This window comes from Sphingobium fuliginis (genome assembly GCF_004152845.1).
GTDB lineage: Bacteria > Pseudomonadota > Alphaproteobacteria > Sphingomonadales > Sphingomonadaceae > Sphingobium > Sphingobium fuliginis.
Map to the genome: position 1 here is coordinate 57,672 of NZ_SEON01000003.1, position 54,592 is coordinate 112,263.

The following is a 54,592-nucleotide window of genomic DNA, read 5'->3' on the forward strand; positions in this document are numbered from 1 at the left end:
CGCGATCGCGCTTGGCCATCCGCTGGGCGGATCGGGCGCCAAGCTGATGGCGACGCTGGTCAGCGCTCTCCACGACCGGCGCGCCCGCTATGGGCTGCAAACCATGTGCGAAGCAGGCGGCATGGCCAATGTGACCATAGTGGAAAGGCTCTGACGAGACGGAACGACGGAGTGCGGGCGCCCTCCCGCACCCAAAATGCTGAACCGCGAGAGAAAGGCCCCGCATGGCGATAATCGCCAATGCGGTGAACCGAGGCTGTGCGTCGAAACGCTCCGGGAACCAGACGCACGGTTAAGCCGTTCATCTTCCAGAAAGAAATGGAGAGGGCAGATGGACGACGCTCTGAAGCCTGATGCCATGTTCGGCATTTTGTTCGGCCTGTTGGTTTCAATCGAAATATGGTGCTTCGCCGCGCTCGTGATCAAGGCGGTCGAGTGAGGCCGGATTGAAGCGGCGATCCCCACTAAGGTGGTGGTGAGCCCTGCTGGATTCGAACCAGCGACCTACTGATTAAAAGTTAGCTGGTCAGGTCTAGGACTTCTGCGGGGTTCGCGCAACCTGTATGGCGTAAAGCCGCGAATGCTTATCCCTCCGTTTCCTTGATGTTCTCTCTCGTTCCCGCTAATGTGCTTACTGAGAGAAGGGCTAGTAAGCACATGGCGACAGGCACGATCAACAAGGCCACTGTGGATGCCACGCATCCCGGCGCAACCGACAAGATGCTATGGGACGACAAGATCAAGGGCTACGGGCTGAAGGTCACGCCAGCCGGTGCCAAGATTTACCTGTTCCAGTATCGGATCGGGGGCAGGGGGGCGAAGACGCGCCGCTACACCATCGGTAAGCACGGCGCGCTCACCCCGGAAAAAGCGCGGCGAGAGGCCGACAGGCTCCATATCCTGATCCGGCAGGGAATCGATCCGCAGGCGGAGAAGCAGGACCGCCAGCGCAAGGCCGTCGATCTCGCCTTCTCCGATTATGCCGACAGGTTTGTTGAGGAGTGCTTGAAGGTCCGCTGGAAGCGGTCCCACAAAGACGGCGAGAGCCTGCTGCGCCTTTATGCAAAGCCGGTCCTCGGGTCAAAGCCGCTGCCGGACATCACCCGCGCCGATATTCGCGCAGTCCTTGCGCCTGCCCGAAGGAAGCTGGCGACGTGCCGCAACCTGTTCGCCGTTCTGCGGCGCCTTTTCCGCTGGGCGGTCAGCGAAGGCGATCTTCATTCATCTCCGCTCGATGGGGTTGAGGCTCCAGCCCTTCCGCAAAAGCGCGACCGCTTTCTGTCGGATGACGAATTGCGGCTTGTCTGGCTTGGGACCGAGAAGATGGAATTTCCCTTCGCTTCTTTGTTCCGGTTGCTGATAATTACCGGGCAACGGGTCGAAGAGGTCGCCGGGCTGGAATGGTCGGAACTGGATCGATCGGCGGCTATGTGGTCGCTGCCCGCCGAACGGGCCAAAAATGGCGAGGCGTCACAGGTGCCTTTGTCCGACCTCGCAATGGTAGAACTGGATTCGCTGTCGAAAGGCAAGAAGGGCAAGTGGCCACGGTCAGGGCTGGTTTTCACCACCACCGGGGAAACTCCTGTCAGCGGGTTCTCTCGCGCCAAGAGGCGCGTGGATAGGGAAGCCGGGGCGCTAGGCGCGAAGGAAGAGGAGCCTATCAAGATCGCGCCATGGCGGCTTCATGATCTGCGCCGGACATTGGCGACAGGGATGCAGCGGCTTGGGGTCCGGTTCGAAGTGACCGAAGCAATCCTGAACCATGTCAGCGGCGCGAAGTCCGGCGTTGCCGGCGTGTACCAGCGTCATGATTGGGGTCCGGAAAAGCGATCCGCGCTCGATGCGTGGGCGGCGCATATTGCCAAGCTCCTGACCCCCACTGATAAGACCAATGTTGTTCCGCTCGCGGCTGCGCGGGCGTGACAGATGGCGCGGCTAGGTTTGGCCGCCGAAAAGCTGGCTCCGCACCAGCCTGCCGCGCCGTCAACGCCAATGCGGATCGCCAGCGGAGGCGAGATGAATAAGTGGAAGAACTATCGGCTGCATCATCAGGTGCCGCCCGGCTACAAATCGATACCAGAGGTGTTTGAAATTCTGGGTCGCGTCATCTTTGATGCGGATCGATGGGGAGGGCATTGGGAGCAATGGACCAGCACTGAAGCTGCGGGCATTGCATCCCTATCGCCAGCGGAGGCTGGACGGCACAATGATGTGCTCTACTGGATGCACCGGCTCGCGGCTGCGGGCATTCTCCGGTTTTATATGCAAGACCCTAATGGCGAGCCGCGACCGGTTAAAAGAGAAAGGTGGAACTGCCCTGCCGATGTGGCGCGGGACCGGATTTATGCATGTGCTATGAACTCCATGGGCGGATACTTGATGCAGCGGCCGACGAGTCCGAAAGACCTGGCGGTCTATAATCAACGCTTTGATATTCCGATCTTCGTTGAAGATGAGAGCCTTATGCATGCTGCGCAAGGCATCCGAATTGAACCCCATCGGGAGGGTAGGTCGCAGGATAGTGACGTGACGCTGCACGTGGCCGACAGCTTTATGGACCGCCTCAAAAGGCAAATATCTGTGACCGTGGAAAACGCCGATGGGTCATTGACGTCACTTAAGTCGGATCGTTCCGGTGGGGCAGGCCGTCCCTCATCCATGCACATCGTTCTGGCGCTCTTCGCGAACCGCTGCGCGTCAGGCGAAGTGGATTTATCTAGCGTCAAAGCTGAGGCTTCGGCCCTGCATCAACTCTTCAAGGGCGACCCAAGCAATGCCGGACTTCGGGCGCCGGGAGTGGGAACGATAGAGAACAATATTCGAGAAGGTTATCGCCACCACAAAGAAGGCGTTGTGTCCACGGAATAGCCACGAAAATCACCATGAAATGAAATGGCGACGGCAATTTCATGCCGTCTATTTCGTGGGTTAGCTGTCCCTGAATGTCCCTCCATTCCCCTCGCATTCCCGCGAGGGCTGGAGGTTAAAATGCAGAGCCAGAATAAACTTCTCACGGAATCTGATCTCGCGGACCGCTGGGGCATTGCTCGAAAAACTCTCGCCAATCAGCGTTGTCGCGGTGATGGCCCGCCGTTCATCAAGCTAGGCCGTCTGGTGCGCTATGACCCTGCCCAGGCCGATGCGTGGGCCGCTAAGCGCCAGTACAATTCGACCAGCGAGGTTGCCGCCTGAATGCCGCTCGTTACGGCACGGTGCGCCGATAGCACCCCAAAACGAAAGGGCCGCCCCGGCAAGAACGGCCCCCTCAAAAACACTCTCAACAGCACAGACAAGGATAAGGGTTCAGACTGGCGGGCGCAACTGCTGATGCAGCGCCACCACGTTTTGCCCAGCGTTGGCGACCTGATCCTGTCCCTCCATTTCGGGGAGGGACGTCATGCCTAATCCCCAAATGGTCACGCCCGAAGCGGCGGAAATGCTGTCGATCATGCTGCATGAGATTGTCCTTCCGGATGGTTGGGATGTGTCGGGCTTCTGGCTCGAATCCGCCCAGCAACTCGCGCAGTTTCTTGCCGACCATCGCGGCAAGATTGGCCTTGAGGATGCTGCCATGCTGGCCGGGATCGGCGGCATGCTCGTCGTCATGGCAAAGCGCGAGCGGGAAGCATCTGCCGCCGCTGGCGCATTCCTTCGCGGTGAAGGAGGCGCTGGCAATGCCTGACCATATCGTCATCAGCAAGGCCGCGATCGGTGGCCGCTTCATCGTCAGCTTTGAGCCGCGCTCGGTCTCATGGCCCAGCCTTGAATTTCGCCAGCACGACGAAGCTAAGCGCTGCGCCGATGCCCGGCACGCTGCCCATGGCTGGCCCATCATCGACCAGACAGCGGAAGGGGGCGAGGCATGATGGCCCCCTTCATCGACCATAGCGCCGCGGCCCTGGCGCTTCTCAACCGTGGCGAGCGCCTGACGCGGAAGGCTGGTTCCTTCCTCGGTCAACTCGCCGTCGATCCCACGCCCATGACCCCGGCGCAGGCTGAATGGCTTGCCAAGCTGCTCGACCGGGCCGGGCTTCCTCCTGTCGAGGGAGATGAAAATGTCTGATCTTTTCGACCGTGAATTCCATGCGAGCCGTGCAGGCGGCTATTCCTCTCCCGGCCATGTCTATCCGAACAATGCTGGCTTCAAGGGAACGGCGGAAACAGGCCGGGAAGCCGCCGAAGCGATCAATGGGAGGCTGGGCGGCCTTCAGCGTCGAGTGTTCGATGCGGTGAAGGGCCGTGGCACTAATGGGCTGACCCCGGAAGAGGCGGCGGATTTGCTTGCCGAAAGTCGCGTGTCCGTCCAGCCTCGCTTTTCGGAACTGAAGGCCAAGGGCCTGATTGCAGATAGCGGCAAGCGCCGGATGAATCCCTCCAGCCGCAAGAGGGCGGTGGTCTGGGTGATCCGGGAACTGGCTCCGAAGATGGAGGCGGACCATGGGTGATGTCGTCGCCTTCGTCCGTCCCGATGCAGCGCAAGAGCCTGCGGCGGGCGGAACCATTCATATCTGGATGGGGGACCCCCAGCATTTCGAGATCGGGCACGAAAGCCGCTCCGGGAATAGCTGGGGATTTTTCTCAACCTTCAACAGCGCGGAGGCGGCCATAGGTGCCGCCCACCGGCTGAACCGCGAGGAATTGGACGGGAAAGCAGAGGTTTATATCCCTGATGCTATCCTGGCCCATATGGCGGGAGGCGTCGGGCGATGAGGGAATTTTCCTACTCGGCTACTCCTGCCTATCGTGCGGGGCCGATGAAACAACAAACGGTCGTGGCTGGTCACTATTCCAGATATGGCGCCAAGTGGGGACGCGCCGAACTGCCCCCGATAGACTTCGATCGGCTGCGCGGGGCCAATCCCTTGGCGGCCGTGGCCGGGGCAGCGGTTAAACTGGTGCGGGCGGGCAATCTGCTGAAAGGCGCGTGCCCGTTTCATGAGGACAATTCGCCCTCGTTCACGGTCTATCCGGACCAGCGGTATCACTGCTTCGGCTGCGGCGCGCATGGCGATGTGGTGGATTTTGTCATGGCCCTGCATCGTGTCGGCTATGGCGAAGCGCTTTCCCTGCTCGATGGCGGTCAGCTTCCGAAAGTCCCGGTTCGCGAGCCTTCGGGCGATGATCGCGAGAGGCAGCAGCGGATAGACGAGGCGGCCGCGATCTGGGCCAATTCCGGTCCTCTGTCGGGCACCCCTGCGGAGACCTATCTGCGCCGCCGTGCCATCACCATTCCGCTGCCCGACTGCCTCCGCTTTGCGCGGCTCCGGTTCAGGAATGCATGTCGCCCCTGCCTCGTGGCGCTGGTGCAGTCGCCTAACGGCGATCCTCAGGCCGTTCATCGTATCTTTCTCACCGAATCCGGGGGGAAGGCTGATCTGCCAGGCGGGAAGGTAAAATTCAGTCTGGGCGTGCTGGCCGGGGGCGCGATCCGCCTTAGCCCTGTCGCTCCGGAGATGGGGCTGTGCGCGAGCGTGGAGGATGGCTTGAGCCTGATCGAACTGACCGCGCTTCCTGTCTGGGCGGTGACGGGCGATCCATCCATGGACAAGCTGTTCTTGCCCGATGCGGTGCGTTCAGTCGTGATCGGGCACGATGCCGACCAATCCGGCCGGGACGCTGCCGAGAGGACGGCGCAGCGCCATCTGGCTCGCGGACTGCGCGTCCGGACTCTGGCGCCGCTCGACGGCTTCAAGGATTTTAACGCGGAACTGATGGAGGCGCGAAAATGAGCGCATCTCCTGCGGCGCGGCTCGATCGCGCAAACGAAGTCAGCCTGTCCCCGGCTCCTGTCGCTGAACTGCTGCCGCTTGCAGACCTGAACATCTGGGCGGTGACGCAGGCCACGCCAAAGCCGTTCATCATGCCGGGTTTCATCCCTTCTGGAGAATTGACCCTCCTGACCGGCGCGGGCGGCGCGAACAAATCCACCTTCGGCCACCAGCTTGCCACATGCTGCGCTGCTGGCGTTCCTATGCTGGGCCGGGAGGTTCAGCAATGCAGCGCGCTCTATATCACATGCGAAGATGATGAGGGGCGGCTCCATTGGGTGCAGGAGGGCATTTGCAGGGCGCTGGGGCTGCATCTGTCCGACCTGACGGGGAAACTGCACCTGTCGAGCCTCCGGGGCCGCCTAGGCAATGTTCTGGGCGCATTTGATGACCGGGGCGTCCTTCATCCGCTGGATACCTTCCTGTCGCTGAAAGCTACCCTGATGAAGACGGGGGCGCGGTTGCTGGTTCTCGACAATGCTGCCCACCTTTTCGGCGGGAACGAGAATGACCGACAACAGGTGACGCAGTTCGTCAATCTGCTCTATTCGCTGTGCCTTGATCTGGGCGTCACGGTCATCCTTGTAGCGCACAGCAACAAGGCTGGGGACAGTTATTCCGGCTCCACGGCGTGGCTGAACGCGGTTCGCTCGCAAATCTTCATTGGCAGGTCGGAAGACAGCCACGATCCCGACGAGCGCGTGGCCACGCTCGGCAAGGCGAACTATGCGCGCCAGGGCGAGGAATTGCGGTTCCGCTGGCACGACTTCGCGCTGATCCGCGACGACGATCTGCCCGAAGACAAGCGCGCTGATCTCGCGTCCGCTGCGCAGGCGGCAGAGGAGAATGACCGCTTCATGAAGTGCCTTGAGAAATGCACGACGGATCGCCGCAATGTGTCCCACGTCAACGGCTCGAACTATGCGCCGTCCATTTTCGCGAAGATGATCGAAGGGCGCGGGCTGGGTCTTAAGGCGTTCGAAAGGGCGCTGGAACGGCTGCTGCATCTGGGCACGATCAAGCTCGATCAGCAGCTTTGGCAGGACGATCATCGCAAGTGGAAGAGGGGTATCGCGGCTGCGGCAACCCCTGCGGCGACCCCCCGCGCAACCCCCTGCGGCGACCTGCGGCAACCCCCCTCGCAAGTCATTGAAAATACTGCGGCGACCTACTGCGGCATCCCCCCCCCTATATATAATATATCGGGCGCGGCCTCTGAGGCCGCCGCGCCCACCGACATGAAGGAGGAATCGAGCATCCGGACAGTCGATTTTTCGAGTTGGGAAAGGCGGGGAGATTGATCCATGGGCAGGACGTTTGCCGCGCTGGCGCATATCGAAACCGATCTGCGGGAATGGGCGGAACGCATGCGCGTGGCGGAGGAGGACGCGGCGAGGCTCCCGGACGATGAAAGGCGCAAGCTGTTCCGGGAACATCGCGAGCGGCAACAGGCCGCGGCGGATGCGGGGCGCTATTATCGGGAGGGGCGTCCATCCTATCTCATCGGCCTGACTTGTGGCGCTCGGACGCGATCAGGAAAGCCCTGCGGCATGACGGCGCTGCATGCGAACGGGCGGTGCATCTGGCATGGCGGCATGTCCACCGGACCCCGCACCCCGGAAGGCCGCGCAAGGGCGCTCGAAAACCTCAAGCTGGGGCGTCTAAAGCGCGGGAAGTCATAGGGCGAATAAAGTAGGAATTTTTAGAGTCCATACGGGGGCCAATTTCCGGACGCCGAAAAGGAATTTCCGGACACCATAAAAGGCGGATCGGCGGGCGCTGATTTTGCGACACCATGGCGCAAATTCCTGCCGGTGATCCAACTCCCACCATTGGTGGTAAAGCCCGTCCCACGATGCGACAGGCTTTCCGTATGGCCTTTTACTGCGGTAGCGTCACCGCGCTCTGCATGATGCTGGTGGCGGCGCTGAACATGGCGTCGACGGCGACGACGCCAAGGATGCCCAGCGTAAGGGCGAAGATGATAAGGCTGTACCGCATGGGGCGATTATCCTGTCGGCGTGACCTGAGCGGAAATTGACAATTCGAATCAGTGAGTTCGGATTGAATCGCTCAGTCGATGAACGGGAAACGCCCCGATCCTTTCGAACCGGGGCATTGGGTGGCGACTAAAGGGCGTCTTCCAATTCGCGCCCGTCATGTTCGCAGCCGCCCGGATCGCTTATGGGGCATCCGGGCCCATTGGCCTTGTGGCGGACCCAATCGTCTTCCATTCCTTCCTGCTCAAGATCGGGATCGCCATCCATTTCGTCCATGCGATCGATCATCCGTTGAACCAGCCGCCCGAGCTCTGGACGGGATAGGCTCGGAATGACCGTCAGCAGGGCCGCCAGCGTCGGGACGGGTTGGACGGCGCGCCGATCACGGCGGCGGCGCCATGTGCGATTCCGGCGCGGCTGGTAGGGTCTGGCGCGTGGTGCTTTGCTCGCCATGGTCAGCCCTCCCTTTCCATGAAGGCCCGGATGCGGGCGACCGTGCGGGAGGATGGATCGCGGCCCCTGCGAAGATCGCTCACCAATCGCCTGTCACCTACAGCACCCTTGCCGAATGCCGTCGCTGACATGCCGGTGCGCTTCAAGACTCGCTCAATCTCCATCAGGATCGGGGGCGCATAATTGGATGACTCACGAACAGGCCGCGCCGCGGGAAGGCGACTTTTGGGAACCGTCACGCGGCGCGGTGTGGGTCCATCGGTTTGCTGAACCTCGGACTGAGGGGTTGCGACGGTTGCCAGCGTGGGCACGGACGAAATTCGTTCGCGCTTCTCCTGCAATCGGCTGTTGATCCATTCAATATCGGGATCGGGTTGGATGGCTGGCCGTGCATGCGCCAGGGCGGAATAGTTCTGCCGGTAGATCAGCATGGCGCACCTCCAGTAGCCTTCGCGATAGCGGCGCGAGCATTCTCCATGGCCTCGCGTTGGCACTTCGCGCCGTGATCGGTGCGAGGCTGGCACATGGCGAGCGCTTCCTGCGCGTCCTTGAGTGCCTTCAGCAGTTCGGGAGCGGCGTCGCTCAGGCGCGCTTCGTTGGAGGAGGCCGCAGCCCCCTGATTGTTGTTCGCGATGTGCATGGCTCAAGCCCCCTTTGGCATGAGGCGGAGGATGTCCTCCCGGATTGCGTCTGCGATGTCGTCGCACCAAAGGGCGATCTCGTCATCAGCGAACGTCTCATCCAGCTTCCAGCGCAGCGCTGCCAGATCGGGCGCTGGCATCCGCAACAGTTCGACGCGAGCGTCGTATTCCGCATCCGCATATGCTTCGGCCTGATCGGTGATGGCGCCAAAGTTATGCGCGCTGCGCCACGCCAAGCAGCGCTCCCGCATCGGCCCCTCGCCTGACAAAGCAAAGCTTCCAAACTCTGCTTTCATGGCCTCATAGAGGGGAAAAACATGGGAGCGGTCATATTCCGCCCCCGCTATCTTCGCGGCGGTGAATTGCTGCATCACGGCATCCCATGTGCCCCGGTTAGCAGTCGGAATGCAGACCAGCCCGGTAGCGGCGCTGGCGGCAACAGGTGTCGCAATTATGGACGGTGCGATAATCAGAGCGCGCATGACTTCGCGCCGCGAAGTTGATACTTCGTGCATAGCTTCAATCCCTCTTCGTCAGGGGTTGGGGTCAGGCCGGGGCGGTTGTTGGTAGCTTCCGTCTCGGCTGCTTCGTTACGTAACGAGGTTAACGCAGGCGGTCAAGAGTTGTTACGTAACGAATTGTGTGTTAGCGCCTCTCCGTTACGTGACGGAGGTTTTATGGTTCTGAGCAATGCCGAGCGCCAAGCGGCTTATCGCAAACGGCTGAAAGAGGCCGCATCCAGCACATATGAATTTGAGCTAATGCAAAAGCAGATCGAACAGCTTACCAAGGCGGTAAACGAGGTCCGCGCCCATGTGGGACTGAGCGAAATTCAGCTGCCCAAGTCAGCTTACAAACCAAAGGCTGGCGTGTAGTTGGAAAGCGCGTTGCTCTCACGGGTAGCTTTTTGAGTATCCGAACACCAGATATTGACGAACAAGAGTCAAAGCCGCAGGTGCATTCGCACTGTCCATCGGAGTTTCGGATTGTGAATGAGAGAGCCAGCGATCCCCAGTACACTGCTCCTCCGATAATCGAAGCGGTCATCGAATTTCGGTTCGCAAACGGATTGCCCGATGCTGATCTTTCGAAGATCGGAAAGCGCCTGAAACGATCCTACGCCAATCAATTGGACGGCCAGAATGTGGAGTTTCAGTTCAACATTGAAGCCCAGCACGCGGATTTTTCAACTAAGCCAACCATCCGGCTATCGTCCGAAGATCAAGCAGACATAGCTGTTATTCAACAGCAAACGCTTACCTGGTCTCGCCTGGCTCCTTACCTTGGATGGGATAGTTTTATTGAGCGAGTTCGATCCGATGCTGAAGAGGTGCACAAGATCGTTGGGCCGTTTAGGTTAGATCGGATTGGTGTCCGTTATATAAACCGCATCGATGTTCCGTTGAACAAAGATGGCGGCGCTCCCTACGGAGAGTATTTGGCAATTAACATCGATATTCCCGAAAGCATCCAATCTGTCAAAAATTATGCTTGGCGATTTGAGTATCAGGTACCTGACAGTGATCTTCTTGCAATCTTACAGTCCGCTATTGTTTCTCCTGAGGTTCCGAACACGGGGGCATTTATCTTGGATGTTGACGTTGTCGCATCCCAAAACATTCCCTTGCGCATTGATGAGATTTTCATCAAATTAGAGGAAATGAGACGCGCGAAGAACAGATTTTTTGAGATGTCCATTCGCGATGAAGCTCGAAGGATGTTCGACAAGTGAATATGGAACAAAGCTTGTTCAGCGACTTTCGGCAGCGAGAAGTTCTGGTTTCCTCTTCCAGTATGGCGCAATCGGGCCTGACGCTTGACAACATTTTGTCTGGCCATCGAGGAACGCTTAAAACGGCAGCGACTCATGCCCAGAACAAGGAGTTATCGCTGGAGGCCCGCGTTTTTGAGGCGCTGGCGGCAGCCAAGATATGGACGTCGCGAGTGGCGATGCATCTGAATGACGATGCGCGCCGCCGCTATTTCAAGCAACTGGATCGGCTCCACGACACTGACGAGTGGGCCGGTGAAGAATTTCCTGTGGCCCTGGATTCCTACAAGGGCTTTATCCGGTTCATGCTTCTGACGAAAAGCGATTCGAAGCCGGGACTAGCTCTTTCTGCCAAAGGCAACCTTGTAGCTGTTTGGCAGAGCGGGGAGGATCGGCTGACGATTGAGTTTCATCCGGAGGGCAGCGCCGATTGGCTTGTTAGCCGAAAGTTGGAGGGCTTGTGGGAGCGAGCTGCCGGAAATTCGACCATTGCTCGTATTCCCGAGGTTATAGCTCCATACAATCCGAAGGTATGGCTTGAGCAAAAACTATAGTCCGGATGCCGTTTCAGATGATGACCATCTGATGCGGCTGGCCCCCTATTCCAAACAGCTCCGCGATGCCGAGACCAACGAATTTCTCGGTATTCTTGATATCGCGTTCCAAATCCGACCCGAAGACAAGGGCGGTCTATCGTGCACTTGGGTCGAGCACTACGGTGAAAAATCTCATGCGACATTATCCGTCGCTGCTCGCGCCTATCGAGATTCCCTCCCATCCAAGAAGATTGGTAATACTGCGTATTTCGCTATGGGGACTGCTGGGCAGGTTCGGTCCAAATCTGCGGAGTATGGGAAACAGATTCGGATAGTCCATGCGCCAGACGGCCCCAACACCGGACACGTAGAACTGCACCAGTTCAGCGATGAGGATCGACGCCTGCTCGACGCACTGGCGAGAGAGGTTTTTACTGAACACATCGCCGTCACAGAACTGGATATGCGGCCCTGAGGATTATTGCCCTTATAAGGACTTCAACGGCAATCCCTCACCCGGTAGCTGATCGTTGCCCCGGCGTTCAACATAAACCGCGAAGCAAGTAGCAAGAAAGCGATCAGCGCGATTCCCGGGCGGCGTCACTGGCGCGAGTCTAGCCCTAAGATCAATCGGAGTGCCCGCGAAACGTTCTTATTGGTGATTAGCCAAGGGAAGACGGCCACCGCTGCCACGCCTGCGATATTGGCGGTCGAGGCTAGATAAGCAGCATCGAACAGGGCCGCCGCGCCCGTCATCGGTATAGCGGCGACAAGGAAAGCAGCGCCGCCCAGCGCCACCAGCAGTGCGAGGGAAGCAATGCCTGCCTTCCACCTTTCAACCGCCTCTGCAACCTTTCCCGCATTCGCCTCGATGCCGCCTGAAAATTTGCCCATGGTTCATTCCTCCCGGCCGAATTTCCCATGACTGCCGCAAGCTGACAAGCCCGGCAGCGGCGCTGTCCCGATCTGGCGCATGGGCGACATTTGGGCCTGCATGGCTACCGCCACGACTCGGCAGAAACCCCGATTTTCTTTGCTCCTGTATAACATGAGTGGTATTATAATACCCGTAAAGGAGCATGCTCTATGCGGGATCAGGTCCACACATCGCTTACCGCCTTCCGGATCAATCCGGCCTTGCTTGCCGCCGCCTCTGCAAAGGCGAAGCGGCAGGGGGTCAGCCTGTCCGAACTGCTGCGCCATGCTGTGCGCAAGGAAGTGAGGGACGCGGCATGATGGAACACTTCGAAGCCAATGCCGCCCTGGGCATGGAGGCGGTCCAACTGACGGCGGCGGCGGCGCGTGGAGACATCGATGCGCAGCGGAAACTTCGCGATTATGCGCTGGAAAGCATGGCCGAGAAGGTGGCGGCAAATGCCTTAGCCTATGCGCATGGTCATGCCGTGGAGGCGATGATCTGGGCGCGTCTTGCCGCTAGCCATGGAGAGGAAGAGGACGCGATCCAGCTAACCGCCGCGCTGGCCTATCTGTCCGAATTTTGGGGGATGGACGGCGAAGGACAGGAATATGGCAATTTCCTGCTGGGGGAGGTCGTCACAATTCTGGACGGCCTAGCGTCTCGCGGCAATGAAGATGCTGCGATCAGCCTCAATGCAGTTTCCGAGATGCTGAACCCTCGCATTTCCAACATGGCGAAGAAGATCAAGGAGACTGTTGATGCTGGGTTCTAACGGCATTCCCATGGGCATTTTTGGCGCGCCGCAGATGAGGCAGCGTGTCAGTGGGGGTTATGGGATCGGCGCAGAGGAGCCGGGGCCGAAGGTTCCTTATGGCCTGCTCGCCAATCCCGCTTACTGGACTCCCGGAATCGGTGACGGCCAGCCCGGCGCAATGTCCGCCCCTTCGCCTGCTGATGGTCAGCGGGGGCCTGTATCGCTGATGCCGCTCGACATGCCGCTGCAAAAGCCCGTCCTTCCAGAAAACCGACCGAGACCGGAATTTGTGCCCATGACGCCGCTGCCTGGCGTTAAGCCCAAGCAGCCTGCTTTCTTTGGCGAGGGTGGTACGGGCCGGAATATCATTGGCGCAATCGCTGATGCGATGCTCCAGATGAACGGAGCGCGCCCGATCTTCGCCCCAGCCATGGAGCGGAAGCAACAGATGGCCTATCAGCAGAGGCAGCAGCAGGCGGAATGGAACCGGCAGGACGCGCAGCGGCAGCAGGATCACCAGTGGGCGGTTGAGGACAGGGACTGGAAGGCGAAGCAGCCTCGCTATTTCGCATCGGGCCGGGATCAGGTGGAATATGATCCTGCCACCGATGTTGCGAGGGTCATCTATGACGGCCCTGCCGACTTTGAGGAATATGCCGCCACGCTGGGACTCGAACCGGGAACCGACGAATACAACGAGGCTGTGCAGGATTATCAATTGCGGGGTAATGGCCCGACCGCTCTTGCCGGTCGTAGGGAAATGGAAAATCTCCGCCAGGGCAACCGCGTCTCCATGGAGGGGATCAGGCAGACCAACCGCGCCGCGCTGCGGGGCATGCCGACCTATTCCAATCTCCATCCTCGGCCCGCTGGCGGTTCGGGTGGAGGGAACCGTGGTGGGCCGCCGCGTTCGACCGGGCAAGTCTATGCGCCGATCTTCGCGAAGGTGGCGCGTGGTGAACCCCTGACAGCGGGCGAGCAGCAAATTTTCAACCTCTATGGCCGTGGCGGTCGTGGAACTGGCGGCAAGTCCGCAGGATCCTCGTCCGGTGGCGGCAATCCTGTTGCGACCGACGCCAAGGGCAATAAGGTCCAGTGGGACGGCAAAGCGTGGAGGCCGGTAGGCTGATGGCTGGCGCACCTCCGCCGCCTCCCGGCTTCCGGATCATCGACCAGCCAGAACCGGCTGCGCCCAGCTTTGGCGCTGGTGTGCCCCCTCCGCCTCCGGGGTTCAATCTGGTGCCCACAGGCGAAGCCCATGACGGCGACACGTTCCGGCTCAACAGTGGGCAGAATGGCCGGCTGTTCGGCGCGGATGCTTTTGAGCTGGATCAGCAGGGCATGCAGGGCGGACAGCTTGTCCCGCTCGGCCAGCAGTCCCGCGCTGCGCTGATCCCCTATCTTCGCCCTGATGCGACCGTGACGCCGACAGGCTCCAGCACCTATGGGCGCCCGGTGGTTTCGCTGTCTGCTGGTGGCGCTGATGCTGGGCGGGGATTGCTGGATCAAGGCTTGGCGCTCGCTACGCCGCAATATTTGAAGGGCAGTCCGCTCCTTACGGACTACATGGAGGCCGAGCGTGGCGCACGCCTCAACCATCGCGGGGCCTTCGCTGGCCAGTTTCAGAATCCCGCCGATTATCGGAAGGGGAAACCTGATCCTTGGGCGCAGCCGGAATGGCAGGACGCGCCGACGCCCGGAAGCCGCGCCGTGTTCTTCGATGATCCCACGCCCTTTCAAGGCCTGCGCCCGGAGATCGCGGAGGGCTATCAGAAGATTTGGACGGACCCCAAATCCACGCCTGATGATCTGCTTGCCTATGCCAAGGCGAACGGCTTCATCATCGACCCTGAGACGACGCGCAAATCCTATGCGGAGCGTGCGAAGCGCGGCGCCGATCCGACCATCCGCTATGCAGCGGAGCCTCCCCGCCTGCTGACCAATCAGGGCGATGGCGCGATAGGTGCTGGTGTCCGTGGCCTGTCGGACCCCATCAACATGCTTGATGAGATGGGCGGCGTAGTGGACTCGCTCGGCCTGACGCCGGGGCGCGAAAATGTCTGGGACAGCGATCGACGCTTCGCGGATATCCTGCACAACAACATTGACCAGAACCGCAGCATCCTTGCCTATGACGACGCGAACCATCCCTATGCGCGCTTCGGCGGCCAACTTGCGAGCGGCCTTGTGCTGCCGGGTGCATCGGTGGAAGGCGTCGGCCTTGCTGCTGCCCGGCAAGCTCTGAGGGCGGGCGGATCGCGGTTCGCGGCGAAGGAAGCTGCACAGGCGGCGGCTCGTTTGAGGCTGGCGCAGGCTGGGGCTATCGAAGGTGGATTCGCTGGGTTCGGCTCCGGCGAGGGCGGCGTGATCGACCGTCTGCCATCTGCTGGCGTCGGCGCTCTGACAGGTGGCGCCCTTGGCTATGGGACAGGGGCGCTTGCGCAAGAGGTTGGCCCTGTCGCGCAGCGCGTCATTGCCCAGCTTCGGGGACAGAGCGCGGCGGATGCAGCAGCAAGCCAGCGGCCTCGCATCAACGTGCCGGAGATGCCTCCGCTGTCGGCCCAACCGACAGTGGCGGGCATGACGGCGGAGGGTGTTCCGCCCATGCCTTCTATCACCTCGCCGCGCCTTGTCGACCGCATCGACGTGAACGCAGGGCCGCGTCCATTGCTTGATCCCGCAACCGAGATGCAGCGCCGCGCTATGGCGGAGCGGGTGAACCCTGCTGACCTTCTGCCGCTGCCCTCCAATGTCGTTGCCAGCCAGGAAGAGGCCGCATCGATCGGTGCCGGGCTATATCCCACCATCAAGGCGCCTAATGAAGCATCGGCGCTGGAAAGCCGCATGTTGCCGCGTGGCGACGATCCGGGGCGGATGTTGCCGAAGCGCGGCCCTGCCGATCTTGTCACCTTCCTGCGCAGCCAAGGCGGCGTGATCGATCAGGGCGGCGAACTGCGGGCCTTGGGGATCACGGACAACGCCGGGCGCGATCTGGACTTTTCACGCGGGGAACAGCGCTTCGGCAGGCTGGTGGACAATGAGAACGGCATGCCGCTCGATCAGGCGGCGGACCTTGCATGGCGTTCGGGCTATTTCCCCGACCATGCGGAGCGCCCAACCATCGGGGAATTTCTCGATGCGGTCGACAACACGAACCGGGGCGTCAATCGGTCTTTCCGTCCTGATGATCTGGCGGAGGTCGACGCCTTCAACGCTGCCCGCGATCAGCGGTTTGCGGTCGAACGGGCGAGGGATCGGGGGACGCCCCTTGCGGAGGATCGCGGCCAGCCCGTCAGCATGGACGATCTGGAGGCGAACCAGCCGCCGCTGTCGGCCTATGAGGAATGGGGCGATCAGGCTCCGGACTTCGCGGGCAACATCCGCCTGTCGAAGCTGGACAGCCCACAATCCATCCAGCGGGCGTTGAGCCAGGTCGATCGCATGACGGGTGGATTCGACGCCGCCCGCCGCGGTCGCATCACTCAGGCTGAGACGCAGAGCCTTGCCGATGAATTGGGCATGACGCCCGACCAGTTGCTATCGCGGCGCAAGGGGCAGGCATTCAACGCGGAGGAGGCATTGGCCGCCCGTCAAATCCTCGCCAAGTCGGGCAACGAACTCGTGAACATGGCGCGGCGAATCCAGCGGATGGACGATCCCGGCGAAGAGGCGCTATCTGCCTTCCGGCAAGCGCTGGTCCGTCACGTTGCCATTCAGGAGCAGATTGCCGGGGCGACGGCGGAAGCGGGTCGCACGCTCGCGCAGTTCCGCATGGTGGCCGATGGCCGCAACGTGCGCGGCAATGTCCTCAACGCCCTGTCGGAAGGTGGCGGGGGCAAGGATCGTCTAAAGGATGCCGCCGACCTGATCCTTGAAGGCGACAAGACCGATCCGGGTTCAGTGAACCGCGCCGCTCGCGATGCGCTCAAGCCGGGATGGGGCGACAAGTTCAAGGAACTGTGGATCAACTCGCTTCTGTCGGGGCCGCAAACGCATGTGGTCAATGCCGTGTCCAACACCATGACGGCGCTTGCGCAGATTCCGGAGCATGCCATTGCCGCGTCCTTCGGCGGCGTCCGCAATCTGGCGGCGCGGGGCAAGGTTGCTGACCGTGTGCTGTTCTCCGAATTGGGGGCGCGATCGGTCGGGCTGATCCAGGGCGTGAAGGATGGATTGCGACAGGCGGCGCGTACCCTGCGGACGGGCGAGGCGTCGGACTTCGCGGGGAAGGTCGATACCGTGCATCAGGACGCCATCAGCGGCGTGAAAGGCAAGATCATCCGCACGCCCACGCGGCTCCTGTCCTCGGCGGACGAGCTATATAAGGCGATGGCGCGGCGGATGGAATTGAACGGGCTTGCCGTCCGGAAGGCCGCGGCGGAAGGGTTGCGGGGTGACGCGGGCAAGCGCCGAGCTGCTGAACTGGTCGCGAATCCTACCGATGAAATGCTGGAGCAGGCATTCGATTATGGCCGCTATCTGACCTTCCAGCGCCCGCTGGGTAAGGTGGGCAGGGCCGCCACGATGTTGAGCAATTCCAGCCCGGTCATGAAGATGGTTCTGCCGTTCGTGCGGACGCCTACCAATCTCCTGAAATTCTCGCTGGAGCGCTCACCCGCTGCGCCGCTGCTGTCGGAATGGCGGCGCGACTTCCGCGCAGGCGGGGCGAAGCGCGATCTTGCTGTTGCCCGCGCCATGGTAGGATCGGGTGTCGGCGCGCTGGTGATGGAACTGGCTTCGCAGGGGCTTGTGACCGGCAACGGCCCAGCCGACGAAAAGGCCCGCGCCCTGATGCTTGCAGATGGCTGGCAACCCTACTCCATCAAGATCGGGGACGAATATCTGAGCTATCAGCGCCTCGATCCCTTCGCCTCCACCCTCGGCGTGGCGGCGGGAATGGTCGAGCTGCAGGATCACATGACCGAGAAGCAGCGCGAGGACGTGGCCCTGCTGGTGACGGCCTCTGTCATGCAGAATCTTTCCAGCAAGACTTGGCTTTCCGGGCTGGGCGATCTGGTGGACGCGGTGAACGATCCGGGCCGCTATGCCAATAGCTGGATGAAGCGCACGGCGGGTTCGCTGGCCGTGCCAGCCGGCGTCGCACAGTTGGCGCGGACGGCTGATCCGACGCTCCGGGAGGCGGACACGATCCTTGATGCTGTGCGCCGCCGCGTGCCTGGCATGTCGCAGTCCCTGCCGGTGCAGCGGGACGTGTGGGGCCGTCCTGTCACCAGCGAAGGCGGGGTTGGTCCTGATATCGTGTCGCCCGTCTGGCTTTCGACGCGCCAAGGCGATCCGGTCAACAATGCCCTGCTGAATGCCGATGTCACTGTGCCGTCCTTCGTCCGCAAGGACATGACGCCAGAAGAATATGGGCGGTTCCGGGAGATGGCTGGCGCGACCAGCTACAATGACATTGCCGGGCTGATCGGTTCGCCGGATTGGACGGCGATGCCGGGTGACGATCAGCAGGAGGCTGTGAACAAGATCGTCAAGGCGGCCCGGAAGCTGGCGAAGGAGAATATGGGCGTCGGTGCGGGATCTATTCCGCCACCCCCTCCGGGCTTCTCGATCCCTCCGCCGCCACCTGGATTCACGATCCAATGAGTCCAGTTCAATTGGACACCCAGAGGGCAAGGCAAATGACAGGATTTGAAAAGACAGGGCACTGGTCGGACTGCGCAGTAAATAGCGGACCCGCGCTGCCGATTGGGGAATGCGACTGCGGCGGGTTAGACCTGACAGCGTATCAGCGCTATGTTGCTGTCACCTCGCTTGTACCCGATCCTCGGAGCCTCGCTGTGTTCATCAAGAATGGCGTACTGCCAAGTCCGATCGAGGCGGAATAGCCGCCACGCGCTGGGATTGTTGCTGCGACTTCCTCCGCGAACTTGCCAAGCCCTCATGATCGGGTTGCCGTCTTCGCTTGTTCCAACGGTGTGAACCTCAACGACCCTTGTATACCCGCCATATGTAATAGCGAGCCGCTTGCCATTGTTCAGCGCCTCGCATGCTACATGCCACCACATATCAGTCCCCCGAATCGCCCCGCCATTACGGCAGAGGAACAACCGGGAGTCGAGTCAGCCATGCGATGGGGCGCCCTGCGCTGCGTTCAAGCTAATTCCGCTAGCGAAAGGACTCCACAAACCAGGAGTGAACGGGCACGACCATTCGATGACCCGAATCGGAATTTGGCAAAATATTCTGGCCGAAAACTGGCACGCGACGAACGCAGCGCTAGGCCTCGCTAAGTTTAAGCAGGTGGTGCCAGCTATACTTCTTTTCCTCATATATGTTGTTCTGATTTGGACGCAGATCAGCCCGGAAGAGGCTGTGATGGAAATGAACCTACGGTCACTCGCTATCTGGGCCGTAATCGCCCTTTACCCACTATATTTCATGCTACGCCTCTTCATCACCCTGCCGGAGAGAGAGGTGAGGCTACAGACGCGCATCGCTCGCTTCAGGGAACGCCTTACGCCAAAGCTGCGCGTTGAGGCGGCACATGACGGCAAACCGTCGCGGTTTAATGTCGGCAACACAGTGATGATGGCGAGTGGCGATTTTCAGAGCAACGTGAGGGGCTACGACGATCTCATTTGCCTTAATGTATTCAATGATTCCGAACGCTCCACCGACATTTGTGATGCATATATCATTGAAATGCAGGGCGATAACGGAAACTTTGTTACGGACCCTATTCGTCTTTGGTGGAGAGGAATTGGAGAAAAGGATGGAGACTGGGCGACAATTCCATCCCACACTGTGAGAACGCTTAAGATGTTCAAGAATACACAGCGTGATTTTTACTTCGCATCAGAGAATCTTCCGATTGAGTATGTGCACTTCTTCGCAAATGGAAAAATATTCACAGGAAGTATCGCGCTACAGGACCGATACTATTCTTCATTAATATTGCGATTTGAATTAGATTTATCGGCCGAACCCTATCTAAAAATCTTGGGAATTAAAGAAGCGATGCCACTCTCACCTAAAGACATCGAGGCTGAAAAGCCGGACTAGAAATTCTACGTCGAGATTATGCGGAGTGGGCTGCGCCTGTTTGAAGTCGGGTATAGAGATTGATGCGCCATCCTGCCGGGCCGAGCGCTACGTCAGGTAAACAGGGGCGCCACGAATGCGCGCAAACCTATCGCGCCTAGCGACCTTCCTTTATTCTACCCAGATGATGACCCGCGATCAGGAGCTATGGGGCATGGCGTCGATGGTCCTGCGCCAGCATGGCGAGTGCGCGCCGGTCGTGGTGGCGGAGAGGATCGGTCAGCTTGCCAGCGAAGGGAAGGGCGAGGGGGTGGCGCTGTGGAAAGAGGTTGCGATTCGGCTGGATCGCCTCATGCGCTCGGAAGGCGCTTCACAATGACCCGGAAAGATGGGGTCGTGATTACCGGGTGATTACTGGAGGCATTTTCAGGCTTAAATTTGACCGTCTGAAAAAGTGCCAAAAACCACGCAAAACTGCGGTGGTGAGCCCTGCTGGATTCGAACCAGCGACCTACTGATTAAAAGTCAGTTGCTCTACCGACTGAGCTAAGGGCCCTCATGTCCTGAGGTCCGCACGCACTAGAGGCGGCGATGCGGCTGGTCAACCTCCAGAAACCGCTTTTCGCAGGCGGAAACGCAAATGGCGGATCGAAAGTCGGGACACGGGGTCGCGCCAGCCCGGCGCAATGGCAAGCAGCGGCGTCAGTACGAAGTCCCGCTCGCGAAAAGCCGGGTGCGGAATGCGCAGCGAGCGGCTGTTCCAGCGACCCCCGGACCACAGGATGATGTCGATGTCCAGCCGCCTCGGCCCCCAGCGCCTGAACCGCTGGCGGCCCAGAGCGCGCTCTATCGCCTGCAAGCCGGAAAGCATCTCTTCGGGCGGCAGGGAACTCTCCATCAGCACCGCGCTATTGACGAAGATGCGCCGCGACGGCCCGATAGGCCGGGTCTGCATGACGGGAGCGACGCTGAGAACCGGGCCCAGTTCCGCGATCATGCGAACCGCGCCGCTCAACAGGCATGCCGGGGTCATCCGCGCCGACAGCGGCCGGTTCGATCCCAGGGCAAGGGCGTAAACATGACGGGTGCTTGTCTTGACCATCGGACAGCGCCTATCCCGTCGCCATGACGCTGCAAAGTCCTATCCCGCACAGCGAAGCGCCGCATGATTGTCCGCTCTGCCCGCGTCTGGCCGCTTTTCGTAAGCAGAATCGCGCGGAACATCCCGGCTGGTGGAATGCGCCGGTTCCGGTTTTCGGTGATCAGCTGGGCCGAATCGCGATCGTCGGCCTTGCGCCGGGCAAGACGGGCGCGAACCGCACGGGCCGGCCCTTCACCGGGGATTATGCGGGCGATCTGCTGTTCGCCACGCTCGCCAAATTCGGCCTGACCCAGGGCGTCTATGAGGCGCGGCCCGACGACGGGCTCATGCTGCGCAACGTCATCATCCTCAACGCGGTCAAATGCCTGCCGCCGCAGAACAAGCCGCTGCCGGAGGAGATCCACAATTGCCGCGCCTTCCTGAAACCTGCAGTCGCAGCCTTGCCCCATGCGCAGGTCTTCGTCGCGCTGGGCCAGATCGCGCATCAGTCGGCGGTGAAGGTGCTGGGCGGCAAGCTTCCCAAGGCGCGCTTCGCCCATCTGGCGGAGCATCGCATGCCCAGCGGCCAGATGGTCATCGATAGCTATCACTGCTCGCGCTACAATCAGAACACCGGCCGGCTCACCGCCGGGATGTTCGAAGCGGTGTTCGAGAGGGCGGTGGAACTGGCGACGCTTTAGCCGGCTCACAGGCTGGTCGCGTCTGCAGCTTTCGGACTGAACACCAGCCTGAAGCGCGCTGCGCCAAATCGCAGGTCGCGCGCTCTAGATGTCCTGCGCGATCCGTGCATAAAGCTCCGGCCGCCGGTCGCGGAAGAAGCCCATGCCCGCCCGGTGCATCCTCGCCTGATCCAAATCCAGCGTCGCCACCAGCGCGCCATTGTCCTTGCCGTCGGCCTCCGCGGCGAAATCGCCCCACTCATCGGTGATGAAGCTGTGGCCGTAGAATTTCTGGCCGTCCTCCTCGCCGATGCGGTTGGCGGCGATCACGGGCATGCAGTTGCTGACGGCATGGCCGATCATCGCCCGGCGCCACATGCGGCTGGTGTCGAGGTCCGCGTCATAGGGCTCGGACCCGATGGCGGTCGGATAGAAGAGCATCTCCGCGCCCATCAGCGCCATCACCCGCGCCGTTTCCGGATACCATTGGTCCCAGCATATGCCGACGCCGATGGTGCCATATTTCGTCTTCCACACCTTGAACCCGCTATTGCCGGGGCGGAAATAATATTTCTCCTCATATCCCGGCCCATCGGGAATGTGGCTCTTGCGATAGACGCCCATGATCTCGCCCTCATCGTCGATCATGGCGAGCGAGTTGTAATGATGATGGCCGTCGCGCTCGAAGAAGCTGGTCGGGATATAGACGCCCTCGGCCTTCGCCACCTTGCGCATTTCCTGCACGGCGGGATGCTCGTCCAGGGGCAGGGCGTTGGCGAAGAGCTCCTCCTCCTCGACCTTGCAGAAATAGGGGCCCTCGAACAGCTCGGGCGGCAGGACGATCTTCGCGCCGCGCGCCGCCGCCTTCACCACATGGCCGGCGACCATTTCGATATTGTCCGCCCGATCGTCGGAAAAGGCGAGCTGGAGCGCGGCGACGGTAACTTTGGTCATCGATAACACCCTAAAGACGAATGCCCATGCGGGCGGCAATGGCGACGGTGAGGAGATAGAGCAGGATCGTGACCGCGCAACCCGCGATCAGCGCCGGCGCGAAGGAAACCCCACGGCGCAACAATATGGGGATCAGCAGGAACATGGGCAGGGAGGGGATGACATAATAGAATGTCGCCTCCGCGTGGCGCGCCATGTTCTCCGCATCCGGCCTGTCGTTCCACAGCCAGATCATTCCCAGCACCGAAATCAGCGGCAATGACGCGATCAGCGCGCCCAGCCCCGGATACCGCCGCGACACCACCGACACGATGGCAATGATGATCCCGGAGATCAGCGCCCGGAACGCCAGCATCGCGCTCATTCAGGCGGACGGCATCTGCTGGCTGCAACAATGGAAGCTGCCGCCGCCAGACAGGATCGCGTCGCTGCGCAGCCCGACGATCTCCCGGCCGGGGAAGAATGGCTTGAGCGCATCCAGAGCCGCCTGATCATTGGGCTGGCCATAGACGGGCACGATGACAGCGGCATTCCCGATGGCGAAATTCATGTAGCTCGCCGGAATGACCTCTCCATCCACGACCACGTGGCCGGGGGAGGGGATGGACGCGACCTCGACCCCGAACGCCCTGGCCCGCTCCCGTGCGTCGGCATAGACGGCCGCATTGGGATCATCGTCCGTGCTCGCCTCCGGCAGCGCCAGAACGCCCGGCGCCACGAAGCGGGCCAGATTGTCGACATGCCCGTCCGTATGATCGTTGAGCAGGCCATCGCCCAGCCACAACATGTCGGAAAGCCCCAGCGATCCCGCCAGCAATGTTTCGATCTTCCCCCGGTCCAGTTCGGGGTTGCGATTGGGATTGAGCAGGCATTGCTCCGTCGTCACGAACAGGCCGGTGCCGTCGGTGTCGACCGCTCCCCCTTCGAACACCCAGTTCTGGGTCGATGTCGGCAGTCCCGTCGTCGCCGCCAGCCGCGCACCTATGTCCTCGTCGCCCGGCATCCGATATTTGCCGCCCCAGCCGTTGAAGCCGAAATCCACCAGCGCCCTTTCCCTGCCCCGCATCACCGCGAGCGGCGCCGTATCGCGCAGCCAGACATCGCCCAGCTTCTGCACGAGGATGGTGACTCCCGGCGCAACCAGCGCCCGGGCGACGTCCGCATCGCCCTCGCTGGCGCAGACCAGCCGCACTTCCTCGCCCTTGCCGCCGGCATGCAGCGCGCTCGCGAACTGCGCGATCTGCCGCCGCGCATCTTCGAACGCGCCGGGCCACTCCTCGGCAGCGGTCGGAAAGCCGATCCATGTCCATTCGTGCGGCGCCCATTCGGCGGGCATACGGAAAGTCATGGGCTTGGCTCCTGATCGAGTGGTGTCCTCAGCGCCCTCTACAGGATCGGGTTGCGCATTCCAGAGGCATTATGACGGTGGACCGATTTGGGTGGATTGTGGAGATTCCCCCTCCCGCAGGCGGGAGGGGGCTAGGGGGTGGGCTGGCGCGACATCTGCGCTGTTTTGCAACGGCTAAGCTGGAAGCTCGCTACGCTCGCGCCCACCCCTAACCCCTCCCGTTTACGGGAGGGGAAGGTTCTGAATTGGCCAATTTCAACCGAAGCACTATAGGCGGTGGATTAAAGTCAAAGTCGAGCGCCAAACTAGAAATAATACACCGGCTAGAAAAATCATGCAGCCCGCGAGCATCAAGCGTGCAGTGATCAGGCCGGGACCATCGCTCACCCCTACTGCCAAGATGGAATAGTAAGCGGTGACGCCGCCCCCCGCGAATAATAGAAGACCGCACATCAACGACACCGTTGGGAACCGGTCTATCAGGCTCGAAACTTTTATCATCGGTAAACTGTGTTGGCTTTTGAGCTATAGGGCAAGCCGTTTGAGCGGCGAGTTTGGTCGCCTCCACCCCAAGACGATCGAACGGGACACCTCACGCGGTGCGTGTCCAATCGGCAACAATTGATTCCAAAAGCATCCTATTTCTTGATGAAGGCAATTCGGGTCTGTCCTATTCCGCGCCGCCCGGCCTATCTCCGCACCGCTCTTTGAAACGTCCTGCCAATCGCTTCGCGACGCCTACGCGCGCGCAGGCACGCGCGCGCATATGGTGTGAACTTCGGCGCAGGATTTTGCCCGAAATGGCGGAAACCCGTCATTTCATCGCCCGGCTCCTGTCGCGGATCGCCCGGAACTCGTCGCCCGGCATCCAATTCGGCCAGTCGGTCGTGTTCGCCAGCGCCCGCCCCACATCATAATAGAGCTTCAGGTCCACCTTCACTCCACTCCAGTCCCATTTGGGATCATATTCATCCTTGGGGCCGTGATAGCGATGCTCTTCATAGTCCTTGGCCGCCTTTGCCCCCGCGGCGGGCCCGCCCTTCACCAGATTCTGCCCCCCTTCGAAATAGAGCATCGGCACGCCATGCTTGGCGAAGCTGAAATGGTCTGAGCGGTAGTAAAAGCCTTTCTCCGGCGTCGGCTCCAGGCTGGCGACCCGCTTCTGCGCCGCCAGCGCGCGGTCGAGATAGGCGTCAAGCTGCGACTTGCCCTTGCCGATCACCACGACATTCTTCGCAGGGCCCGCCATGCTGAGTGCGTCCATGTTGACGCCGCCCACGGTCCGGCTGAGCGGAAAGACGGGATGGTTGCCATAATAGGCCGATCCCAGCAGGCCCGATTCCTCCGCCGTCACCGCGAGAAAGACCTGGCTGCGATCCGTCGCCCCAGCTTTCACATTCGCCTCCGCCAGCGCGACCAGCGCCGCCGTTCCCGTGGCATTGTCGATCGCGCCGTTGCAGATGTCGTCGCCGTCTGGGGCCGCCTCGCAATGGCCCAGATGGTCCCAATGCGCGGCATAGAGCACATATTCGTCAGGCCGCGTCCTGCCGGGAAGGAGGGCGACGACATTTTTCGAACTATGCTTGCGAATGGCGTTGTCGAAGGAGACGCTGGCCTTCACGCCCTTCAGCGGGACCGCCTTGAACCCGCGCTTCTTCGCCGCCGCCGTCAGCGCGTCGAGATTGAGGCCCGCACTTGCCACCAGCGCCGCGGCCTTGTCCTTCTGCATCCAGCCGATGGCCGCCGACTGGTCCGCATTACCATTGGCGCTGTCCGCGACATGTTGCGCGCCGGTCCAGCTCGACTGCACGACGTTCCAGCCATAGGCGGCCGGCACCGTGTCGTGCACGATGATCGCCGCCGCCGCGCCCTGCCGCGCCGCTTCCTCGAACTTGTAGGTCCAGCGGCCATAATAGGTCATTGCCCGCCCATTGAACGGGCCACGGAGCGTGGGCGTCTGGTAATCCGGATCGTTCACCAGGATGAGGACCGTCTTGCCCTTCACATCGACGCCGGCATAGTCGTTCCACTTTTTCTCCGGCGCGTGGATGCCATAGCCGACAAAGACGACCGGACTGTCCTTCACCTCGATATGCGGCTGGCCGGTGCGGTAGGTGGCGATCACCATCTCAGGGCCGTAACTGGCCGAAACCGCCGTCTTGCCGCCGGTGAAGCGGAGCGGCGACACATTCTTCGCGTCGATCTCGACCAGTGGCACGTCCTGGAACCAGCTTCCCTTGTTGCCGGGCTTCAGCCCCAGCGCCTCGAAACGCTGCACCAGATAGGCAAGGGTCTTCTCCTCCCCCGCCGTCCCGGGCGCGCGTCCTTCATAGGCGTCCGAGGAAATCTCCTTCACGACCTCCTTCATCGTATCGATCGAAGGACCGCCGTCGGTCGAAGCGGCGATCGCCGCGCCGCCGCTGGCGAGGGCGATGAGAGAGGTCAGGAAAAGCACGCGCATGGCAAGGCCTTTGAAAAGACTGCGAATGCTCCGTTGATGCCAGTTGGCCGGGCGTCAAACAAGCCGAGCGGACAAACAAAAAAGGCGGCCCCGAAGGACCGCCTTCCTGAATGTCTCGCCGGAAGCGAAACCGGATCAGCGCGAATAGAATTCGACGACCAGATTGGGTTCCATCTTCACCGGATAGGGCACTTCGTCCAGCGTCGGCACGCGGACATAGGTGACCTTGGCAGCGCCGTCCGCGACGACATAGTCGGGAATGTCGCGCTCGGGCAGGCCCTGAGCCTCCAGGACGAGCGCCATTTCCTGCGCCTTCTTGCCCAGCGTGATCTCATCGCCCGGCTTCACCAGACGCGACGCGATGTTGCACTTCACGCCGTTCACATAGATGTGGCCATGCGACACGAGCTGACGGGCCGACCAGATGGTCGGAGCGAACTTGGCGCGATAGACGACGGCGTCAAGGCGGCGCTCCAGCAGGCCGATCAGGTTCTGGCCGGTGTCGCCCTTCAGACGGGCGGCTTCGATATAGGCCTTCTTGAACTGCTTTTCGGTGACGTCGCCATAATAGCCCTTCAGCTTCTGCTTGGCGCGGAGCTGAATGCCATAGTCAGACATCTTGCCCTTGCGGCGCTGGCCATGCTGGCCGGGGCCATATTCACGCTTGTTGACCGGGCTCTTCGGGCGGCCCCAGATGTTCTCGCCCATGCGGCGGTCGAGTTTGTACTTGGCGCTTGAACGCTTCGACATGATATATTCCTAAGACAATTGCTTATAACGTTGTCCCCGGTATCGCCTGCGATCCATATTTCAGGGGCAGGGCCACCGCTTCACCGGGATGCGGAGCCAATCGCGAAGCGGCGCCTATGACGAAGGGCGCGGGGCATGTCAACCCTCGACAGGCCGGTGTTCCCGGCTTAGGTGAGCGGGCCATGAACCCCGAAAGCTACACGACCATGGCCGAAGTCCGCGCAGGCGTGGACGAACTCGACCGCCAGCTTGTCGCCATCCTCGCCCAGCGTTTCGCCCATATGCGCGCCGCCGCCCGCATCAAGCCGGAGCGTGGCGCGGTCCGTGACGAAACGCGCAAGGCGGAAGTCATTGCAAATGCACGCGCCGAAGCGGAACGGCTGGGCCTGCCCGGGGAAGCGATCGCGAAGCTGTGGGATCAGTTGGTCGAAGCCTCGATCGCGTATGAGATGACTGAGTTCGATCGACGAAACGCTTGATGTGACCTGCGCCTGCCTTGGCAGGAACGGGCTGCGCCCAGCCTTCAGCGCGACCGTGGATTGCCCAATGCGGACAACACTCCGCGCAAAGTCCGCACCTCCAGATGGTTCCAGCCCGGCTTGGTCAGCAGGTTCCGCAAGGTCCGCTTGGTTGCGGGCGCTCGGTCCGGCGGGAAGAAATAGCCTGCGCCTTCCAGCAGATTCTCGAACTGCGCGATCATTCCTTCCAGTTCCGACTGCGGCGCCGGTTCGCCCAGATCGACCACCGTCGGCTGCTCCAGGGAGGCCTGCTTCGACCATTCATAGGCGCACAGGATCACCGCCTGCGCCAGATTGAGCGATCCGAATTCCGGATTGATCGGCACCGTCAGGATTTTCCGCGCCAGCGCCACATCCTCTGTCTCCAGTCCCGACCGCTCAGGCCCGAACACATAGGCGGAGCGCCCGGCAGCAGCGTGGACCTCCCGCGCCGCCTCTTCGGGCGTCACCACCGGCTTGGTCACGCCGCGCTTGCGCACGGTCGTCGCATAGACATGCGCGCAATCGGCCACGGCGTCGGCCAGCGTCTCGAACACCTCCGCCTTGTCCAGCACCACATCGGCGCCGGCCGCTGACGGCCCCGCATCCGGATTGGGCCAGCCGTCGCGCGGGCTGACAAGCCGCATCTCGACCAACCCGAAATTCAGCATCGCCCGCGCCGCCTTGCCGATATTCTCGCCCAATTGCGGGCGGACGAGGACGATAACGGGGGTGAGGGGCGTAATTTTTTCCATGTTACCGTTCGTCCTGGGTAGGGGCTGAGCTTGTCGAAGCCCCGTATCGAAGGACTTGCGCGCGAGCAGACTGATCATGTCCCAGTCGCCAGCGATCAGCGCTTCCTTTTTCTTCCGCGACCAGCCTTTGACCTGCTGCTCAGCGGACAGTGCTTCTTCGCGAGTTCCGAAATCCTGTTGCCAGACCAGAGACACTGGCCGTCGGTTTTGCGTATATCCTGCAATTTCGCCAGCTTGATGCTGAGCGATGCGGCTTTCCAGATTATCCGCGTGCCCCAGATAATAGCTGCCGTCCGAACAACGCAGCATATAGGCGTGGAATGTCATGGCAAGGTCCTTCGATACGCCATTTCGACAGGCTCAATGGCTACTCAGGACGAACGGAGGTTGAGGGAGGCATGAGAGCCCTCAATCACTCCCGACCTCCTTCACCGTGGAGGCGAAATCCTCGAAATCCCGAGCATCGGTGAAGTCCTTGTACACGCTGGCGAAGCGGATATAGGCAACGCTGTCGAGGCGTTTCAGCCCTTCCATCACCATTTCCCCAATCGCCCGCGCTGGAACTTCGCCGTCGCCTGACGTCTCCAACTGCCGCTGGATGCCGGAGATCAGCTTCTCCAGCCGACTGGGATCGATCGGCCGCTTCCGGCAGGCGATGCCGATGGAGCGCGCCAGCTTGTCCCGGTCGAAGGCTTCCTTGCGCCCCTCGCTCTTCACCACCCAGATGTCGCGGAGCTGTATCCGTTCGAAGGTGGTGAAGCGCGCGCCGCAGGCTTCGCACTGACGCCGGCGGCGGATGGCTGCGCCATCCTCCGTCGGGCGGCTGTCCTTCACCTGGCTGTCGTCATGGGCGCAGAAGGGGCAACGCAAGGGCGCTTACCCTTCGTAGATCGGGAAACGGGCGCAGAGGGCGGAGACGCGGTCGCGCACATTGGCTTCCACGGCTGCGTCGCCATGCTCGCCATGATCGCGCAGCCCCTCCAGAACATCCGCGATCATGTCGCCAATGGCCTCGAACTCCGCAACGCCGAACCCGCGCGTCGTTCCCGCAGGGGAACCAACCCGAATACCGCTGGTCTTGGTCGGCGGCAGCGGATCGCCCGGCACGCCATTCTTGTTGCAGGTGATGAAGCTGCGTTCCAGCGCCTCGTCCGCATCCTTGCCCGAAATGCCGTAGGGGCGCAGGTCGATCAGGGCGAGATGCGTGTCGGTGCCGCCGGAAACCACCGCGAGGCCGCGCTGCTCCAGCTTCGAAGCCAGCGCCTTTGCATTGGTGACGATCGCCTGCGCATAAGTCCTGAATTCAGGACGCAGCGCCTCGCCGAAGGCAACCGCCTTCGCCGCGATCACATGCATCAGCGGCCCGCCCTGAAGGCCGGGGAACACCGCCGAATTGATCTTCTTCGCAATGGCCTCGTCATCGGTCAGGATCATGCCGCCACGCGGACCGCGCAGGGTCTTGTGCGTGGTGGTGGTCACGACATGGGCATGGCCAAAGGGCGTCGGATGCGCCCCGCCAGCCACCAGCCCGGCAAAATGCGCCATGTCCACCATCAGCAGCGCGCCGACCTTGTCCGCGATCGCGCGGAAGCGGGCGAAGTCGAGGTGGCGGGGATAGGCCGAACCGCCCGCGATGATCAGCGTGGGCTTTGCTTCGATCGCCTGCGCCTCCAGCGCGTCATAATCGATGAGGTGCGTATCCTCGCGCACGCCATATTGCACGGCATTATACCATTTGCCCGACAGCGCGGGCTTCGCGCCATGGGTCAGGTGACCGCCGGCGTCGAGCGACAGGCCCATGATGGTGTCGCCCGGCTTGGTCAGCGCCAGCATCACCGCGCCGTTCGCCTGCGCGCCCGAATGGGGCTGCACATTGACGAAGCCGCAGTTGAAGATTTCCTTCGCGCGGTCGATGGCCAGCTGCTCGACCTCGTCCGACGGGGCGCAGCCCTGATAATAGCGCTTGCCGGGATAGCCTTCGGCATATTTGTTGGTGAAGACCGAACCCTGCGCCTCCAGCACCGCCTTGGATACGATATTTTCCGAAGCGATCAGCTCGATCTGGTTCTGCTCGCGCTTCAATTCCCTGGTGACGCCCGCGAACACCGCCGGATCGGCATCGGCCAGGCTGCGCGTGAAATAGCCTTCGGAGCGGATGTCCGACAGGTCGGGCTGGGTGAGGGTAGCGGTGCTCATAGGGCAGGCTCCTTAAAGCGCGGGATGGGAGAGCTTTTCAACGCGGCCGGCATGGCGGCCACCGCCGAAATCGGTGGAAAGGAAGGCGGAGACGCAGGCCTTGGCCATGTCGACGCCGGTCAGGCGCGCGCCCATGGCGAGGACATTGGTATCATTATGCTCGCGGCTGAGCGCGGCCGACAACGGCTCCGACACCAGAGCGCAGCGGCAGGCGGGGTTGCGGTTCACGGCGATGGAAATGCCGATGCCCGATCCGCAGAGCGCAATGCCGCGTTCGGCGGCGCCGGACGCCACCGCCTTCGCCAGCTTGTAACCGAAATCGGGATAATCCACGCGGTCGGCAGTCGCTGGACCCAGATCGTCGACCTCATGCCCTTCGCCGCGCAGCCAGTCGGCAAGTTCCGCCTTCAGATCGATGGCGGCATGGTCGGAAGCGATGGCGATTTTCACGATAAGGTTGTCCACTCACGCAAAAGGTGATTCGTTCCCGCGCCTCATAGGGGCAGCGCCGCGATATTGCCACAGTCCACCGGCCGACCTATGGCCTGCTTCATGGCTGGCACGATTTTATCCATATTGATGCTCGCAGGCATGGCGCTGACCGGCGGCGGCGCCTACGCCATCGTGAAGAAGGGCGACCGCAAACGGGGCATGCTGATGATCCTCGCCGGACTGGTGATGTTCGGCAATGTCGCCATCTCCGCGATTCCCGGGCCGGACCTGCCGGTGCTGGAAAACGCCCGCTAGGCGCGAAAGGCCATCGCCGTCAGCAGGTCGGTCTGTGTAACCAGTCCGCATAGCCGCCGATCGTCATCGACCACGATCGCCTCGCGTCGGGCACCGCTGGTCAATGGCCGCAGCAGAGCCGCCACCGGCGTGTCCGCATGCACGATATAGGGCTCGGATGCGATGTCCTGCACCCGCCCGCCCTCTCTCACCAGATCCAGCGGGCCCACCACGCCCTGAACCCGGCCGGCATCGTCCAGCACGGGAAGCGACAGCAGCCGCCGCTCGTGCAGCAATTGCCGCGCCGCGACCACCGGCTGGCCCGCCCGCACGGTGACGACATCGCGCGACATGATCTCGCCGCACGTCAGCCTGCCATGCGCCCGCTCGGCCGCCCGCATTTCCGCATCGTGCAGCACCGCCTGCAAGTCGGCCGCATTCACGTCCAGCCTGTCGCCATAGGCGTTCAGCGCTTCCTCCACGTCCTGTTCGGACGGCGTGCGCAGGATCGGCGCGGGGTCGCTGGTGCCATGGGTGGTCGCCGCCTTGGCTGCGACATGGGGATAGCTGTGCCCGGCCAGCCGGTGGAAGAGGATTGCGACGGTCACGAGCAGCGCCGTGTTCACGCCGACAGGCACGATCGCGAACATATAGCTCGGCGCGCCATGCGTCGCGCCCAATACGGCGGAGAGGGCGACGGCGCCTCCGGGCGGGTGGAGGCAGCGCAGCAGCGACATGGCGCCGATCGCGCAGCCTACCGCCAGCGCGGCGGCGATGGTGGGATCGGGGATCAGCCGGACCACCATGACTCCGACCAGTGCCGATATGATATTGCCGCCCAATACCGGCCAGGGCTGGGCCAGTGGACTGGCGGGCACGGCAAAAAGCAACACCGCCGATGCGCCCATGGGTGCGACCAGCAGTGGATGGGCGATCCCGTTTCCCAGCATCAGTCCGCAGAGCAGCCCGGTAACGGCGATGCCGCCAATGGCGCCGCTCGCCGCCTTCAGCCGGTCCAGGAAGCCGGGACCGGCGGGAGCGGGGACGAAGGCGCTGTAATAGCGGCTCCAGATCAGGCGGACGTCGTTCTTCGGATCGGTCATGGGGCGCTGCCGCTAAAGCCCGCATGTCGACGGGCCAAGCGCAAAATTCCTCAGCCGCCTCAACCGCAGCTTCCATTCCCTTGCGGGAGACCATGTACGATGGGCCAAAAGAAAAGGGGCCGCCGCAGCAGCCCCTCCACCTCGAACAGCGGCAATCGCCTTATCGGATCGGAGAATCCGGCGACAGGCGCATGTCGAGATAATTGTCGACCGACTTCATGAGCTGGTCCAGTTCATGCTCGAAAAAATGGTTCGCGCCACGGATTTCGTCATGGTGGATGGTGATGCCCTTCTGCGTGCGCAGCTTGTCCACCAGCTTCTGCACGGCGCTTGCCGTCACGACCTCGTCCGCCGTCCCCTGCACGATGATGCCGGAGGAGGGGCAGGGCGCCAGGAAGGAGAAGTCATACATGTTAGCCGGCGGCGCTACCGAGATGAAGCCCCGGATTTCCGGACGGCGCATCAAAAGCTGCATGCCGATCCACGCACCGAAGGAGAAGCCGGCGATCCAGGTCGTCTGCGCCTCCGGATGGAAGCTCTGCACCCAGTCGAGCGCGGCGGCGGCATCCGACAGTTCGCCAATGCCGTTGTCGAACGTGCCCTGGCTGCGCCCGACGCCCCGGAAGTTGAAGCGCAAGGTGGCGAAGCCGCGCCGCACGAAGGTCTTGTAGAGCGCCTGGGTGATGCGGTCGTTCATCGTGCCGCCGCCCTGCGGGTGCGGATGCAGGATCATCGCGACGGGTGCGCGGGGGCGGGGCGGCGGGCTGAAGCGGCCTTCGAGGCGACCTTCGGGTCCGGGGAAAATAACGTCGGGCATGGCACCTGTTATGGTTCTGGGCGGCCCAACCCGAAACCGGGCGAGCCGCGAATGGAGAGGGCGCAGCAGCCAGTGCTGGCGCTGCGCGACAGACCGCCTATATAGAAGTCGCCACCATTTCCGCAATCAATGAGTCTTCCCAAATCCGTGGCTTCCGACCGTCTCTATCTGGATCACGCCGCCACCACGCCGATCCTGCCCCAGGCAAGGGCAGCGATGGTCGAGGCGATGGAGAACTGGTCCAACCCGTCCAGCCCCCATGGCGACGGCCGCGCCGCCCGCGCCCTGCTGGAGGATGCCCGGCGGCGCATCGGCGCGGCGCTGGGATGGGGCGGGCAGATCATCTTCACCTCCGGCGCGAGCGAAGCCATCGCCATCGCGCTGGGCCGCGCCAGCTTTGACCGCATCCTGACCTCTCCCGTCGAACATGATTCGGTCCTGCGCGTCACGCCCCAGGCCGAGCGGCTTCAGGTGGACGCAAATGGCCTTCTCCCTGGTCCTTCCCGCCGTTGCGAGGAGGAGGGGCATGAGACCATCCTTGCCATCCAGCATGTCAACAACGAAACCGGGGTCATCCAGCCTCTCGACGCGATAGACCGCAAGGGCGCCGTCCTTTTCGCGGACTGCGCCCAGAGTGCAGGCAAACTCCCCCTCCCGGATGCCGACATGATCGCGATCAGCGCGCATAAATTCGGCGGTCCTCCGGGCACGGGCGCGCTTCTGATCAAGGATCTTGCGCTGATCCGCCCGAGCGGCGGCCAGGAGCAGGGCTATCGCCCCGGCACCGAAAACCTGCCCGCCATCCTCGCCATGGCGGCGGCGCTCGACGCGCGCACGGACTGGCTTTCCAAAGCCGCGATCCTTCGCGCGCGGCTCGACGCCGCCATCGAAGCGGCCGGCGGAGAGATCGTCGCCCGCAATGCCCCGCGCATCCCGACCATCGCCAGCTATCGCATGCCCGGCCTTTCCGCCCGCGCCCAGCTTATCCAGTTCGACCTCGCCGGCATTTCCGTTTCGGCCGGCAGCGCCTGTTCTTCGGGTTCGCTCAAGACCAGCCATGTCCTCCATGCCATGGGCTGGGACGATGCGCGGGCGGGCGAAGTCGTCCGGGTCAGCTTCGGCCCGGATACGAGCGAGAAGGATCTGGATCGCTTCGCCGCAGCCTGGACCCGGATGGCGGGGCGGGCCCGGTGACGATCTATCTCGATTATCAGGCGACGACGCCTCTTGCGCCCGAAGCCTTCGATGCGATGGTCTCCCTGCTCCGCGACCAGTTCGCCAATCCGCACAGCGCCCACAGGCTGGGCCGCGCCGCCACCGCGCAGGTCGATCTTGCCCGCGCGGAAATCCTGAAGCTGCTGCCCGATGGCGGCCGCCTGATCTTCACCTCCGGCGCGACCGAGGCGCTCAACATGGCGATCCAGGGCGCTCCGCCGGGCGGCATCGTCACCATCGCCACCGAACATGCCGCCGTCCTCGACACGGTCGACGCACTGCGCCGGGCGGGCCGGGACGTCACGATCCTGCCGGTCGGTCCCGACGGGATCGTCGACCTTGAGGAAGCCGCCAGGGCGATCCGTCCCGGCACGGCGCTCGTCGCGGCCATGCTGGTCAATAACGAGATCGGCGTCATCCAGCCTGTTGCGGAGCTGGCCGATCTTGCGCACAGCGCAGGCGCGCTGTTCCTCTGCGACGCCGTGCAGGGCTATGGCCGCGTGCCCATCGCGCCCCGCTGCGACATGATCGCGATCAGCGCCCACAAGATCCATGGGCCGAAAGGCATCGGGGCGCTCTGGCTGCGCGAGGACGTGACTCTCACGCCGATAATCCACGGCGGCGGCCAGGAGGGCGGCCTGCGTTCGGGCACCCTTTCGCCGGCCCTGTGCGCGGGTTTCGGGGCCGCCGCCCGGCTGATGCGCGAACGGGCGGAAAGCGACCGCCTGCATGTGGAAGCGCTCTGGAGCGCCGCCCATGGCCTCTTCTCCCAATGGACGGTCAACGGCAGCGAGGATTTGCGCTATCATGGCAATCTGAACCTCCGAAGGGCAGGAGTCGACGGCGCGCGGTTGTTGTCGGAATGCCGCGATGTCGCTTTTTCGCTCGGCAGCGCTTGCGCAAGTGGGTCCGGGCGGCCTAGCCATGTGCTGCGCGCACTCGGCCTTTCAGACGCGGACGCGCGCGGATCGGTGCGGATCGGCTTCGGCCGGTACACGACACTGGCCGAATTGGGGGATGCGGCGGAGGCAATGAACAGGGCAGCCCAAATATGGGCGCCATGAAGCGTCGTGCGAAAGAGCGGAAAACCGTTTTTCGCATCATGCGGCAACAGAGAGCGGGGAACGCATATCATGACCAGGGTCGTCTTCATCAGCGCCGATGGAGAGCATAAGCAGGAGGTCGAAGCGCCGACGGGCGCCGTGTTGCTGGAGGTCGCGCAGGCAGCGGGCCAGCCGCTCGAGGGAACCTGCGAGGGGCAGATGGCCTGCTCCACCTGCCATGTCATCGTCGATGCCGCCGACTTCCCGAAGCTGAAGCGGGCGAGCGAGGATGAGGAGGACATGCTGGACCTTGCCGCCGCCGCGACCCGAACCAGCCGCCTGTCCTGCCAGATCGTGCTGGACGAAAAGCTGGACAGCCTGACGGTCCGCATTCCGGGCGAATCCTATAATATGCAGGGGATGTAGGCTTGTCGAAGCGCCTGATCCTTGCGGCCCTGCTGCTCGCCGCGCCGGCTTTCGCGCAGCAGGAGGCGCCGCGACCTTCGCTCCTGCCGCCAGCGCCCCGCTACATGGTGAGCGAATCCGCTTTGGCATCCGTGCGCAATCCCAAGGAGATAGAGAGCGCGACCGGCGGCCGGCTGGGCGTCGCGCTGGTCGACAGCAAGGGCGCTTTAATGCTGGGCTTCAACCGGGACGAGCGCTTCGCCATGTGTTCGACCTTCAAGGCCCCGCTCGCCGCCGCCGTGCTGACCGGCGCGGAAGGCGGCAAGTTCGGGTTGGAGGGGCAGATCAGCTTCACCAAGTCCGATCTCCTGGACTATGCCCCGGTCGTCAGGAAGAATGTGAAGCGCGGCCGCATGTCGATGGAGGAACTGGCGGCGGCAGCCGTGGAGGTCAGCGACAACAGCGCCGCCAACCTGCTGCTGCCGATGGTCGGCGGGCCGGAGGGCCTGACCCGCTTCATCCGCGCCCATGGCGACATGGTGACGCGGCTCGACCGCAATGAGCCCTCGCTCAACGAGAATGTCGAGGGCGACGAGCGCGACACCACCAGCCCCGCCGCCATGGCCGGACTGATGGGCCGCCTGATCTTCCGCGACCTCGCGCCGGAAAGCGCCGAAAAGCTGCGCGGCTGGCTCAATGCCAGCACAACCGGCGCCAACCGGATCAAGGCGGGCCTGCCCAAGGGCTGGACATCGGGCAGCAAGACCGGAAGCTGCGGCACCGCCTATAATGACGTGGCGCTTGTAAAGGCCCCGTCAGGCGAGGAATATATCCTCGCCATCTATCTCGACCGCCCGACCATCGACGCCAGGGCCGCCGAAGCCGCCATAGCCGAAACCGCCCGCGCGGCGCTGGATTTCGTCGGGAAGGCGCAGAAGACGGGGCTGGAATAACGCCGCGACCTTGCAAGGAATACGGCGCTCTTCTGGCGATCCCTTTCCTTGGCCCCTTGCCATAACCGCCACCTTTCGCCATATGCCGCGCCGGGAGTCGGGCGGACGTAGTCGTCGCGAACCTGGTCAGGTCCTGACGGAAGCAGCCACAGTGATTTCGCTGCGGGTCGTTCCGGCTCCCACCTCCAAACAGCATCCGTTCGGACCGGGCCTGACGGCGTCCACTTCTTCTTTCGATGTTGGAACGATGAAGGCTGCCCTTCGGGTCGCCAAGCCCCGTACGAACGGCTAGAAGATTCGCATGTCCGATTCCCCCCAGCCCTATCGCGTGCTCGCGCGCAAATATCGCCCGCGCAATTTCCGGGAACTGATCGGGCAGGACGCGATGGTCCAGACGCTGGGCAATGCGATCCGCCGGGGACGCCTGGCCCATGCCTTCCTGATGACCGGCGTGCGCGGCGTGGGGAAAACCTCCACCGCGCGCCTCATCGCCAAGGCGCTGAACTGCATCGGCCCGGACGGGCAGGGCGGTCCCACCATCGATCCCTGCGGCGTCTGCGAACCCTGCATGGCCATTGCCGAGGGACGCCATATCGACGTGGTCGAAATGGACGCCGCCAGCCATACCGGCGTCGACGATGTGCGGGAAATCATAGAGGCGGTGCGCTACGCCGCCGTTTCGGCCCGCTACAAGATCTATATCATCGACGAAGTTCACATGCTGTCCAAGAACGCCTTCAACGCGCTTCTGAAGACGCTGGAGGAGCCGCCGGCGCATGTGAAATTCCTCTTCGCCACGACGGAAGTGAACAAGGTGCCGGTGACGGTGCTGTCGCGCTGCCAGCGCTTCGACCTGCGCCGCATCCCCGCCGAACTGCTCGCCGCCCATTTCGCCCATGTTGTGGAGGCGGAATCGGTCGCGGCCGAACCCGATGCGCTGGCGCTGATCGCCCAGGCGGCCGAGGGTTCGGCGCGCGACGGCCTGTCCATCTTGGACCAGGCCATAGCGCATGCGGAAATGGGCGAAGGCGCCCCGCTCGTCACCGCCATGCAGGTTCGCGACATGCTGGGCCTCTCCGACAGGGGCGCCACACGCCGCCTGCTGGGCCTGCTGCTCGAAGGCGACACCGGCGCGCTGCTTGGCGCGGTGCGCGATCAATATGCGCTTGGCGTGGAGCCGCTCTCGCTGATGCGTGGCCTGCTGGAACTGGTCCATGCGGTGACGCTAGTGAAGGCGGGCCGCGACATCGCCAATCCCGGCCAGTCGGCGGAGGAGCGCGAGGCTCTGGCGGATTGGGCCTTGCAACTCGGCTTCGCGCCGCTGCACCGGCTATGGCAATTGCTGCTGAAGGGCCATGAAGAGGTTGCCAGCGCGGCATTGCCGATCGAAAGCTGCGAAATGGCGCTGCTGCGCGTGATGCACGCCGCGACCATGCCCGACCCCGGCGAGATCGCCCGCCTGCTGCGCGAAGGCGCGCCTGCGGCCGCCGCTCCGGGGCAGGCGCCCGCCGCCATACCCTCCGGATCACCTGCCGCGAAACTTCCGGCCAGCTTCGAAGAGCTGATCGAAGCCTTCTGGCAGCGCGGGAAGGGGCAACTTGCGCAGGAAATGCATGATTGCATCGGCCTTGTCCGCTATGCCGCGCCGGAGCTGGACTATGCCCCGACGTCTTCCCTGTCGTCCGATTTCCTTGCCCGCCTGAACCCGGCGCTGCGCGAGGTGACCGGCACGGCCTGGCGCGTCAGCGCCGTCGACGGTCCTGCCGCGCCGACCCTGCTGGAACAGGAAATGCGCAAGGCGGCGGATGCCCGTGCGGAAATCATGGAAACCCCGGTGGTCAAGGCGGCGTTGGCTGCTTTCCCCGATGCCGAGCTTGGCGACGAGCTCGAACAATGGAGTGCAGAGCGATGAAGGATCTGAACGAAATATTGGGCATGGCGAGCCGCGTGCAGGAGGAACTGCAACGCGCCCAGGAAAATCTCGACAAGCTGGAGGTGGAGGGCAGCGCAGGCGGCGGACTGGTCAAGGTCCGCGCCTCGGCCAAGGGGCGCATATTGGGTGTCGCCATCGACGACAGCCTGCTCGCCGTGTCGGAAAAGCAGATGCTGGAGGACCTTATCACCGCCGCGTTCAACGATGCGCGCAAGAAGGCGGATGAAGTGTCCAGCGCCGAAATGGGCAAGATGACCGCCGGCCTGCCGCTGCCGCCCGGCTTCAAGCTGCCTTTCTGATCGTGAGCGTGCCGGGGATCAGCCTTTATTCATCATTGCGATCCCATAACGCATGATTGAACCATGCGGCGACCATCCCCATAAAGGCGATGAACCGCATGACTGGGTGGAATGTCACCCCGGAGAGTGAATGACTACGCAATATCCCCTGCTTCCTCTGCGCGACATCGTCGTCTTCCCGCAGATGATCGTGCCGCTGTTCGTGGGCCGCGACAAGAGCGTGGCCGCGCTCGAATCGGCGATGGAAGGCGACAAGGAAATCTTCCTCGTGTCGCAGCTCGACCCGGCGGAGGATGATCCGGGCCAGGATTCGCTCTACGACACCGGCGTCATCGCCGTGGTGCTGCAATTGCTGAAGCTGCCCGACGGCACCGTTCGCGTGCTGGTGGAGGGCAAGCAGCGCGCCCGGCTGGACGGCATCGGACAGGCCGACGGCCATATGGTCGCGGATGTGACGGCGGTCGAGGAAATCGACGCCGAAGGGCCGGAGGCCGCCGCGCTGATGCGTTCGGTGGCGGAGCAGTTCGAAAATTACGCCAAGCTCAACAAGAAGCTGCCGGCGGAAACCCCCGTGCAGTTGCGCGAGATCGAGGATGCGGGGCGTCTGGCCGATGCCGTCGCCGCCAACATCAACGTCAAGGTCGCCGACAAGCAGTCGCTGCTGGTCGAAGCCGACCCGGTCAAGCGCCTCGAAATGGTCTTCGCCTTCATGGAGGGCGAATTGGGCGTGCTCCAGGTGGAGAAGAAGATTCGCGGCCGCGTGAAGCGGCAGATGGAGAAGACCCAGCGCGAATATTATCTCAATGAGCAGTTGAAGGCGATCCAGCGCGAACTGGGCAATGGCGATGGCGAAGAAGGCGACGAACTCGCTGAACTCACCGAGAAGATCGCGAAGGCCAAGCTGAGCAAGGAAGCCCGCGCCAAGGCGACGGCGGAGCTGAAGAAGCTCAAGGGCATGCAGCCCATGTCCGCCGAAGCCACGGTGGTGCGCAACTATCTCGACGTGCTGCTGGGCCTGCCCTGGGGCAAGAAGGGCAAGGTCAAGACCGACCTCAAAAAGGCGCAGGCGATCCTCGATGAGGATCATTTCGCGCTGGAGAAGGTCAAGGACCGGATCATCGAATATCTCGCGGTGCAGGCGCGCACCAACAAGCTGAAGGGCCCCATCCTGTGCCTCGTCGGCCCTCCGGGCGTCGGCAAGACCTCGCTCGGCCGTTCGATCGCCAAGGCGACCGGGCGGGAGTTCGTGCGCCAGTCGCTGGGCGGCGTGCGCGACGAAGCGGAAATCCGTGGGCACCGCCGCACCTATATCGGTTCGTTGCCGGGCAAGATCGTGACCAACCTCAAGAAGGCCGGGACGATGAACCCGCTCTTCCTGCTGGACGAAATCGACAAGCTGGGACAGGATTTTCGCGGCGACCCAGCCTCCGCGCTGCTGGAGGTGCTGGACCCCGAACAGAACAGCAAGTTCCAGGATCATTATCTGGAGATCGACGTCGACCTTTCAGACGTCATGTTCGTGACCACCGCCAACTCCCTGAATCTGCCGCAACCTTTGCTCGACCGCATGGAGATCATCCGGCTCGAAGGCTATACGGAGGATGAAAAGGTCGAGATCGCCCAGCGGCATCTGCTGCCCAAGCAGATCGACGCCCACGGCCTCAAGGAAGGCGAACTCGACGTCACGGAGGAGGCGGTTCGCGATCTGATCCGCTACTACACCCGCGAAGCCGGCGTCCGCACGCTGGAGCGCGAAGTGGCGCGCCTCGCCCGCAAGGCGCTGCGCAAGATCCTCGAAGGCGCCTATGACAAGGTGACGATCACGCCGGACAATCTGGCCGACTATGCCGGCGTGCGTAAATTCCGCCACGGCGTGGGTGAGGAAGAGCATCAGATCGGCGCGGTGACGGGCTTGGCGTGGACCGAGGTGGGCGGCGAACTGCTGACCATCGAAGCGGTGACCGTGCCCGGCAAGGGCGCGATCAAGACCACCGGCAAGCTGGGCGAGGTCATGAACGAGTCGGTCCAGGCCGCCTTCTCCTATGTGAAGGCGCGCTCGCCCGGCTATGGGATCAAGCCCAGCATTTTTACCCGCAAGGATATCCACATCCACCTTCCCGAAGGCGCGGTGCCCAAGGATGGCCCCTCGGCAGGCATAGGCATGGTGACGACCATCGTGTCGACCCTGACCGGCATTCCGGTGCACAAGGATGTGGCGATGACCGGTGAAGTCACGCTGCGGGGCCGCGTCCTTCCTATCGGCGGCCTCAAGGAAAAGCTGCTCGCAGCGTTGCGGGGCGGCATCAAGACGGTGTTGATCCCCGCGGAAAACGAGAAGGATCTGGCGGAGATTCCGGCCAATATCAAGGAAGGGCTGGAGATCGTTCCCGTGTCCCATGTCGATGAGGTGCTGGCCCGCGCACTGATGAGCAAGCCGGAAGCGATCGCGTGGACCGAGGAGGATGACCTTGCCGCCCAGCCGAACCCGGCGCAGGGGCGGGACGGGGAAGCGTCCATTCGTCACTGAGCTGACTAAGGAAAGCGGCGTCGCACGGCTATTCAGCAAGCTTTTACCATAAAATCTTGCTTGACCGGCCGCCGACGCCGCTTTCCCTTTGACAAGGCCCGAAAGCTGGGCCTTATTGCGCCGCCTACGCCGCGATTCCTAAACTATCCAAACAGCTAGAAGGGGGTTCCCAAGGCATGAACAAGCAGGATCTTATCAGCGCAGTCGCTGAAAGCAGCGGCCTTTCCAAGAGCGACGCCAGCAAGGCCGTCGAGGGTGTTTTCGACGCCATCACCGGAGCCCTGAAGAAGGGGGATGAAGTTCGTCTGGTCGGTTTCGGCACTTTCTCCGTTTCGCAGCGCAAGGCCTCGACCGGCCGCAACCCGCGCACGGGCGAGACGATGACGATCAAGGCTTCGGCTCAGCCCAAGTTCAAGGCCGGCAAGGGCCTGAAGGACTCGGTCAACTAAGGATTTTCAAGGGGCGCTCCCCGGCGGAGCGCCTCGGTCCGTTTTCGAGCCGGCATCGCGGTTGGCGGAATTTTTATCGGAGAGAGACTGCCGGATTTGAGCGCGGCAGCAGGGAGCGGGGCTCTCATGCGCGCTGATCTTCCCGGGCATGAAAAGGGGTGGGAGCATCACGCTTCTCACCCCTTTTCTTTTTATTTCGGCATTGCGGCTTTTTCCGCATCAGGCCGCTTGACGGCGCGGGAAGGGCCGCATATGTGGCCCTTCTCTCAAGGGGCACAGCCCCTGTGGCGATCGTAGCTCAGTTGGTTAGAGCGCCGGTTTGTGGTACCGGAGGTCGCGGGTTCGGATCCCGTCGATCGCCCCATTTTCCTTCTTCGCTGGATGAATTTGCGTGAGGGGCGCCCGGTCGCCTTCGTCCCTGGTTCACGCTCAGCCAGTCGAAACTGCTCTCCTTCTTTCCCGCGACGGCTCTTCATCATTCAGGGCTTCGCACGAGGGCCACCGCCCTCTATAGCCGCCTTCATGGACGAAGCACGTGACCGGGGACTGACCCTCAATCCCAAATATGACAAGGACGGCCTGATCACGGCCGTCGTGACCGATGTGGACAGCGGGGAACTGCTGATGGTCGCGCATATGAATGCGGAGGCGCTTCAGCTTACCCGCGATACCGGCCTTGCGCATTTCTGGTCGCGCAGCCGCCAGTCACTTTGGAAGAAGGGCGAGACGTCCGGCCATATGTTGCAGGTGCGCGATCTTCGCATCGATTGCGACCAGGACGCTGTCTGGGTGAAGGCCCTACCCGCAGGTCCCACCTGTCACACCGGCGCGCGCTCCTGCTTCTTCCGCCGCATCGGCCCGGAAGGCCTGACAGCTGTCGATGCGGCCGACTAGCCTTGCCGCATTGCTGTTGCTCGCGGCGTGCCAGCGTGAGGCTGCGCCCGCACAGGGGCCGCGCGAAACCGGCATACAGACCAGTTCCGGCCTCGAACGTGCAGCGATCGAAACCGGCGTGATCGCTGATGCGGCCAAGGTGCCTGCCATCGGCCTCTACCAGCGCAATCATGAAGCCGGTCGCGATGCGCTTTGCGTAGTCCCGGCCAAAAATGGCGACTATCGCTTCGGCCTGGAGGCGACCTTCGGGGAGGATCAGAGCTGTGCAGGCAGGGGCTCCGCGCGGCCAGCGGGCGACAAGCTGATCCTCAGCTTCTCCCATAGCGATCATTGCATTGTGGTGGCCCAATATGACGGCGATCAACTATCGCTGCCGGGCGTTGTCGACATGAACTGCGCGAGTGTCTGCAAGGGAAGGGGCTCCCTCGAAGGCGTCAGCTTCCCCCGCGTGGCGAGCGACGCCGCATCGGCTTTCCAGGCCCGCGACAGTGGTGGCGGGCTGCTATGCGAGTCGGACTAGACGCTTCGGACCCTGTCATGCTCCGGCGAACGGCGGAACGCGGGATGTTGAAGGACTTACTCGCAGGCTACCGCCGCCAAGCGCAATGACCTTTGGCGCAGGTTCAAGGCCAGCAGGAAGACCGCCAAGCCCCCCAAGGCTAATCCCGCGCCGATCCACCCGGTCGATGTCAGGCCGTAGCCGGCCGAGATCGCGAGCCCGCCAAGCCATGGTCCCAGCGCATTGGCGACATTGAAGGCGCCGTTATGCGCCGCCGCCGCCAGCGTCTGCGCATCGCCCGCCACGTCCATCAGCCGGGTCTGCAACACGCTACCCAGGCCCCCGCCGCAGCCGATCAGGAAGATCACCAGCGACAGGCTCCAGATATTGCCAGCCATCAGCGGGAACAACGCCAGCGACGCCGCGCTCCACAGCAGCACGCCGATAGCGGTCCGATTCGGCGCCCGATCCGCCGCCGATGCCGCAACCAGATTGCCGATCGTCAGGCCTATGCCGAAGATCGCCAGCACCACCGGCACCAACTCCTCGGACACATGGGTCACGGAAATCATCGTCGAGGCGACATAGGTGTAAACCGCGAACAGGCCGCCGAAGCCAATAGCGCCGGTCAGCAGCGTCAGCAGCACCTGCGGTTCGCGCAACGCGCCCAGTTCGCGCATCGGGCTGGCTTCCGGATCGCCGGCGTCGCGCGGCGCATAGATCGCCACCAGCGTCACCGTGATCACCGCCAGCAACGCCACGATGCCAAAGCCCCAGCGCCACCCCAGCGCCTGCCCCGTCCAGTTCGCCACCGGCACGCCGACGACGGTGGCGACCGTCAGGCCCGTCATCACCTGCGCCACCGCCAGCGCGCGCCGGTCATTCGGCACCAGGGACGCCGCCACCAGCGCCGCGACGCCGAAATAGGCGCCATGGGGCAGACCGCTCAGGAAGCGGAACAACAGCATGGTCGTATAGTCGGGCGACAGGGCGCTGAGCGCATTGCCTATCGCGAACCATGCCATCAGCCCGATCAGCAGCTTCCGCCGGGGCAGCCGCGCGCCCAGCACGGCGATCAGCGGTGCGCCCACCACCACGCCCAACGCATAGGCGCTGATGGCATGGCCCGCCATGGGTTCGCTGATACGCAGATCGCCCGCGAAAAAGGGCAGCAGGCTCATCGCCGCGAATTCGGTCGTGCCGATGGCGAAGGCGCCCATGGAGAGCGCGAGAATGACGAGAGCGGGGTGAACCGCGCGGCTGGCCTGCGCCATCGGTTGCTCCATGTTGCGATGCGATAGGAATGCCGTCCGCACATGATAGAGTTGCGGATTGAAATCAAGTTATGATCACATGACTTTATTGCAATTACGCCAATAAGTTGCGCAACTCACATGGCCTGTCGGGCCTGGCTGGTGTCCAGCATCCTGCCATTGGTGATGACGACCAGGTCGCCCACCTTGGCCACGCCGAACAGCTTTCTCGCGAACGGCTTTGGCACGCCGATGCAGCCATGGGTGGCATTGCCCCACTGGACGTCGCTGCCGTGGATCGCCACGCCGTCGCTGGTCAGGCGCAGCGTGTAGGGCATGGGCGCGTTGTTGTAAGTCCGCGAATAATGATCGGCGTCCTTTTCCGTGATCGGGAACGCGCCAAGCGGACTGGGCTTGTCGTCCGCGCCATAGAGGATGACCGCCGATCCGATCTCATAACCGGCGCGGAATACCGACAATGTCTGCGCCTTGAGGTCAACGGTGATGATGACCCGTCCGGTCGCCGGCGCGCCGCTTTCGTCCCAGACATAATCGCCATGGCGGAAGGGGCCTTCGATGGGGAGCACCCGCCTGACCATCAGGGCGTGCGGATCGACCGCGAGGGGCTGGGCGCGGGTGCGCTCGACCGGTGGGGATGACCTGGCCGGCTCCGGCGCTTCACTCCTTTGAGCGCTTGTCCTGTCCTGCGGAGGGAGATCGCGCCCGCGGCCGAACGACAGGCCCAGCAACAGCATCACCGCCGCCGCACCGCCGCCGATCGCCAGCTTCACCCGCGTCGAAACCCGTCCCGCCATGAACCGTCCGTTACCCCAGATCGTCGTCATCCGCGCGGAGGCGGGGATGACGACCAGTAGCAGCCCAAGCCATTGCAGAAAAAGGTTAAGGCTTCAGCCTTCCCGTTCCACCTCCGCCGCGGCTATGGCGGTAAGGTTCAGGATGCCGCGCGCCGTCACGCCGGGCGTCAGCACATGGATCGGCTGCGCCAGACCGACCAGCATCGGCCCGACCGTGGGCGAACTGGAGGAAGCCGACAACGCCGTCAGCGTGATGTTCGCCGCGTCGAGATTGGGCATGACCAGCAGGTTGGCCGGCCCCTCGAACCGCGAATCCGGGATCAGCCGCTCGCGCAATCCCTGGCTGAGCGCTGCATCGGCATGCATCTCGCCATCGACCATCAGTTCCGGCGCGGCCTTCTTCACCAGCTTGAGCGCCTCCCGCATCTTGCGGGCGCTGGGGGAATGGGACGCGCCGAAATTGGAATGCGACAGCAGCGCCACGCGCGGCGTCAGCCCGAAATGCTTGAGTTCAGTCGCGCCGAGCAGCGCCATTTCCGCAATCTGGTCGGGCGTGGGATCGGGCACCATATGGGTGTCGGTGATGAACAGCGCGCCCGCGTCCAGGATAAGGCCGGAAAGCGCATAGACCCGGCTGTTGCCCGGGGTGCGGTCGATGATGCGCAGCACATGCTCGACCTCGCCCCAATATTCGCTGTTGCCGCCCACCAGCGCCGCATCGACCCGTCCGGTGCGCAGCAGCATGGCCGCGGTGACGCTGGGCCGGCGGTAGACATGGCGCACGACCTCTGCCGAGGAAACGCCGCGCCGCGCGGCGACGGCGCGATACGCCTCGACCAGTTCGCCCATCAGCAGATGGTCCGTTTCGGGATCGACCACCTCGACATCGCGATCCAGCGCGAAGCTGAGGCCGAGGTCGGGCAGTTTCTGGTTCAATATGCGCCGGCGCGCCACGATGATCGGGCGGACGATGCCTTCGTCCAGCGCATCCTGAATGGCGCGCAGCACGCGCTCATCCTCGCCCTCGCCATAGGCGATGCGCCGCTGCGTTCCCCGCGCTGCCTCGAACACCGGCAGCATCAACTGGGCCGACCGCGTATTCTGCTGCGTGAGCTGTCGCTTATAGGCTTCCAGGTCGAGCTGCCGCTTGGCGACGCCGCTGTCCATGGCCGCCTTGGCCACGGCGCAGGCGATCTCCGCGATCAGGCGCGGGTCGAAGGGGGTGGGGATGATATAGTCCGGCCCGAACACCAGCTTGCGCCCGCCATAGGCCTGGGCGACGCTGTCATGGGCCGGCATGCGGGCGAGATTGGCGATGGCGTCGGCGGCGGCGACCTTCATCGCCTCGTTGATCTCGGTCGCCCGCGCATCCAGCGCGCCCCGGAAGATATAGGGGAAGCACAGGACGTTGTTGACCTGATTGGGATAGTCCGACCGCCCAGTGGCGATGATCGCGTCGGGCCGCGCCTCCCGCGCCACTTCGGGGCGGATTTCCGGCTCCGGATTGGCGAGCGCGAAGATCAGCGGATTGGGGGCCATCAGCGGCAGCCATTCGGGCTTCAGCACGCCGGGCGCGGAAAGGCCCAGGAACAGGTTCGCCCCCGGCAGCACGTCGGGCAGGGTCCGCGCATTGGTGGTGCGGGCATAGCGGGCCATGTTCGGCAACATGCCCTCGCGCTCCGAATGGATGACGCCGTCCTTGTCGGTCAGCGTGACATTTTCTTGTCGGAGGCCCATCGACACCAGCAGGTCGACGCAGGCCAGCGCCGCCGCGCCCGCGCCGGAGGTGACGAGCTTGGCATCCGCCAGCGTCTTGCCCTGCAACACCAGTGCATTGCGCACCGCCGCCGCTACCACGATGGCGGTGCCATGCTGGTCGTCGTGGAAGACCGGAATGTTCATCCGCTTCTTCAACTCCGCCTCTATGGCGAAGCATTCCGGCGCCTTGATGTCCTCCAGATTGATGCCGCCGAAGGTCGGTTCCAGCAGGGCGACGGCGTCTACGAATTTCTCGGGATCGGTGGTGTCGACTTCGATGTCGAATACGTCGATGTCTGCGAATTTCTTGAAGAGGACGGCCTTGCCCTCCATCACCGGCTTGGAGGCCAGCGCACCGATGGAGCCCAGGCCCAGCACTGCCGTTCCGTTGGAGATCACCGCGACCAGATTGCCCCGCGCGGTATAGTCCATCGCCTTTTCGGGATCTGCGGCAATGTCGACGCAGGGCGCGGCGACGCCGGGCGAATAGGCCAGCGCCAGGTCGCGCTGGTTGACCATGCGCTTGGTCGGTTCGATCCTCAGCTTTCCGGGTTGCGGATAGCGGTGATAGTCTAGGGCGGCGCGCCGGGTGTTTTCGTCCATGAAATGGCCCTTAAAGCCGCTTTTCCGCGCGGGCAATGCCCGACCGCTCCCATGGCGGGCTGGGGGCATATAGTCCGACAAGAAAATCAATGAAGGCGGTGATGGCGAGTGGCGGATTATTCTGTGGCAGATGAACGGCATAGAGGCCGACATCCGCCGATCCCTCATGATCCGGCATGATCTGCCGAATATCGCCCCGCTCCAGGGCGTCGCTCACGTCCCAGAGCGAGCGCAGGGCGACGCCCACCCCGGAAAGCGCCAGTTCCCGGACCATTTCGCTGCTATTGGTGCGGACATGGCTGTCGCCCTCGATCAGGACCGGGCCCCTGGGTCCGAGCAGGCGCCAGGGCAATTGTCCCTCCGCCGCCAGCAGGCGGTGCTTGCGAAGATCGGCGGCGGTCTGCGGCATGCCGAAGCGCGTCAGATAATCGGGGGCAGCGCATAGCACGCGCCGGTTGGTCGCCAGCCGATGAGCGGCAAGGCCCTGGCCTGGATCGGCCGTGATGCGGATGGCCAGGTCCGCGCGGGTCGCCAGCAGGTCGGCATAGTCGTCCGACAAATCTATCTGCATCCGGACCTTGGGGTGCGCCTCCAGAAACCGGCCCAGATAGGGTGCGACGTGCATGCGCCCGAAGGATGTCGGCGCGGATACCCGTAGCGTCCCTGTCGCCTCCGCCGAAGCGCCGGAGACGCGCCGCTCCGCCGCGTCCAGCGCGGCCATGATCGCGCGCAGGTCTTCATGCAGCCGTTCGCCGGCCGGAGTCAGCGCCAGCCGCCGCGTCGTCCGGTGGATCAGCCGGGTGCCCAGCCGATCCTCCAGCCGGACCAGCCGCTTCGACACCATGGCGGGCGAGACATGCAATCTTCGTCCCGCCGCCGCCATGCCGCCTTCGTCGACGATCGTCGCGAAAAGATCATAATCCGGGTCCATCATTTGTTTCACCAGAGGAAAATCTGAATTCGAATAATATCATCTACCGCGCATAATGCACCCCGTCTATGGTCCCGTTCAAAGGAGACCATCCATGACCAGCATGACCGATCGCGCGGGCCTCAAGGTCGCGCAGCAACTCGCCACCTTCATCGAGGAGCGCGCGCTTCCCGGCACGGGCATCGATGCCGGTGCTTTCTGGCGTGGCGCCGCCGGGATCTTCGCGCAATTCGCGCCGGAAAATGCGGCGCTGCTGGCCAAGCGCGACGCGATTCAGGCGCAGATCGACGGCTGGCATCGGGAAAGGGCGGGCCAGCCTGTTGACGCTGCCGCCTATCAGGCATTCCTGCGCGACATCGGCTATCTCGTCCCCGAACCTGCGCCGTTTCAGATCGGCAGCGAAAATGTCGATGAGGAAATAGGGCGCCTCGCCGGACCGCAGCTGGTCGTTCCCATCCTCAACGCCCGTTTCCTGCTGAACGCCGCCAATGCGCGCTGGGGCAGCCTCTACGACGCGCTCTACGGCACCGACGCGATTCCCGGCGCGGCGGCCGGCAAGGGCTATGACGCGCAGCGCGGCGCGCAGGTCATCGCCTGGGCGAAGGCCTTCCTGGACGAAGCGATACCGCTCGCCAACGGCTCCTGGGCCAAGCTCGCCAGCGACGACATCCAGCTTGCCGATCACGGCCAATATCTCGGACGGAGCGAGAAGGGCCGACTCTTCCGCCATAATGGCCTGCACATCGAAGTCGTCTTCGATCGCGCGCACCCCATCGGCAAGGACGATCCGGCGGGCATAGCCGACGTCATCCTCGAATCCGCGCTCACCACCATCTGCGATCTCGAGGACTCCGTCGCCGCCGTCGACGCGGAGGACAAGGTCGCCGCCTATTCCAATTGGCTCGGCCTGATGCAGGGCGACCTCACCGACACGTTCGAGAAGAACGGCGCCATGATGACCCGCGCCCTCAACCCCGACCGCGGCTATACCGCGCCCGACGGCAGCACCTTCACCCTGCCGGGCCGCAGCCTGCTGTTCGTCCGCAATGTCGGCCATCTGATGACCACGCCCGCCGTCCTGCTCGCCAACGGGCAGGAAGCGCCCGAAGGCATTCTCGACGGCATCGTCACCACGCTGATCGCCCTGCATGATCTGAAGCGTGAAGGCGGCAACAGCCGCACCGGCAGCGTCTATATCGTCAAGCCGAAGATGCACGGCCCCGAAGAAGTCGGCTTCACCAACCGCCTGTTCGACGCCATCGAAGACCTTCTGGGCCTCAACCGCCACACCCTGAAGGTCGGCGTCATGGATGAGGAGCGCCGCACCTCCGCCAATCTGGCCGCCTGCATCGAGGCGGTGAGGAACCGCATCGTCTTCATCAACACCGGCTTCCTGGACCGCACCGGGGACGAGATGCACACATCGATGCGCGCCGGCCCGATGATCCGCAAGGGCGAGATGAAGACCAGCGACTGGATCACGGCTTACGAGGACCGCAACGTCCAGATCGGCCTCGCCTGCGGCCTGTCGGGCCGCGCCCAGATCGGCAAGGGCATGTGGGCCGCGCCGGATCGCATGGCCGACATGCTGGACCAGAAGGTCGGCCATCCCAGGAGCGGCGCCAACACGGCCTGGGTTCCGTCCCCCACGGCGGCGACGCTGCACGCGACTCATTATCACCGCATCGACGTCTTCGCCCGCCAGGCGGAACGCAAGGCCGAAGCCATCGCACCCCTCGACAAGCTGCTGGCCATTCCGGTCGCGCAGCCGGGCCGCAACTGGTCGGAAGAGGAAATCGCCCAGGAACTGGACAATAACGCGCAAGGCATCCTTGGCTATGTCGTCCGCTGGATCGATCAGGGCGTCGGCTGCTCCAAGGTTCCCGACATTCATGACATCGGCCTGATGGAAGACCGCGCCACGCTGCGCATCTCCTCGCAGCATATGGCGAACTGGCTGCTTCACGGCGTCTGCACGAAGGAGCAGGTCGACGCCGCCTTCACCCGCATGGCCGCCAAGGTCGATGCCCAGAATGCGGGCGACCCGCTCTACCGGCCGATGAGCGGCAACCCGGACAGCCTTGCCTGGCAGGCGGCCCGCGCCCTGGTCTTCGAGGGCGTGGCGCAGCCCAACGGCTATACCGAACCGCTGCTCCACAAATATCGGGCACTGGCCAAGGCGACGGCTTGAGGCTGTGGGATTGAGGCGGATGGCTCATCGTGCCGCCTGTCCTGCCAGCAGCACATAGCCCTTTTCAGAATTTCCTGCCCAGCTATGTTGGGCAGGAGCCGGCGGCGTTCTATCAAGTCATTTTCATCCAACCCTGCCTGGTGGGACGCCGATCTGCTCATGGACTTGCCCGCGATCATTGCTGACATCGTCGCTCATGCTGCGAGCCGGGAAGATCGCGGCACGGTCGCCAGCTATATTCCGGAACTGGCCAAGGTCGATCCCGGCCAGTTCGGCATCGCTGTCGCGACCGCCGATGGCCGGTTGATCGAGGGAGGGGACTGCGCCACCGGCTTTTCGATCCAGTCCATCTCCAAGGTGTTCGCCCTGACGCTCGCGCTCGGCAAGATAGGCGATCAGCTTTGGCAGCGGGTAGGGCGGGAACCGTCCGGCAACGCCTTCAATTCCATCGTTCAGCTGGAGCAGGAACAGGGCATACCGCGAAATCCCTTCATCAACGCGGGCGCCGTCGTCGTCGCGGACGTCAATCTGGGCGGTCATCAACCCCGCGTCGCGATTGGAGAAATGCTGCGCTTCGTCCGCTATCTGGCGGGCGACGACGGCATCGCCATCAATGAAACCGTCGCGGCGTCGGAAACGGCGACCGGCTTTCGCAATATGGCGCTGGCCAATTACATGCGCGCCTTCGGCAATATCCATCATCCGGTCGATCTGGTGCTTGGCACCTATTTTCACCAATGCGCGATCGAGATGAGTTGCCGTCAACTCGCACTTGCGGGCCGCTATTTGATGCTCGATGGCCGGCATCCCGAGGGCGGACGGGTCGTCTCGTCCAGCCGGGCCAAGCGGATCAACGCCTTGATGTTGACCTGCGGCCATTATGACGCTTCGGGCGATTTCGCCTTCCGCGTCGGCATTCCGGGCAAGTCGGGGGTAGGCGGCGGCATATTGGCGATCGTGCCGGGTCGCGCGTCCATTGCCGTCTGGTCGCCTGGCCTGAACGAAAATGGCAATAGCCAGCTTGGCACGCTGGCGCTTGAAGAACTGGCCCATCGCACCGGCTGGTCGGTTTTCAGCCCACCGCAAGGTCCGTCCTAAGGCACCTCATCGGCCCGCAGCCGCCGCAGCTTGGGCGCGGTTTCGAGCTGCGCGGCATCCTTGATGCCCATGCGCAAATCCTCCCGCGTCTGGTGGATGGAGGCGATCACCGGTCCCATCGCCACGCCCAGGTCGACCAGCGCGGTCTCCGCCAGTTGGAGCGAACTTTCGAGCGTCTCCGGAACCGCATCGCTGGCCCCGGCGCGATAGAGCTGGGCCGCATGATCGGTGTCCCGTGCGCGCGCGATAATCGGCAGATCGGGCACCCATCCCCGCACACGCTTCGTCACCCGAACCGACAGGACAGGATCGTCCATCGTCAGGATCAGGGCCCGTGCATGGCCGAGACGAAGCTTGTCGAGCATTTCGGTGCGGGACACGTCGCCGAACAATATGGGATACCCTCCGCGCCGAGCTTCCGCAACGACGTCCGGGTCGGATTCCACGACGATGAAACGCTGCTTGTGCAGGTTGAGCAGGTCGCAGATCATGCGCCCCACGCGCCCGAAGCCGATTACGACGGCGGCCGCCTCGGCATGGTCTTCGTTGATTTCCGGCGCCTCTTCGCCCAGCGCCATTTCCAGCCGCCGCGCAATGTCATGTCCCAGCCGTGCGAGCAGCGGCGTGATGGTAAGGCCGATAGCGGTCACGATCTGCCAGAAGGCTGCGGTGGAAGGAAGGATCAACTGGGCCGCAGCGGCAGCGGACAATACGATCAATGTGGTTTCCGAAGGGCTGGACATCAGCACGCCGACTTCCAGCGCCACGCCCTTCCTCGCGCCCGACAGGTAGAGCAGGGCCGCGGTGACGATGGTCTTGGCAAGGACCACGCCCACCATCGCCAAAATGAGCGTAGGCCAGTTAGCCAGGATGACGCGCACGTCAAGGCCCATGCCGACGGTGATGAGGAAGACCCCTAGCGCCAGTCCCTTGAACGGCGCGGTCATGACCTCGACCTCGCCATGATAATCGGTTTCCGCGATCAGCAGCCCGGCAAGGAGCGCGCCGACGATCGGAGACAGGCCGGCGATCGAGGTCGCCATGCTGGATATGATGACGACCAGCAGGCTGGCGGCCAGGAACACCTCCGGGCTCTTGGTGCGGGCGGCCTGGCTGAAGATATGCGGCAGGCAGAGGCGGCCAAGGACCAGCATGATGGCGATGGTGATCCCGCTCTTGATCAGCGTGTCGGCCAGTTCGCCCCACGGGCCGTCCGGACTGGCAGCGACCGAGGGAGCAAGCGCGCCCAGCATGAAGATGATGGGGACGAGGGCCAGATCCTCGAAAAGCAGCATGGAAAAGGCCGCGCGGCCGACGGCGCTTTGCGTGCCCACCATCGGCAGCACCACGGCCGTGGACGACAGCGCCAGCGCGAGGCCCAGGCCGAAAGCGCCTGCCGGTGGCTGGCCCAGCAAGTAAAGGCCAAGTGCAATCAGCGTACCGCCGCCGATCAATTCTGCCGCGCCGACGCCGAATACTTGTGTCCGCATGGTCCAGAGACGACGAAAACTGAGTTCGAGTCCGATGGAAAAAAGCAGCAGGATGACGCCCAGTTCGGCAAAAGGCTCTATCGCCGCCCTGTTGGAAATGGTGACATGATAGAGCCAGGGATATTGGCCCACCAAAGCGCCCAATCCCGACGGCCCCACCGCCAGCCCGACGAGGATGAAGCCGATGACCGGGCTGATCCGCAGCCGCGCGAAGCCGGGGATGACGAGCCCCGCGGCCCCCAGGATGACGAGGGAATCGCTGAAGCTCTGTGGGTTGATCGCGCCGGCCATGACCGATCATCGCCACAAATGCAGCGGATATCCAGCGATAAGCACTGGAAACCGGAAAAGATGCCGTGAAAGGCTGTGGTGCGGACGGCGGGACTTGAACCCGCATTCCCAGGGGGAGGCGGATTTTAAGTCCGCTGCGTCTACCGATTTCGCCACGTCCGCTTGAGGCCGTTACCCCCTGAAGGCTAACGACGCACAGGTCAAGGATGTGGTTGGATCAGTGGGCAGCTTTGCCATTCAGCCGTTCCCGCATTTCCTTTCCGGGTTTGAAATAGGGAACCCGCTTGGCGTCCACCGGCACCTGTTCACCGGTGCGCGGATTGCGGCCGGTACGCGCGTCGCGCGCCCGTGTCGTAAAGGCGCCGAAGCCCCGAAGTTCCACTCGCCCGCCGCTGGAGAGGCGGTCGACTATTTCCTTGAAGAAAAGATCGACGATCCTTTCCACTTCCTGGAGGTTGAGGTTTGGATTTTCCTCAGCCAATTTCTGAATCAGTTCCGAGCGTATCATTGGTCCTCCAGACTCCCCCTTCTGGTTCCCTGTTTATTTATAATGAATCCTCATGGCTGTGACAATCAGCCAATATCGGTATGTCATTCTCATTTTGGGAATAGAAAAAGCCCGCCGGAGTTAAGTTCCGGCGGGCCATATTACTTAAGTTAGATACCGAAGGAGGGCTTAGCCCTCGCTCTTGGCCTTGAGTGCTTCGCCCAGGATGTCGCCCAGCGAGGC

The 54,592-nt window shown here is 63.0% G+C and carries 61 protein-coding genes, 3 tRNA genes and 1 other RNA gene (2 of these 65 only partly in view); 39 read left to right on the forward strand and 26 right to left on the reverse strand.

Annotation, left to right across the window (positions count from 1 at the left end; genetic code table 11):
* The 12 genes from EWH10_RS09110 to EWH10_RS09165 all read left to right on the forward strand — a co-directional run.
* On the forward strand, positions 1–154 hold the 3' end of the coding sequence (locus EWH10_RS09110; protein WP_044662071.1) for an acetyl-CoA C-acetyltransferase. The gene continues 1,019 nt to the left of window position 1, outside the view; only the last 154 of its 1,173 coding nucleotides appear in the window; the start codon falls outside the window, past its left edge; the stop codon is at positions 152–154.
* Between the two features lie 503 nt (positions 155–657).
* Entirely contained in the window at positions 658–1,923 is a 1,266-nt protein-coding gene (locus tag EWH10_RS09115; RefSeq protein ID WP_130029950.1) for a tyrosine-type recombinase/integrase, read from the forward strand.
* Positions 1,924–1,926: 3 nt separating this feature from the next.
* Positions 1,927–2,868: a hypothetical protein gene (locus tag EWH10_RS09120; protein ID WP_130029951.1), complete on the forward strand. Its 942-nt coding sequence runs from the start codon at positions 1,927–1,929 to the stop codon at positions 2,866–2,868.
* 120 nt (positions 2,869–2,988) lie between these two features.
* On the forward strand, positions 2,989–3,192 hold the full coding sequence (locus EWH10_RS09125) for a helix-turn-helix transcriptional regulator (protein WP_130029952.1): 204 nt from the start codon (positions 2,989–2,991) through the stop codon (positions 3,190–3,192).
* Between the two features lie 205 nt (positions 3,193–3,397).
* Positions 3,398–3,682, forward strand: a complete 285-nt coding sequence (locus tag EWH10_RS09130; RefSeq protein WP_130029953.1) for a hypothetical protein — start codon at positions 3,398–3,400, stop codon at positions 3,680–3,682.
* Positions 3,675–3,866: a hypothetical protein gene (locus tag EWH10_RS09135; RefSeq protein WP_130029954.1), complete on the forward strand. Its 192-nt coding sequence runs from the start codon at positions 3,675–3,677 to the stop codon at positions 3,864–3,866. Before EWH10_RS09130 ends, EWH10_RS09135 begins: the two co-directional genes overlap by 8 nt.
* The gene (locus tag EWH10_RS09140; RefSeq protein ID WP_207212579.1) at positions 3,863–4,063 is read left to right on the forward strand and encodes an arginine repressor; all 201 of its coding nucleotides are present in this window, start codon (positions 3,863–3,865) and stop codon (positions 4,061–4,063) included. The genes EWH10_RS09135 and EWH10_RS09140 overlap by 4 nt, the downstream gene beginning before the upstream one ends.
* The gene (locus tag EWH10_RS09145; protein ID WP_188453289.1) at positions 4,056–4,445 is read left to right on the forward strand and encodes a hypothetical protein; all 390 of its coding nucleotides are present in this window, start codon (positions 4,056–4,058) and stop codon (positions 4,443–4,445) included. The genes EWH10_RS09140 and EWH10_RS09145 overlap by 8 nt, the downstream gene beginning before the upstream one ends.
* Positions 4,438–4,710 carry a hypothetical protein gene (locus EWH10_RS09150; RefSeq protein WP_130029955.1) on the forward strand — a complete coding sequence of 91 codons (273 nt, stop codon included), beginning with the start codon at positions 4,438–4,440 and terminating at the stop codon, positions 4,708–4,710. The genes EWH10_RS09145 and EWH10_RS09150 overlap by 8 nt, the downstream gene beginning before the upstream one ends.
* Before the next feature lie 44 nt (positions 4,711–4,754).
* Positions 4,755–5,729 (forward strand): DUF7146 domain-containing protein, encoded by a 975-nt coding sequence (locus EWH10_RS09155; protein WP_130029956.1) that lies wholly within the window; start codon positions 4,755–4,757, stop codon positions 5,727–5,729.
* Positions 5,726–7,069 (forward strand): AAA family ATPase, encoded by a 1,344-nt coding sequence (locus EWH10_RS09160; protein ID WP_130029957.1) that lies wholly within the window; start codon positions 5,726–5,728, stop codon positions 7,067–7,069. Before EWH10_RS09155 ends, EWH10_RS09160 begins: the two co-directional genes overlap by 4 nt.
* Before the next feature lie 3 nt (positions 7,070–7,072).
* Entirely contained in the window at positions 7,073–7,450 is a 378-nt protein-coding gene (locus tag EWH10_RS09165; protein WP_130029958.1) for an HGGxSTG domain-containing protein, read from the forward strand.
* A gap of 447 nt (positions 7,451–7,897) precedes the next feature.
* Here the strand turns inward: EWH10_RS09165 and EWH10_RS09170 are convergent, their stop codons facing one another.
* The 4 genes from EWH10_RS09170 to EWH10_RS09185 are packed head-to-tail and all read right to left on the reverse strand — an operon-like array spanning position 7,898 to position 9,377.
* On the reverse strand, positions 7,898–8,221 hold the full coding sequence (locus EWH10_RS09170) for a hypothetical protein (protein ID WP_130029959.1): 324 nt from the start codon (positions 8,219–8,221) through the stop codon (positions 7,898–7,900).
* A gap of 2 nt (positions 8,222–8,223) precedes the next feature.
* On the reverse strand, positions 8,224–8,652 hold the full coding sequence (locus EWH10_RS09175; RefSeq protein WP_130029960.1) for a hypothetical protein: 429 nt from the start codon (positions 8,650–8,652) through the stop codon (positions 8,224–8,226).
* Positions 8,646–8,861: a hypothetical protein gene (locus EWH10_RS09180; protein WP_130029961.1), complete on the reverse strand. Its 216-nt coding sequence runs from the start codon at positions 8,859–8,861 to the stop codon at positions 8,646–8,648. Before EWH10_RS09180 ends, EWH10_RS09175 begins: the two co-directional genes overlap by 7 nt.
* Positions 8,862–8,864: 3 nt before the next feature.
* A complete protein-coding gene (locus EWH10_RS09185; protein ID WP_130029962.1) occupies positions 8,865–9,377 on the reverse strand; it encodes a hypothetical protein in 513 nt (170 codons plus the stop codon).
* A gap of 162 nt (positions 9,378–9,539) precedes the next feature.
* Here EWH10_RS09185 and EWH10_RS09190 point away from each other — a divergent pair, with 162 nt between their 5' ends.
* The 4 genes from EWH10_RS09190 (at position 9,540) to EWH10_RS09205 (ending at position 11,644) form a co-directional block, all read left to right on the forward strand.
* The gene (locus tag EWH10_RS09190; protein ID WP_130029963.1) at positions 9,540–9,737 is read left to right on the forward strand and encodes a hypothetical protein; all 198 of its coding nucleotides are present in this window, start codon (positions 9,540–9,542) and stop codon (positions 9,735–9,737) included.
* A gap of 113 nt (positions 9,738–9,850) precedes the next feature.
* Positions 9,851–10,594 carry a TIGR04255 family protein gene (locus tag EWH10_RS09195; RefSeq protein ID WP_165363351.1) on the forward strand — a complete coding sequence of 248 codons (744 nt, stop codon included), beginning with the start codon at positions 9,851–9,853 and terminating at the stop codon, positions 10,592–10,594.
* Positions 10,591–11,187 (forward strand): hypothetical protein, encoded by a 597-nt coding sequence (locus EWH10_RS09200; protein ID WP_165363352.1) that lies wholly within the window; start codon positions 10,591–10,593, stop codon positions 11,185–11,187. Before EWH10_RS09195 ends, EWH10_RS09200 begins: the two co-directional genes overlap by 4 nt.
* The gene (locus EWH10_RS09205; RefSeq protein ID WP_130029966.1) at positions 11,171–11,644 is read left to right on the forward strand and encodes a hypothetical protein; all 474 of its coding nucleotides are present in this window, start codon (positions 11,171–11,173) and stop codon (positions 11,642–11,644) included. Before EWH10_RS09200 ends, EWH10_RS09205 begins: the two co-directional genes overlap by 17 nt.
* A gap of 125 nt (positions 11,645–11,769) precedes the next feature.
* Here the strand turns inward: EWH10_RS09205 and EWH10_RS09210 are convergent, their stop codons facing one another.
* Positions 11,770–12,063: a hypothetical protein gene (locus tag EWH10_RS09210; RefSeq protein WP_130029967.1), complete on the reverse strand. Its 294-nt coding sequence runs from the start codon at positions 12,061–12,063 to the stop codon at positions 11,770–11,772.
* 192 nt (positions 12,064–12,255) lie between these two features.
* On the opposite strand from EWH10_RS09210, the gene EWH10_RS21725 reads away from it, so the two are divergent.
* The 6 genes from EWH10_RS21725 to EWH10_RS09240 all read left to right on the forward strand — a co-directional run bounded on the left by EWH10_RS21725 (position 12,256) and on the right by EWH10_RS09240 (position 20,226).
* A complete protein-coding gene (locus EWH10_RS21725; protein ID WP_165363353.1) occupies positions 12,256–12,405 on the forward strand; it encodes a ribbon-helix-helix protein, CopG family in 150 nt (49 codons plus the stop codon).
* Positions 12,402–12,860, forward strand: a complete 459-nt coding sequence (locus EWH10_RS09215) for a hypothetical protein (protein ID WP_130029968.1) — start codon at positions 12,402–12,404, stop codon at positions 12,858–12,860. The genes EWH10_RS21725 and EWH10_RS09215 overlap by 4 nt, the downstream gene beginning before the upstream one ends.
* Before the next feature lie 10 nt (positions 12,861–12,870).
* Positions 12,871–13,971, forward strand: coding sequence for a hypothetical protein (locus tag EWH10_RS09220; protein ID WP_130029969.1), 1,101 nt, complete (start codon positions 12,871–12,873; stop codon positions 13,969–13,971).
* The gene (locus EWH10_RS09225) at positions 13,971–18,449 is read left to right on the forward strand and encodes a hypothetical protein (protein ID WP_130029970.1); all 4,479 of its coding nucleotides are present in this window, start codon (positions 13,971–13,973) and stop codon (positions 18,447–18,449) included. Before EWH10_RS09220 ends, EWH10_RS09225 begins: the two co-directional genes overlap by 1 nt.
* Before the next feature lie 570 nt (positions 18,450–19,019).
* The gene (locus EWH10_RS09235; RefSeq protein ID WP_130029972.1) at positions 19,020–19,868 is read left to right on the forward strand and encodes a hypothetical protein; all 849 of its coding nucleotides are present in this window, start codon (positions 19,020–19,022) and stop codon (positions 19,866–19,868) included.
* Between the two features lie 115 nt (positions 19,869–19,983).
* Positions 19,984–20,226: a DUF6961 family protein gene (locus tag EWH10_RS09240; RefSeq protein ID WP_229742535.1), complete on the forward strand. Its 243-nt coding sequence runs from the start codon at positions 19,984–19,986 to the stop codon at positions 20,224–20,226.
* Positions 20,227–20,327: 101 nt separating this feature from the next.
* Here the strand turns inward: EWH10_RS09240 and EWH10_RS09245 are convergent.
* Positions 20,328–20,403 (reverse strand) — tRNA-Lys (locus tag EWH10_RS09245).
* Between the two features lie 45 nt (positions 20,404–20,448).
* Positions 20,449–20,949, reverse strand: coding sequence for a 2-amino-4-hydroxy-6-hydroxymethyldihydropteridine diphosphokinase (gene folK, locus EWH10_RS09250; protein WP_044662072.1), 501 nt, complete (start codon positions 20,947–20,949; stop codon positions 20,449–20,451).
* Between the two features lie 23 nt (positions 20,950–20,972).
* Between folK and EWH10_RS09255 the strand changes: the two genes are divergently transcribed.
* Entirely contained in the window at positions 20,973–21,629 is a 657-nt protein-coding gene (locus EWH10_RS09255) for a uracil-DNA glycosylase (protein WP_044662073.1), read from the forward strand.
* Positions 21,630–21,713: 84 nt separating this feature from the next.
* On the opposite strand, the gene aguB is transcribed toward EWH10_RS09255, so the two are convergent.
* The 5 genes from aguB to rpsD all read right to left on the reverse strand — a co-directional run bounded on the left by aguB (position 21,714) and on the right by rpsD (position 27,121).
* Positions 21,714–22,562: an N-carbamoylputrescine amidase gene (aguB, locus tag EWH10_RS09260; RefSeq protein ID WP_044662074.1), complete on the reverse strand. Its 849-nt coding sequence runs from the start codon at positions 22,560–22,562 to the stop codon at positions 21,714–21,716.
* A 10-nt stretch (positions 22,563–22,572) separates the two neighbouring features.
* Entirely contained in the window at positions 22,573–22,917 is a 345-nt protein-coding gene (locus tag EWH10_RS09265) for a DUF3147 family protein (protein ID WP_371873086.1), read from the reverse strand.
* A gap of 9 nt (positions 22,918–22,926) precedes the next feature.
* Positions 22,927–23,910 (reverse strand): agmatine deiminase family protein, encoded by a 984-nt coding sequence (locus tag EWH10_RS09270; protein WP_044662076.1) that lies wholly within the window; start codon positions 23,908–23,910, stop codon positions 22,927–22,929.
* Between the two features lie 814 nt (positions 23,911–24,724).
* The gene (locus EWH10_RS09275) at positions 24,725–26,371 is read right to left on the reverse strand and encodes a M28 family peptidase (protein WP_044662078.1); all 1,647 of its coding nucleotides are present in this window, start codon (positions 26,369–26,371) and stop codon (positions 24,725–24,727) included.
* A gap of 135 nt (positions 26,372–26,506) precedes the next feature.
* Positions 26,507–27,121: a 30S ribosomal protein S4 gene (gene rpsD, locus EWH10_RS09280; RefSeq protein WP_025549841.1), complete on the reverse strand. Its 615-nt coding sequence runs from the start codon at positions 27,119–27,121 to the stop codon at positions 26,507–26,509.
* 182 nt (positions 27,122–27,303) lie between these two features.
* Here rpsD and EWH10_RS09285 point away from each other — a divergent pair, with 182 nt between their 5' ends.
* Positions 27,304–27,600 (forward strand): chorismate mutase, encoded by a 297-nt coding sequence (locus tag EWH10_RS09285; protein WP_044662079.1) that lies wholly within the window; start codon positions 27,304–27,306, stop codon positions 27,598–27,600.
* A gap of 44 nt (positions 27,601–27,644) precedes the next feature.
* On the opposite strand, the gene EWH10_RS09290 is transcribed toward EWH10_RS09285, so the two are convergent.
* The 4 genes from EWH10_RS09290 to rpiB form a co-directional block, all read right to left on the reverse strand.
* A complete protein-coding gene (locus EWH10_RS09290; protein WP_082166355.1) occupies positions 27,645–28,700 on the reverse strand; it encodes a TrmH family RNA methyltransferase in 1,056 nt (351 codons plus the stop codon).
* 81 nt (positions 28,701–28,781) lie between these two features.
* Positions 28,782–29,243, reverse strand: a complete 462-nt coding sequence (nrdR, locus tag EWH10_RS09295) for a transcriptional regulator NrdR (RefSeq protein ID WP_013040447.1) — start codon at positions 29,241–29,243, stop codon at positions 28,782–28,784.
* Positions 29,244–29,249: 6 nt separating this feature from the next.
* Positions 29,250–30,569 (reverse strand): serine hydroxymethyltransferase, encoded by a 1,320-nt coding sequence (gene glyA, locus EWH10_RS09300; RefSeq protein ID WP_044662080.1) that lies wholly within the window; start codon positions 30,567–30,569, stop codon positions 29,250–29,252.
* Between the two features lie 12 nt (positions 30,570–30,581).
* Complete coding sequence (gene rpiB / locus EWH10_RS09305) at positions 30,582–31,019, reverse strand: ribose 5-phosphate isomerase B (RefSeq protein WP_044663118.1); 438 nt, start codon at positions 31,017–31,019, stop codon at positions 30,582–30,584.
* A 102-nt stretch (positions 31,020–31,121) separates the two neighbouring features.
* Here rpiB and EWH10_RS09310 point away from each other — a divergent pair, with 102 nt between their 5' ends.
* Entirely contained in the window at positions 31,122–31,316 is a 195-nt protein-coding gene (locus tag EWH10_RS09310; protein WP_044663119.1) for a hypothetical protein, read from the forward strand.
* Here EWH10_RS09310 and EWH10_RS09315 read toward each other — a convergent pair.
* Positions 31,313–32,398 carry an HPP family protein gene (locus EWH10_RS09315; RefSeq protein ID WP_044662081.1) on the reverse strand — a complete coding sequence of 362 codons (1,086 nt, stop codon included), beginning with the start codon at positions 32,396–32,398 and terminating at the stop codon, positions 31,313–31,315. The two genes, EWH10_RS09310 and EWH10_RS09315, sit on opposite strands and share 4 nt — an antisense overlap.
* Before the next feature lie 160 nt (positions 32,399–32,558).
* Positions 32,559–33,215 (reverse strand): alpha/beta hydrolase, encoded by a 657-nt coding sequence (locus EWH10_RS09320; RefSeq protein ID WP_013040443.1) that lies wholly within the window; start codon positions 33,213–33,215, stop codon positions 32,559–32,561.
* Between the two features lie 147 nt (positions 33,216–33,362).
* Between EWH10_RS09320 and EWH10_RS09325 the strand changes: the two genes are divergently transcribed.
* The 12 genes from EWH10_RS09325 (at position 33,363) to EWH10_RS09380 (ending at position 43,453) form a co-directional block, all read left to right on the forward strand.
* On the forward strand, positions 33,363–34,409 hold the full coding sequence (locus tag EWH10_RS09325; protein ID WP_044662082.1) for a cysteine desulfurase family protein: 1,047 nt from the start codon (positions 33,363–33,365) through the stop codon (positions 34,407–34,409).
* Positions 34,406–35,494 carry a cysteine desulfurase family protein gene (locus EWH10_RS09330; RefSeq protein ID WP_229742533.1) on the forward strand — a complete coding sequence of 363 codons (1,089 nt, stop codon included), beginning with the start codon at positions 34,406–34,408 and terminating at the stop codon, positions 35,492–35,494. Before EWH10_RS09325 ends, EWH10_RS09330 begins: the two co-directional genes overlap by 4 nt.
* A 69-nt stretch (positions 35,495–35,563) precedes the next feature.
* Positions 35,564–35,899 (forward strand): 2Fe-2S iron-sulfur cluster-binding protein, encoded by a 336-nt coding sequence (locus EWH10_RS09335; protein WP_025549833.1) that lies wholly within the window; start codon positions 35,564–35,566, stop codon positions 35,897–35,899.
* A 14-nt stretch (positions 35,900–35,913) separates the two neighbouring features.
* Positions 35,914–36,831, forward strand: a complete 918-nt coding sequence (gene blaSGM, locus EWH10_RS09340; RefSeq protein WP_371873085.1) for an SGM family class A beta-lactamase — start codon at positions 35,914–35,916, stop codon at positions 36,829–36,831.
* Between the two features lie 89 nt (positions 36,832–36,920).
* Positions 36,921–37,018: signal recognition particle sRNA small type (gene ffs / locus EWH10_RS09345), an RNA gene on the forward strand.
* A 114-nt stretch (positions 37,019–37,132) separates the two neighbouring features.
* Positions 37,133–38,743 carry a DNA polymerase III subunit gamma/tau gene (locus EWH10_RS09350; protein WP_048577343.1) on the forward strand — a complete coding sequence of 537 codons (1,611 nt, stop codon included), beginning with the start codon at positions 37,133–37,135 and terminating at the stop codon, positions 38,741–38,743.
* A complete protein-coding gene (locus tag EWH10_RS09355) occupies positions 38,740–39,063 on the forward strand; it encodes a YbaB/EbfC family nucleoid-associated protein (protein WP_025549830.1) in 324 nt (107 codons plus the stop codon). Before EWH10_RS09350 ends, EWH10_RS09355 begins: the two co-directional genes overlap by 4 nt.
* A gap of 130 nt (positions 39,064–39,193) precedes the next feature.
* Positions 39,194–41,590: an endopeptidase La gene (gene lon / locus EWH10_RS09360; RefSeq protein ID WP_044662086.1), complete on the forward strand. Its 2,397-nt coding sequence runs from the start codon at positions 39,194–39,196 to the stop codon at positions 41,588–41,590.
* A 176-nt stretch (positions 41,591–41,766) separates the two neighbouring features.
* Positions 41,767–42,039, forward strand: coding sequence for an HU family DNA-binding protein (locus EWH10_RS09365; RefSeq protein WP_007688799.1), 273 nt, complete (start codon positions 41,767–41,769; stop codon positions 42,037–42,039).
* A 287-nt stretch (positions 42,040–42,326) separates the two neighbouring features.
* A tRNA-His gene (locus EWH10_RS09370) sits at positions 42,327–42,403 on the forward strand.
* A 158-nt stretch (positions 42,404–42,561) separates the two neighbouring features.
* On the forward strand, positions 42,562–42,933 hold the full coding sequence (hisI, locus tag EWH10_RS09375; RefSeq protein ID WP_044662087.1) for a phosphoribosyl-AMP cyclohydrolase: 372 nt from the start codon (positions 42,562–42,564) through the stop codon (positions 42,931–42,933).
* Complete coding sequence (locus EWH10_RS09380; RefSeq protein ID WP_044662088.1) at positions 42,920–43,453, forward strand: hypothetical protein; 534 nt, start codon at positions 42,920–42,922, stop codon at positions 43,451–43,453. The genes hisI and EWH10_RS09380 overlap by 14 nt, the downstream gene beginning before the upstream one ends.
* A gap of 56 nt (positions 43,454–43,509) precedes the next feature.
* Here EWH10_RS09380 and EWH10_RS09385 read toward each other — a convergent pair whose 3' ends face one another.
* The 4 genes from EWH10_RS09385 to EWH10_RS09400 form a co-directional block, all read right to left on the reverse strand.
* The gene (locus EWH10_RS09385) at positions 43,510–44,706 is read right to left on the reverse strand and encodes an MFS transporter (RefSeq protein ID WP_025549826.1); all 1,197 of its coding nucleotides are present in this window, start codon (positions 44,704–44,706) and stop codon (positions 43,510–43,512) included.
* A gap of 116 nt (positions 44,707–44,822) precedes the next feature.
* Positions 44,823–45,500: a L,D-transpeptidase family protein gene (locus tag EWH10_RS09390; protein WP_044662089.1), complete on the reverse strand. Its 678-nt coding sequence runs from the start codon at positions 45,498–45,500 to the stop codon at positions 44,823–44,825.
* Positions 45,501–45,593: 93 nt separating this feature from the next.
* Positions 45,594–47,861, reverse strand: a complete 2,268-nt coding sequence (locus tag EWH10_RS09395; RefSeq protein WP_025549824.1) for an NADP-dependent malic enzyme — start codon at positions 47,859–47,861, stop codon at positions 45,594–45,596.
* A gap of 10 nt (positions 47,862–47,871) precedes the next feature.
* Positions 47,872–48,795, reverse strand: a complete 924-nt coding sequence (locus EWH10_RS09400; RefSeq protein WP_025549823.1) for a LysR family transcriptional regulator — start codon at positions 48,793–48,795, stop codon at positions 47,872–47,874.
* Positions 48,796–48,886: 91 nt separating this feature from the next.
* On the opposite strand from EWH10_RS09400, the gene EWH10_RS09405 reads away from it, so the two are divergent.
* Positions 48,887–50,983, forward strand: coding sequence for a malate synthase G (locus tag EWH10_RS09405; protein ID WP_044662090.1), 2,097 nt, complete (start codon positions 48,887–48,889; stop codon positions 50,981–50,983).
* A gap of 159 nt (positions 50,984–51,142) precedes the next feature.
* Positions 51,143–52,081: a glutaminase gene (locus EWH10_RS09410; protein ID WP_044663120.1), complete on the forward strand. Its 939-nt coding sequence runs from the start codon at positions 51,143–51,145 to the stop codon at positions 52,079–52,081.
* Here the strand turns inward: EWH10_RS09410 and EWH10_RS09415 are convergent.
* The 4 genes from EWH10_RS09415 to rpsA all read right to left on the reverse strand — a co-directional run.
* Positions 52,078–53,862: a cation:proton antiporter domain-containing protein gene (locus EWH10_RS09415; protein ID WP_044662091.1), complete on the reverse strand. Its 1,785-nt coding sequence runs from the start codon at positions 53,860–53,862 to the stop codon at positions 52,078–52,080. The genes EWH10_RS09410 and EWH10_RS09415 overlap by 4 nt on opposite strands.
* A gap of 76 nt (positions 53,863–53,938) precedes the next feature.
* A tRNA-Leu gene (locus EWH10_RS09420) sits at positions 53,939–54,024 on the reverse strand.
* A gap of 55 nt (positions 54,025–54,079) precedes the next feature.
* The gene (locus tag EWH10_RS09425; RefSeq protein ID WP_025549821.1) at positions 54,080–54,370 is read right to left on the reverse strand and encodes an integration host factor subunit beta; all 291 of its coding nucleotides are present in this window, start codon (positions 54,368–54,370) and stop codon (positions 54,080–54,082) included.
* Positions 54,371–54,538: 168 nt separating this feature from the next.
* Positions 54,539–54,592: the final stretch of a 30S ribosomal protein S1 gene (gene rpsA, locus EWH10_RS09430; RefSeq protein WP_044662092.1), read on the reverse strand. 1,659 nt of this gene lie beyond the right edge of the window; 54 of the gene's 1,713 nt are visible here — the last part of the coding sequence; its start codon lies off the right edge, out of view; its stop codon occupies positions 54,539–54,541.

Excerpts from the sequence above, each read along its gene's own strand:
- EWH10_RS09405 (WP_044662090.1), top strand. The coding sequence starts at position 48,887 with ATGACCAGCATGACCGATCGCGCGGGCCTCAAGGTCGCGCAGCAACTC.
- EWH10_RS09165 (WP_130029958.1), top strand. The coding sequence starts at position 7,073 with ATGGGCAGGACGTTTGCCGCGCTGGCGCATATCGAAACCGATCTGCGG.
- EWH10_RS09160 (WP_130029957.1), top strand. The coding sequence starts at position 5,726 with ATGAGCGCATCTCCTGCGGCGCGGCTCGATCGCGCAAACGAAGTCAGC.
- EWH10_RS21725 (WP_165363353.1), top strand. The coding sequence starts at position 12,256 with ATGCGGGATCAGGTCCACACATCGCTTACCGCCTTCCGGATCAATCCG.
- EWH10_RS09315 (WP_044662081.1), bottom strand. The coding sequence starts at position 32,398 with ATGACCGATCCGAAGAACGACGTCCGCCTGATCTGGAGCCGCTATTAC.
- EWH10_RS09350 (WP_048577343.1), top strand. The coding sequence starts at position 37,133 with ATGTCCGATTCCCCCCAGCCCTATCGCGTGCTCGCGCGCAAATATCGC.
- EWH10_RS09235 (WP_130029972.1), top strand. The coding sequence starts at position 19,020 with ATGACCCGAATCGGAATTTGGCAAAATATTCTGGCCGAAAACTGGCAC.
- EWH10_RS09155 (WP_130029956.1), top strand. The coding sequence starts at position 4,755 with ATGAAACAACAAACGGTCGTGGCTGGTCACTATTCCAGATATGGCGCC.
- EWH10_RS09390 (WP_044662089.1), bottom strand. The coding sequence starts at position 45,500 with ATGGCGGGACGGGTTTCGACGCGGGTGAAGCTGGCGATCGGCGGCGGT.
- EWH10_RS09140 (WP_207212579.1), top strand. The coding sequence starts at position 3,863 with ATGATGGCCCCCTTCATCGACCATAGCGCCGCGGCCCTGGCGCTTCTC.
- EWH10_RS09310 (WP_044663119.1), top strand. The coding sequence starts at position 31,122 with ATGGCTGGCACGATTTTATCCATATTGATGCTCGCAGGCATGGCGCTG.
- folK (WP_044662072.1), bottom strand. The coding sequence starts at position 20,949 with ATGGTCAAGACAAGCACCCGTCATGTTTACGCCCTTGCCCTGGGATCG.
- EWH10_RS09355 (WP_025549830.1), top strand. The coding sequence starts at position 38,740 with ATGAAGGATCTGAACGAAATATTGGGCATGGCGAGCCGCGTGCAGGAG.
- EWH10_RS09190 (WP_130029963.1), top strand. The coding sequence starts at position 9,540 with ATGGTTCTGAGCAATGCCGAGCGCCAAGCGGCTTATCGCAAACGGCTG.
- EWH10_RS09285 (WP_044662079.1), top strand. The coding sequence starts at position 27,304 with ATGAACCCCGAAAGCTACACGACCATGGCCGAAGTCCGCGCAGGCGTG.
- EWH10_RS09270 (WP_044662076.1), bottom strand. The coding sequence starts at position 23,910 with ATGACTTTCCGTATGCCCGCCGAATGGGCGCCGCACGAATGGACATGG.
- EWH10_RS09415 (WP_044662091.1), bottom strand. The coding sequence starts at position 53,862 with ATGGCCGGCGCGATCAACCCACAGAGCTTCAGCGATTCCCTCGTCATC.
- EWH10_RS09275 (WP_044662078.1), bottom strand. The coding sequence starts at position 26,371 with ATGCGCGTGCTTTTCCTGACCTCTCTCATCGCCCTCGCCAGCGGCGGC.
- EWH10_RS09365 (WP_007688799.1), top strand. The coding sequence starts at position 41,767 with ATGAACAAGCAGGATCTTATCAGCGCAGTCGCTGAAAGCAGCGGCCTT.
- EWH10_RS09425 (WP_025549821.1), bottom strand. The coding sequence starts at position 54,370 with ATGATACGCTCGGAACTGATTCAGAAATTGGCTGAGGAAAATCCAAAC.
- EWH10_RS09115 (WP_130029950.1), top strand. The coding sequence starts at position 658 with ATGGCGACAGGCACGATCAACAAGGCCACTGTGGATGCCACGCATCCC.
- EWH10_RS09215 (WP_130029968.1), top strand. The coding sequence starts at position 12,402 with ATGATGGAACACTTCGAAGCCAATGCCGCCCTGGGCATGGAGGCGGTC.
- EWH10_RS09265 (WP_371873086.1), bottom strand. The coding sequence starts at position 22,917 with ATGCTGGCGTTCCGGGCGCTGATCTCCGGGATCATCATTGCCATCGTG.
- EWH10_RS09320 (WP_013040443.1), bottom strand. The coding sequence starts at position 33,215 with ATGCCCGACGTTATTTTCCCCGGACCCGAAGGTCGCCTCGAAGGCCGC.
- aguB (WP_044662074.1), bottom strand. The coding sequence starts at position 22,562 with ATGACCAAAGTTACCGTCGCCGCGCTCCAGCTCGCCTTTTCCGACGAT.
- EWH10_RS09170 (WP_130029959.1), bottom strand. The coding sequence starts at position 8,221 with ATGGCGAGCAAAGCACCACGCGCCAGACCCTACCAGCCGCGCCGGAAT.
- EWH10_RS09175 (WP_130029960.1), bottom strand. The coding sequence starts at position 8,652 with ATGCTGATCTACCGGCAGAACTATTCCGCCCTGGCGCATGCACGGCCA.
- EWH10_RS09400 (WP_025549823.1), bottom strand. The coding sequence starts at position 48,795 with ATGATGGACCCGGATTATGATCTTTTCGCGACGATCGTCGACGAAGGC.
- EWH10_RS09240 (WP_229742535.1), top strand. The coding sequence starts at position 19,984 with ATGCGCGCAAACCTATCGCGCCTAGCGACCTTCCTTTATTCTACCCAG.
- EWH10_RS09185 (WP_130029962.1), bottom strand. The coding sequence starts at position 9,377 with ATGCACGAAGTATCAACTTCGCGGCGCGAAGTCATGCGCGCTCTGATT.
- EWH10_RS09120 (WP_130029951.1), top strand. The coding sequence starts at position 1,927 with ATGGCGCGGCTAGGTTTGGCCGCCGAAAAGCTGGCTCCGCACCAGCCT.
- lon (WP_044662086.1), top strand. The coding sequence starts at position 39,194 with ATGACTACGCAATATCCCCTGCTTCCTCTGCGCGACATCGTCGTCTTC.
- EWH10_RS09180 (WP_130029961.1), bottom strand. The coding sequence starts at position 8,861 with ATGCACATCGCGAACAACAATCAGGGGGCTGCGGCCTCCTCCAACGAA.
- EWH10_RS09290 (WP_082166355.1), bottom strand. The coding sequence starts at position 28,700 with ATGACATTCCACGCCTATATGCTGCGTTGTTCGGACGGCAGCTATTAT.
- EWH10_RS09385 (WP_025549826.1), bottom strand. The coding sequence starts at position 44,706 with ATGGCGCAGGCCAGCCGCGCGGTTCACCCCGCTCTCGTCATTCTCGCG.
- glyA (WP_044662080.1), bottom strand. The coding sequence starts at position 30,569 with ATGAGCACCGCTACCCTCACCCAGCCCGACCTGTCGGACATCCGCTCC.
- EWH10_RS09380 (WP_044662088.1), top strand. The coding sequence starts at position 42,920 with ATGCGGCCGACTAGCCTTGCCGCATTGCTGTTGCTCGCGGCGTGCCAG.
- hisI (WP_044662087.1), top strand. The coding sequence starts at position 42,562 with ATGGACGAAGCACGTGACCGGGGACTGACCCTCAATCCCAAATATGAC.
- EWH10_RS09135 (WP_130029954.1), top strand. The coding sequence starts at position 3,675 with ATGCCTGACCATATCGTCATCAGCAAGGCCGCGATCGGTGGCCGCTTC.
- EWH10_RS09225 (WP_130029970.1), top strand. The coding sequence starts at position 13,971 with ATGGCTGGCGCACCTCCGCCGCCTCCCGGCTTCCGGATCATCGACCAG.
- EWH10_RS09255 (WP_044662073.1), top strand. The coding sequence starts at position 20,973 with ATGACGCTGCAAAGTCCTATCCCGCACAGCGAAGCGCCGCATGATTGT.
- EWH10_RS09125 (WP_130029952.1), top strand. The coding sequence starts at position 2,989 with ATGCAGAGCCAGAATAAACTTCTCACGGAATCTGATCTCGCGGACCGC.
- EWH10_RS09220 (WP_130029969.1), top strand. The coding sequence starts at position 12,871 with ATGGGCATTTTTGGCGCGCCGCAGATGAGGCAGCGTGTCAGTGGGGGT.
- EWH10_RS09395 (WP_025549824.1), bottom strand. The coding sequence starts at position 47,861 with ATGGACGAAAACACCCGGCGCGCCGCCCTAGACTATCACCGCTATCCG.
- EWH10_RS09130 (WP_130029953.1), top strand. The coding sequence starts at position 3,398 with ATGCCTAATCCCCAAATGGTCACGCCCGAAGCGGCGGAAATGCTGTCG.
- EWH10_RS09335 (WP_025549833.1), top strand. The coding sequence starts at position 35,564 with ATGACCAGGGTCGTCTTCATCAGCGCCGATGGAGAGCATAAGCAGGAG.
- EWH10_RS09210 (WP_130029967.1), bottom strand. The coding sequence starts at position 12,063 with ATGGGCAAATTTTCAGGCGGCATCGAGGCGAATGCGGGAAAGGTTGCA.
- EWH10_RS09410 (WP_044663120.1), top strand. The coding sequence starts at position 51,143 with ATGGACTTGCCCGCGATCATTGCTGACATCGTCGCTCATGCTGCGAGC.
- rpsD (WP_025549841.1), bottom strand. The coding sequence starts at position 27,121 with ATGTCGAAGCGTTCAAGCGCCAAGTACAAACTCGACCGCCGCATGGGC.
- EWH10_RS09150 (WP_130029955.1), top strand. The coding sequence starts at position 4,438 with ATGGGTGATGTCGTCGCCTTCGTCCGTCCCGATGCAGCGCAAGAGCCT.
- EWH10_RS09145 (WP_188453289.1), top strand. The coding sequence starts at position 4,056 with ATGTCTGATCTTTTCGACCGTGAATTCCATGCGAGCCGTGCAGGCGGC.